48 protein-coding genes and 2 pseudogenes (1 of these 50 only partly in view) are annotated in these 57,671 nt (G+C 40.2%); 9 read left to right on the top strand and 41 right to left on the bottom strand.

Annotation, left to right across the window (positions count from 1 at the left end; genetic code table 11):
* The 3 genes from F3G91_RS06470 to F3G91_RS06485 all read right to left on the bottom strand — a co-directional run.
* Positions 1-801 (bottom strand): retention module-containing protein (locus F3G91_RS06470; protein WP_188116805.1); only part of this gene is annotated, 801 nt, incomplete at its 3' end.
* 315 nt (positions 802-1,116) lie between these two features.
* Positions 1,117-5,520 (bottom strand): hypothetical protein, encoded by a 4,404-nt coding sequence (locus tag F3G91_RS10235; protein WP_188116806.1) that lies wholly within the window; start codon positions 5,518-5,520, stop codon positions 1,117-1,119.
* Positions 5,521-5,680: 160 nt separating this feature from the next.
* Positions 5,681-7,087, bottom strand: a complete 1,407-nt coding sequence (locus tag F3G91_RS06485) for a hypothetical protein (RefSeq protein ID WP_149701051.1) — start codon at positions 7,085-7,087, stop codon at positions 5,681-5,683.
* 277 nt (positions 7,088-7,364) lie between these two features.
* On the opposite strand from F3G91_RS06485, the gene ilvD reads away from it, so the two are divergent.
* Positions 7,365-9,038 carry a dihydroxy-acid dehydratase gene (ilvD, locus tag F3G91_RS06490; RefSeq protein ID WP_103637918.1) on the top strand — a complete coding sequence of 558 codons (1,674 nt, stop codon included), beginning with the start codon at positions 7,365-7,367 and terminating at the stop codon, positions 9,036-9,038.
* Positions 9,039-9,073: 35 nt separating this feature from the next.
* Here ilvD and F3G91_RS06495 read toward each other — a convergent pair whose 3' ends face one another.
* The 11 genes and pseudogenes from F3G91_RS06495 to F3G91_RS06545 all read right to left on the bottom strand — a co-directional run bounded on the left by F3G91_RS06495 (position 9,074) and on the right by F3G91_RS06545 (position 22,519).
* Positions 9,074-9,808 carry a hydroxymethylpyrimidine/phosphomethylpyrimidine kinase gene (locus tag F3G91_RS06495; protein ID WP_103649894.1) on the bottom strand — a complete coding sequence of 245 codons (735 nt, stop codon included), beginning with the start codon at positions 9,806-9,808 and terminating at the stop codon, positions 9,074-9,076.
* Between the two features lie 84 nt (positions 9,809-9,892).
* Positions 9,893-10,429 carry a hypothetical protein gene (locus tag F3G91_RS06500; RefSeq protein WP_149701052.1) on the bottom strand — a complete coding sequence of 179 codons (537 nt, stop codon included), beginning with the start codon at positions 10,427-10,429 and terminating at the stop codon, positions 9,893-9,895.
* 150 nt (positions 10,430-10,579) lie between these two features.
* On the bottom strand, positions 10,580-14,740 hold the full coding sequence (locus F3G91_RS06505) for an Ig-like domain-containing protein (protein WP_149701053.1): 4,161 nt from the start codon (positions 14,738-14,740) through the stop codon (positions 10,580-10,582).
* 131 nt (positions 14,741-14,871) lie between these two features.
* Positions 14,872-17,754: a retention module-containing protein gene (locus F3G91_RS06510; RefSeq protein ID WP_149701054.1), complete on the bottom strand. Its 2,883-nt coding sequence runs from the start codon at positions 17,752-17,754 to the stop codon at positions 14,872-14,874.
* 270 nt (positions 17,755-18,024) lie between these two features.
* On the bottom strand, positions 18,025-18,207 hold the full coding sequence (locus F3G91_RS06515) for a hypothetical protein (protein ID WP_103574714.1): 183 nt from the start codon (positions 18,205-18,207) through the stop codon (positions 18,025-18,027).
* A gap of 60 nt (positions 18,208-18,267) precedes the next feature.
* Positions 18,268-18,957 (bottom strand): response regulator transcription factor, encoded by a 690-nt coding sequence (locus F3G91_RS06520; RefSeq protein WP_107856982.1) that lies wholly within the window; start codon positions 18,955-18,957, stop codon positions 18,268-18,270.
* Positions 18,958-18,960: 3 nt separating this feature from the next.
* The gene (locus tag F3G91_RS06525) at positions 18,961-20,610 is read right to left on the bottom strand and encodes a sensor histidine kinase (protein ID WP_149701055.1); all 1,650 of its coding nucleotides are present in this window, start codon (positions 20,608-20,610) and stop codon (positions 18,961-18,963) included.
* 47 nt (positions 20,611-20,657) lie between these two features.
* Positions 20,658-21,278 carry a protein-disulfide oxidoreductase DsbI gene (gene dsbI, locus F3G91_RS06530; protein ID WP_149701056.1) on the bottom strand — a complete coding sequence of 207 codons (621 nt, stop codon included), beginning with the start codon at positions 21,276-21,278 and terminating at the stop codon, positions 20,658-20,660.
* Positions 21,279-21,286: 8 nt separating this feature from the next.
* Complete coding sequence (locus tag F3G91_RS06535; RefSeq protein WP_107830070.1) at positions 21,287-21,943, bottom strand: thiol:disulfide interchange protein DsbA/DsbL; 657 nt, start codon at positions 21,941-21,943, stop codon at positions 21,287-21,289.
* A gap of 135 nt (positions 21,944-22,078) precedes the next feature.
* Positions 22,079-22,332: pseudogene (locus F3G91_RS06540) on the bottom strand (type II toxin-antitoxin system YafQ family toxin).
* Positions 22,322-22,519, bottom strand: a complete 198-nt coding sequence (locus F3G91_RS06545) for a hypothetical protein (RefSeq protein ID WP_012140635.1) — start codon at positions 22,517-22,519, stop codon at positions 22,322-22,324. The pseudogene F3G91_RS06540 and the gene F3G91_RS06545 overlap by 11 nt, the downstream one beginning before the upstream one ends.
* A 136-nt stretch (positions 22,520-22,655) precedes the next feature.
* Here F3G91_RS06545 and F3G91_RS06550 point away from each other — a divergent pair, with 136 nt between their 5' ends.
* Positions 22,656-23,300 (top strand): ferritin family protein, encoded by a 645-nt coding sequence (locus F3G91_RS06550; protein WP_012140636.1) that lies wholly within the window; start codon positions 22,656-22,658, stop codon positions 23,298-23,300.
* A gap of 111 nt (positions 23,301-23,411) precedes the next feature.
* Entirely contained in the window at positions 23,412-23,702 is a 291-nt protein-coding gene (locus tag F3G91_RS06555) for a DUF5339 domain-containing protein (protein WP_002940734.1), read from the top strand.
* A gap of 38 nt (positions 23,703-23,740) precedes the next feature.
* On the opposite strand, the gene F3G91_RS06560 is transcribed toward F3G91_RS06555, so the two are convergent.
* From F3G91_RS06560 to purB, 14 genes and pseudogenes are all read right to left on the bottom strand, one after another.
* On the bottom strand, positions 23,741-23,971 hold the full coding sequence (locus F3G91_RS06560) for a DUF2798 domain-containing protein (RefSeq protein WP_103601220.1): 231 nt from the start codon (positions 23,969-23,971) through the stop codon (positions 23,741-23,743).
* On the bottom strand, positions 23,968-24,114 hold the full coding sequence (locus F3G91_RS10240; protein ID WP_180995496.1) for a hypothetical protein: 147 nt from the start codon (positions 24,112-24,114) through the stop codon (positions 23,968-23,970). Before F3G91_RS10240 ends, F3G91_RS06560 begins: the two co-directional genes overlap by 4 nt.
* Positions 24,115-24,191: 77 nt before the next feature.
* Positions 24,192-24,872 (bottom strand): putative quinol monooxygenase, encoded by a 681-nt coding sequence (locus F3G91_RS06565; RefSeq protein ID WP_149701057.1) that lies wholly within the window; start codon positions 24,870-24,872, stop codon positions 24,192-24,194.
* A gap of 13 nt (positions 24,873-24,885) precedes the next feature.
* Positions 24,886-25,398, bottom strand: a complete 513-nt coding sequence (locus F3G91_RS06570; protein ID WP_149701058.1) for a hypothetical protein — start codon at positions 25,396-25,398, stop codon at positions 24,886-24,888.
* Positions 25,399-25,447: 49 nt separating this feature from the next.
* Positions 25,448-26,884 (bottom strand): subtype B tannase, encoded by a 1,437-nt coding sequence (locus F3G91_RS06575; RefSeq protein WP_149701059.1) that lies wholly within the window; start codon positions 26,882-26,884, stop codon positions 25,448-25,450.
* A 39-nt stretch (positions 26,885-26,923) separates the two neighbouring features.
* The gene (locus F3G91_RS06580; protein ID WP_149701060.1) at positions 26,924-27,694 is read right to left on the bottom strand and encodes an SDR family NAD(P)-dependent oxidoreductase; all 771 of its coding nucleotides are present in this window, start codon (positions 27,692-27,694) and stop codon (positions 26,924-26,926) included.
* Entirely contained in the window at positions 27,691-28,332 is a 642-nt protein-coding gene (locus F3G91_RS06585) for an NAD(P)H-binding protein (protein ID WP_149701061.1), read from the bottom strand. The genes F3G91_RS06580 and F3G91_RS06585 overlap by 4 nt, the downstream gene beginning before the upstream one ends.
* A gap of 29 nt (positions 28,333-28,361) precedes the next feature.
* Positions 28,362-29,507, bottom strand: coding sequence for an iron-containing alcohol dehydrogenase (locus tag F3G91_RS06590; protein ID WP_149701062.1), 1,146 nt, complete (start codon positions 29,505-29,507; stop codon positions 28,362-28,364).
* Positions 29,508-29,591: 84 nt separating this feature from the next.
* Complete coding sequence (locus F3G91_RS06595; protein ID WP_149701063.1) at positions 29,592-30,266, bottom strand: anaerobic ribonucleoside-triphosphate reductase activating protein; 675 nt, start codon at positions 30,264-30,266, stop codon at positions 29,592-29,594.
* A gap of 84 nt (positions 30,267-30,350) precedes the next feature.
* Positions 30,351-32,633 (bottom strand): annotated as a pseudogene (locus F3G91_RS06605) (ribonucleoside triphosphate reductase).
* Positions 32,634-33,110: 477 nt separating this feature from the next.
* On the bottom strand, positions 33,111-33,593 hold the full coding sequence (locus F3G91_RS06610; protein ID WP_009295198.1) for a TIR domain-containing protein: 483 nt from the start codon (positions 33,591-33,593) through the stop codon (positions 33,111-33,113).
* A 9-nt stretch (positions 33,594-33,602) separates the two neighbouring features.
* Positions 33,603-34,013: a hypothetical protein gene (locus F3G91_RS06615; protein ID WP_103585507.1), complete on the bottom strand. Its 411-nt coding sequence runs from the start codon at positions 34,011-34,013 to the stop codon at positions 33,603-33,605.
* A gap of 17 nt (positions 34,014-34,030) precedes the next feature.
* Positions 34,031-36,406 (bottom strand): ribonucleoside-diphosphate reductase subunit alpha, encoded by a 2,376-nt coding sequence (locus tag F3G91_RS06620; protein ID WP_009295196.1) that lies wholly within the window; start codon positions 36,404-36,406, stop codon positions 34,031-34,033.
* A 361-nt stretch (positions 36,407-36,767) separates the two neighbouring features.
* Positions 36,768-38,099: an adenylosuccinate lyase gene (purB, locus tag F3G91_RS06625; RefSeq protein ID WP_107943860.1), complete on the bottom strand. Its 1,332-nt coding sequence runs from the start codon at positions 38,097-38,099 to the stop codon at positions 36,768-36,770.
* 186 nt (positions 38,100-38,285) lie between these two features.
* Here purB and F3G91_RS06630 point away from each other — a divergent pair, with 186 nt between their 5' ends.
* Complete coding sequence (locus tag F3G91_RS06630) at positions 38,286-39,188, top strand: pseudouridine synthase family protein (RefSeq protein ID WP_149701065.1); 903 nt, start codon at positions 38,286-38,288, stop codon at positions 39,186-39,188.
* 320 nt (positions 39,189-39,508) lie between these two features.
* Here F3G91_RS06630 and rlmN read toward each other — a convergent pair whose 3' ends face one another.
* Genes rlmN through F3G91_RS06650 form a run of 4 tightly spaced genes read right to left on the bottom strand, consistent with a single transcriptional unit; the run spans position 39,509 to position 45,367 of the window.
* Positions 39,509-40,654, bottom strand: coding sequence for a dual-specificity RNA methyltransferase RlmN (gene rlmN / locus F3G91_RS06635; protein ID WP_149701066.1), 1,146 nt, complete (start codon positions 40,652-40,654; stop codon positions 39,509-39,511).
* The gene (locus F3G91_RS06640) at positions 40,651-41,331 is read right to left on the bottom strand and encodes a purine-nucleoside phosphorylase (protein ID WP_149701331.1); all 681 of its coding nucleotides are present in this window, start codon (positions 41,329-41,331) and stop codon (positions 40,651-40,653) included. Before F3G91_RS06640 ends, rlmN begins: the two co-directional genes overlap by 4 nt.
* Entirely contained in the window at positions 41,331-42,086 is a 756-nt protein-coding gene (gene hisF / locus F3G91_RS06645) for an imidazole glycerol phosphate synthase subunit HisF (RefSeq protein ID WP_149701067.1), read from the bottom strand. Before hisF ends, F3G91_RS06640 begins: the two co-directional genes overlap by 1 nt.
* A gap of 2 nt (positions 42,087-42,088) precedes the next feature.
* The gene (locus F3G91_RS06650; protein WP_149701068.1) at positions 42,089-45,367 is read right to left on the bottom strand and encodes a DEAD/DEAH box helicase; all 3,279 of its coding nucleotides are present in this window, start codon (positions 45,365-45,367) and stop codon (positions 42,089-42,091) included.
* Positions 45,368-45,473: 106 nt separating this feature from the next.
* Here F3G91_RS06650 and rsmA point away from each other — a divergent pair, with 106 nt between their 5' ends.
* The 5 genes from rsmA to F3G91_RS10245 all read left to right on the top strand — a co-directional run bounded on the left by rsmA (position 45,474) and on the right by F3G91_RS10245 (position 51,511).
* A complete protein-coding gene (gene rsmA, locus F3G91_RS06655; RefSeq protein WP_149701333.1) occupies positions 45,474-46,316 on the top strand; it encodes a 16S rRNA (adenine(1518)-N(6)/adenine(1519)-N(6))-dimethyltransferase RsmA in 843 nt (280 codons plus the stop codon).
* Positions 46,282-48,429: a ribonuclease J gene (locus F3G91_RS06660; RefSeq protein WP_188116807.1), complete on the top strand. Its 2,148-nt coding sequence runs from the start codon at positions 46,282-46,284 to the stop codon at positions 48,427-48,429. Before rsmA ends, F3G91_RS06660 begins: the two co-directional genes overlap by 35 nt.
* 9 nt (positions 48,430-48,438) lie before the next feature.
* Complete coding sequence (locus tag F3G91_RS06665; RefSeq protein ID WP_149701069.1) at positions 48,439-49,392, top strand: KpsF/GutQ family sugar-phosphate isomerase; 954 nt, start codon at positions 48,439-48,441, stop codon at positions 49,390-49,392.
* Position 49,393: 1 nt separating this feature from the next.
* Positions 49,394-50,167, top strand: a complete 774-nt coding sequence (locus F3G91_RS06670) for a pseudouridine synthase (RefSeq protein ID WP_009295179.1) — start codon at positions 49,394-49,396, stop codon at positions 50,165-50,167.
* A gap of 72 nt (positions 50,168-50,239) precedes the next feature.
* Positions 50,240-51,511 (top strand): tetratricopeptide repeat protein, encoded by a 1,272-nt coding sequence (locus F3G91_RS10245; protein WP_188116808.1) that lies wholly within the window; start codon positions 50,240-50,242, stop codon positions 51,509-51,511.
* Between the two features lie 49 nt (positions 51,512-51,560).
* On the opposite strand, the gene F3G91_RS06680 is transcribed toward F3G91_RS10245, so the two are convergent.
* The 9 genes in view from F3G91_RS06680 to F3G91_RS06720 are tightly spaced (at most 8 nt apart) and all read right to left on the bottom strand, a layout consistent with a single transcriptional unit that may run on beyond the window.
* Positions 51,561-52,070 carry a hypothetical protein gene (locus tag F3G91_RS06680; protein WP_103640197.1) on the bottom strand — a complete coding sequence of 170 codons (510 nt, stop codon included), beginning with the start codon at positions 52,068-52,070 and terminating at the stop codon, positions 51,561-51,563.
* Entirely contained in the window at positions 52,067-53,020 is a 954-nt protein-coding gene (locus F3G91_RS06685; RefSeq protein ID WP_149701070.1) for a hypothetical protein, read from the bottom strand. The genes F3G91_RS06680 and F3G91_RS06685 overlap by 4 nt, the downstream gene beginning before the upstream one ends.
* Entirely contained in the window at positions 53,017-53,685 is a 669-nt protein-coding gene (locus F3G91_RS06690; RefSeq protein WP_149701071.1) for an ABC transporter ATP-binding protein, read from the bottom strand. Before F3G91_RS06690 ends, F3G91_RS06685 begins: the two co-directional genes overlap by 4 nt.
* Positions 53,682-54,791, bottom strand: coding sequence for an ABC transporter permease (locus tag F3G91_RS06695; RefSeq protein WP_149701072.1), 1,110 nt, complete (start codon positions 54,789-54,791; stop codon positions 53,682-53,684). Before F3G91_RS06695 ends, F3G91_RS06690 begins: the two co-directional genes overlap by 4 nt.
* A complete protein-coding gene (locus F3G91_RS06700) occupies positions 54,781-54,966 on the bottom strand; it encodes a hypothetical protein (RefSeq protein ID WP_087581250.1) in 186 nt (61 codons plus the stop codon). The genes F3G91_RS06695 and F3G91_RS06700 overlap by 11 nt, the downstream gene beginning before the upstream one ends.
* A gap of 1 nt (position 54,967) precedes the next feature.
* Positions 54,968-55,426, bottom strand: a complete 459-nt coding sequence (locus F3G91_RS06705; RefSeq protein ID WP_149701073.1) for a nitrous oxide reductase accessory protein NosL — start codon at positions 55,424-55,426, stop codon at positions 54,968-54,970.
* Positions 55,423-55,959: a hypothetical protein gene (locus tag F3G91_RS06710; protein WP_149701334.1), complete on the bottom strand. Its 537-nt coding sequence runs from the start codon at positions 55,957-55,959 to the stop codon at positions 55,423-55,425. The genes F3G91_RS06705 and F3G91_RS06710 overlap by 4 nt, the downstream gene beginning before the upstream one ends.
* Positions 55,959-56,780 carry an SEL1-like repeat protein gene (locus F3G91_RS06715; protein ID WP_149701074.1) on the bottom strand — a complete coding sequence of 274 codons (822 nt, stop codon included), beginning with the start codon at positions 56,778-56,780 and terminating at the stop codon, positions 55,959-55,961. Before F3G91_RS06715 ends, F3G91_RS06710 begins: the two co-directional genes overlap by 1 nt.
* Before the next feature lie 8 nt (positions 56,781-56,788).
* Positions 56,789-57,671 carry the 3' portion of a cytochrome c biogenesis protein gene (locus F3G91_RS06720; protein WP_149701075.1) on the bottom strand. 1,736 nt of this gene lie beyond the right edge of the window, so only the last 883 of its 2,619 coding nucleotides appear in the window; its start codon lies beyond the right edge, outside the window; the stop codon is at positions 56,789-56,791.

The following is a 57,671-nucleotide window of genomic DNA, read 5'->3' on the forward strand; positions in this document are numbered from 1 at the left end:
GTTATCTTTACCTGGGTTTAGATCAACTGGGATATCAATCTTACCTTTATCGATATCATCTTGATTGATTGGTTTTTCAGTCTTTTTACCATTGTCATCAGTAACAACTACTTTATCACCTGGTTTTACTGAACCATCTTTTGGTATAGTAACTTCTACTGTTGTTTTACCAGTATCTTTGTCACCAGCTTTGTTTTCATCATCAGAAATTTTGCCATCTTTGTTTGTATCTTCTGGGAATTTAATTTCTGGGTTGCTTGGTTTTCTGGTGGTTTCTGGATCAATGGTAGTATCAGTGCCTGCTGTATCGTCATCACTGCCGCCACGACCGCTATCTAAACCGCCGCTTTTGCCCTCAGCTGGACCTGCAAAATATGCAGCGCCTAAAGGATTGATCGCACTAGTGCTAGCACTTATGTTTGAGTAGTGTCCGCCATGCTCAAATCTTGTCTCGCCAAGGCTCATGCCATCACCACGACCACCGCTATTGCCGCCAGCTGCTGTCTCTTCTAGATCTTCTAAATTTGCGCCATTTAACAATGCTTTTTGAAGTGCTGCTACTTGTGAATCACCAGCAGTTGCCTTTGGATTGAGGCTTAGCGTATCTTCGCCGATCATTGATAGCTCTTTTCCATTATTTGTCGCTATCACAACCTTAGAGTCAGCTGAAGTTGTTTTTACACTCTCACCTTCATACAGGCTATCGCCAACTTTTAGTACTCTTTGGTTACCACTTTTATCTACCGCGATAACCTCAGCAGAACCTGATATAGACTTAATTGTGCCTAGTTTCTTTGCCATGTTCATTCCTTTTGGGCTAAATTAATTTTGGCATTATTTTATAACTATTAGGAGAAATTGTAAATTGTACCAAAGTACAATATAGTTACATTTCTTTATTATGTGTTACATTTATAGAATTTTTTATAATTATTAGGTGATATTTATATAACACTTATATAAAATTTAATTTTCGAGCAAGAATTGATTAATGATATTTTAAGTTTTAAATGTTTTTATTTGATTGTTCTAAATTTTAAACAATATATAGAATTTATAGAAAAATATTTGTAAATTTATATAGAAAGAAATTTAGACCCAAAAAGGGTCTAAATTTTAAAGATCGACGTGGATGTTTTCTTTTACATCGATATAAGCTGTAGTTGTGCCGTAATTCGCCTCATATCTTTCAAAGCCCTCTACTGCGTTAGCAGCAGATTTACTAAAGCCTTCAAGTTTTACTCCGCCACTTGCCTCGGTTATTTGAAGCAAATTATTACTATGTTCGTGTCCGACATCAAGCATATCAGCTATATCAAGAGCTTTTAGAGTGACCTTTTCATTGCTAGTAACCTTTAACTCTTCAAAGCTCTTAACCTTTGTAAAGTCTATCTGACCATCAACCAAAAGCGTATCGTGATCATAGCGACTTCTATTGTCTGAGTATCCACCAAGAATGCTAGTGCCACCCTCAAGCTTCATATCTTTAGATATAAAGACACTATCACTGCCATCCGATAGATCTATTTTAATATTAGTTAAGCTTCCAGATCTTAGCTCCAAATAATCTTTTGCATTTTCATGTCCACTCAAAATCCAGTTCGCATGGTGTTCAGCTGGCAAACCACTAGCTGATGCGTGAGTATCTTCAACTACCACATGCATTTCATTTATATAAGCCATGATATCTACATCTTTTAGGGTAGATGACTTTAAATTTATATCTGTATGATAAGTTTCTCCAAATGAAGGGACTCTACTGCCTCCATTTAGTTCTACGTTATCAAGGTTTGAGCTATCTATATTTATAGTACCTTTTGATGATCCTGCATAGATCGCACTTTTTTCTGCTGATGTTGTTGAGTTAATGTCGGTGTATTTGATATTTATAACGTCTTCATCGCCTTTAATTAATTCATTACCAACCAATTGGAAGGCACCATTAAGCTTATTAGCATTAGTGCTTATGTCAATATCTGTCATTTTTACATGATCAGCTTTTGTACCTGTTATATTTAAGATATCGCTGTTAATGCCAAGATAGATGGTCTCTTTGTTAAAAACTCCACCATTTATGTTTATGACATCATTACCAAAGCCCGCATTGATCTCATTTTTTTCGTGTGTTCCGCCATTTATATTTATAGTATCGTTCCCGTTACGGGTGTCGATAGTGACATTATTTAAATTTGAGTTGTTGATATCAATCTTATCTTTTCCAGTATTAGTTCTAATATCAAGCCAATTTAAATTTGAACTATTGATATTGACCTCAGTGTCTCCAGAGTTACTATATACTTCACTAAAATGGATCTTACTAGGTTCTTCTCCTTCTTTATGACTTACGGTTGCATTGTTGAAATTTAAGACATTATCTCCATTTTGAAGATACTCTACATCAAAGCGTTTGTCGTTGTGAAATTCGCTATTTACAGTTGTTATATGGTCATTATCTATGATGCCACCCTCATACGTATATTTAGCGTTATCTATACTAAATTCTAAGATCACACTCTCGCTGTAGTAGTGATTGTTTTCAACGCCCTTATCTGCATCTTTAAATAACTTTTCTTTATCCCAGCTCTCATAAAATTTTTCACTATTTTCAGACAAAAGCTTACCTTCATTTAGCTCTTTATCGTCTATTACATTTGCACGAACAACTACTTTGTTGATATCGCCCGCTCTTAGACCTTTTATGACGCCACTACTATCTAGGTCTATCCAGTTTTCATTATCGAGTGAATACTGAATTTTATCGTAGTCTTTGCCGTAAGTCGCCTCTCCACTAAATTTAAGCTTCACATCGATTTTTTGATCCGCGTCAGCCTCTGCCACTTCACCCCTTAGCTCAAATATTAAATTGTTATGTTCCCACATATTCGATTTTTCATGGTTTTCGATCTGAAAGCCTCGTTTGCCATATATGCCTATGTCTTTTACATATTTTGAGTCGTATTCATTTATATATTCTGGCTCTGGATCAGGCGTTGGCTGTGGTTCAGGTTTAGGTTCAGGTTCTGGTTTTGGCTCTGGCTTAGGTTCAGGTTGTGGAGCTGGAGCTGGATTTACAGGCTCGACTGGCTCAACTGGCGTAGGCTCTGGCTTAGCACCAAGATCGACATTGATACCATCTTTTACATCTATATAGCCTTTCTCCGTATAAGATCTACCGTTATTTTGAAAACCAAAGTCGGCCTCATATCTTGTAAAGCCTTCTTTTAAACCTCTTCCATACTCTGAAAGCTTAAAGCCTGCTAGCTCTACTCCGCCAGCTGCCTCTGTAACTGTCAAGATATGTTTGCTATCATTATTTTTAATGTCAAGCATATCATATAGATCTTCTAGTTTTAGGCTGACCTTCTCTTTGCCAGTCACTTGTAGCTCTTCAAAGCTCTTAAATTTATTAAAATCAACATTACCATCTATCACAAGCGTATCGGTTTTGTAGTCAGTACCACCATTTATCGCAGTGTAGCCATTAAGCTTCATATCCTTTGTGACGATGACTTTATCTTCGCCGTTGCCAAGATTAACCGTCATATCGTTTAATGTGCCTGATCTTAGCTCTAAAGTATCATCTGTATCTGCGAAATTCCACTTTGTGGCATTTTCTGGGTAGCTGCCATTTATCTTTGTATCTTCAACTACTACGTGAGTTTTGTAGATAGTGTTGAGATTGACATCATCTAGGGTAGATGATTTTAAATTTAGATCGAAATTTAGTGGATTTCTATTTACGTCGGTACCTGTGTTTGTCTCTGTACCTATGTTGATACCTTTTAAATTTGAGTTTTCAACATTTATGGTGTTGTTTTTCGCCTCTGCCTCGATGTGGTTGGCTGAATTTCTATATGTTGAGTCGATATCAGCGTACTTGATATTTATCTCATCTTTCTCGCCTGAGCCAGTTCTTAGGTACATATCTGTCATTTTTACATGATCATCTTTTGTACCATTTAAATTTAATACATCATTTCCGCTATCAAGCGTGAAGCCACTTTGATAAGGATCGGTGCCTATGTAAGTTCCGCCGTTTAAATTTACAGTGTCGTTGCCTGCACCAGTTTCGACGTGAAGTCTCTCGTGTCTTCCGCCATTTATATTTATGGTGTCATCTCCGCCTTGAGTGTTGATATTTAGCCAGTTTAAATTTGAGTTATCAGCATTGATGGTATCTTTACCTTCATTAAGATAGCTGCCATCACCAAAGACTATAGTGCTAGCCACGTCACCAGCTTTGTGGTTTATCGTCGCATCTTTGAAATTTAGCGTATTGTCGCCATTGTCTTTAAACGTAACGTCAAAAGATTTATCATTATTAAACTGGTTATTTACAGTGATATCATGATCATTATCTACGATCTTTTCGCTATTTGATGCTTTTAAGCCACCTATGCTAACTTCTAGCGAAACGCTCTCTTTAAAGTAGCCATTATTTTCTACGCCCTTATCTGCATCTGTGAAAATTTTCTCCGATGGATCAAGTGTGCCTTCATTTTGGTCGTGATCGTTTGTCACTTCAACACGAACGCTTACTTTATTTATATCGCCAGCTCTTACATCTTTTATGACGCCGCTATTATCAAGCGCTTGCCAAGTTTTACCGCCATCTAGCGAGTACTCTGCATTTTCATAGTCTTTGCCAGCAGTTGCCTCTCCGCCAAATTTAAGCGTCACATCTACCTTTTTATCAGCGTCAGCCTCCGCTACTTCGCCTTTTAGGTTGTACTCTAGGTATGATTTGTCATTTGAGCTTCTTGGGTCTGAGCTCTTTTCGTAGCCAAATTCTGACTTGTTTTCAACTGAGATATTTTTAACTATATCTTTGCTCTCGTCAGGTTTAGGTTCTGGTTTAGGTTCTGGTTTAGGTTCAGGCTGTGGCTCCGGAGTTGGCTCAGGTTTTGGCTCAGGTTTTGGTTCTGGTTGTGGAGTTGGATTTTCTGGTTCTGGTTTAGGCTGCGGAGTTGGAGTTGGATTTTCTGGTTGTGATGGCTCAACTGGGGCTACAGGTGCAATGGCAGAATTTATATCACTATCTGAACCATCAAAAACATCACTACCGCCACCTTTTACCTCTTGGTTAGTTAGTTTTACAGCGCCAAAAGTATCTGAAAGTGATCTAAAGCTAGCTGATACATCAGAGCTTTCATGACCGCCATGCTCAAACCTTGTCTCGCCAAGGCTCACGCCGTCACCGCCTCTGCCACCGCTATTGCCACCAGCGGCACTCTCTTCGAGATTTGCTAAATTTTCACCTTTTAAAAGGGCTTTTTGTATAGCTGCTACCTCTTTGTCTGAGCTAAGGTCGTTATTTAAATTTAGAGTTTCACCATCTTTTAGCTCAAACTCTTTGCCGTCGTTTGATGCGATAGTTACCTTTGCGCCGTTTGCTTTAACGACATCGCCCTCGTATAAACTATCTCCCGCGACAACAACTCTTTCGTTGCCATTTTTGTCTATAACTACTACTTCCTTGGAGCCAAGAATGTTTTTGATAACACCTACTTTAACAGCCATCGCTGCCTCCTTTAAAATCAATTTGACACATTATAAATATTTCTTTTAAATATAAAGTAATGTAAATATGATGTTAATTCTTAAGATTACGCTGTTGCAGTGGGTTTTAAAATTTAAATTTTTGATAAATATAAGCAAGACCCCAAAAAGGGATCTAAATTTAAAGATCGACGTGAATGTCTTCTTTTATATCTATATAGACTGTACCTTGACGATCACTACCGTCTGCTAAGTGCGTATTATAGGCACTTTCATATCTATGGTAGCCATTTTCTGCTCCGCTAGTTTCGCTAAAACCATTAAGTTTTACGGTCCCATGTGCCTCGCTAAATTTAACTACATTAGAGCCATTGTCTAAAATGTCACTCAAATGAGCTACATCATTGCCATTTAATGTCATATAAGCACCGCTCGTTACTTTTAATTCTTCAAAGCCAGAGACCTTTGAGAAGTCGATATTATTATCAAGCACAAAAGTATCATAGCCCTTGCCACCAAATATTTGAGTATTATTATCTATATCTGTTCTTGTCATAGTTAAACTAACTGTATCGTCGCCACCACCTAGATAAAATTTAGAATTTTTTATGATAGCTGACGTCACATTTAAAGTATCATTTTGATTATCTGAGAAGTAAAATTCGTTATTTTTACCATGAAATTCTGAGTCGTCTATGTGCATATTGACTTTGTTATTTCTGCCGTCAAATTTAACGTCACCCATAAATTTTGGCCCAAGAAAATTCATATCAAAAAGCGGCGTGTGGTCTAAATTTGCATGCGAGCCTCTTATATCTATCTCGCCGTCTCCGCCGCACACTTTTATATTCATAGTGGTCTTTTCGCCGTCGTTTGCTTCAATCGTAGTGTGGCCGTTAAAGATAGTGTTGTCCATATTTAGCGTATCTACTTCGTTTGGATTAGTAAAGCTAGAAAGAGAAATTTTTGTTTCACCAAAAAAGCCCACCCAGTCGGTATTTATAGTGTCGTTTCCTCCGCCAAGCCTTATATCAGCGCCATTTTTGATCTCTGATCTTTGGATATCGACCACGTCGTTATCTAGCCCTGTATGAATGGCAGCATTTTCCATCGTCGCACCATAAATTTTCACGCTATCTTCGCCGTCATTTGTATATAAAAGCGTGTGATCTTTTATGCCGACATTGTTTCTTATCTCTACCAAGTCATTGCCAGACCCAGCGTCAAATCTCAGCCCTCTAACCTCGATATTATCGTGAATTCTTAGCTTATTATCGCCATCTCCTGCGTCTATCTTGGCATCATTTACGATAGATCTTGTCATATCGACTATGTCGTTGCCATTGTCAAAACGCACATCATTTGCACTCGTGGTTGCGTCTGCAATGTTTAAAATTTGATCCTGCGCTTTTGGCCTCGCATCTGCCACCCTTCGTCCGTATAGCTCAGCAAGAAAATTCTCAGGTTCAAGTATCTCAAGCGACTTTATCTCCTCTATGATCCTCACGTGAGGGTCGTTTTGTCCGCCATTTTGGATCACGCCACCGCTTAAATTTAACCCCTCTTTGTCGGCTACTTCTACGCTCATATTAATCCTTTCTTAAAAAAATTGACTTTTGGATTTTAATAAGCGTTTTTAAATCACATTGAAATATAAAATATATTGGTTGCAAATAAAAAACATCGATATATAGGTATTTTAAGAAAATTCCAAAAGTAGATCATAAATTTTTTAATCCAAATAAATTCAAAAATTCTTTGACGAATACTAAAATTTACTTGGCTGCCATGTGCGGCCAAGCTTTAAAATTTTTGATACTTTAGATGTGATAAAATCCTCTCAAATTTTAAAAAAAGGATCAAATTTGAGAAGCGATATAATAAAAAAAGGCTACACAAGAGCCCCACACCGCTCACTTTTACGTGCGACTGGGCTAAAAGACGAGGACTTTGCTAAGCCATTTATCGGTGTTGCAAACAGCTTTATAGAGATCATCCCTGGGCACTTTTTCTTAAACAAATACGCACAAATTTTAAAAGATGAAATTCGCAAAAATGGCTGTGTGCCGTTTGAGTTTAACTGCATAGGCGTCGATGATGGCATCGCGATGGGGCATAAGGGCATGCTATATAGCTTGCCTAGCCGCGAGATCATCGCAAATTCTATCGAAACCGTGATGAACGCACACGCACTTGACGCGCTTGTTTGTATGCCAAACTGCGACAAGATCGTCCCTGGAATGGTTATGGGTGCTTTAAGGGTCAATGTCCCAACCATTTTCGTAAGCGGTGGTCCGATGAAAAAAGGCCACACAAAAGATGGCAGACCGATCGATCTTGCGACTGCGTTTGAGGCGGTTGGTAAATTTGAAACCAAAGAGATAGACGAGGCCGAGCTAAGAGATATCGAGTGCAACGCATGTCCAAGTGGCGGCAGCTGTAGCGGTATGTTTACAGCAAATTCTATGAACACACTTTGCGAAGCGATGGGTATAGCGCTCCCTGGCAACGGCACCATCCTAGCGCTAACTCCAGAGCGTGAGGAGCTCATCAGGCAGGCTGCTCGTAGAATTTGCCAGATCGCCCTTGATGAGAAATTTAAGATCAGAAACATACTAAATGAAAAGGCGATCCGCAACGCGCTTGTCGTTGATATGGCGATGGGCGGCAGCAGCAACACCGTCCTTCACATGCTAGCCATCTCAAGAGAGGCTGGCGTAAATTTAGACATCAAAGAGCTAAACAAGATCAGTCAAAACATCGCTCACATCGCTAAGATCAGCCCAAGCTTGCCAAACGTGCATATGGAGGATGTCGGCAGAGCTGGCGGTATGAATGCAGTGATAAAAGAAATTTCACGCAGAGACCACGGCATGCTAAATTTGGATAACCTAACAGTTAGCGGCGAGACTTTGGGTGAGCGCGTACGTGCCAGCGACATCAAAGACGAAAGCGTCATCCACAAGGTGGAAAATGCCTATTCGCAAGTTGGCGGTCTTGCCATTTTGTTTGGAAATTTAGCCGAGCAAGGCTGTGTTATAAAAACAGCTGGCATCGTTGGCGAGCGTAAATTTAGCGGCAAAGCGGTCTGCTTTAACTCGCAAGATGAAGCCATAGCCGGCATCTCAAGCGGTAAAGTCGATAAAGGTGACGTCGTCGTCATCCGCTACGAAGGCCCACGCGGAGGCCCTGGCATGCAAGAGATGCTAAGCCCTACCTCACTCATCATGGGACGAGGACTTGGTGCAGACGTGGCACTCATCACAGATGGTCGCTTTAGCGGGGCGACAAGAGGTCTAAGCATCGGTCACGTAAGCCCAGAAGCAGCTGAAGGCGGCATGATAGGCTTGCTACGAGATGGCGACATCATCGATATAGACGTCGATAAATACGAGATAAACGTTCGCCTAAGCGAAGCTGAGATCGCAAAAAGAAGAGCGGAATTTAAGCCAGTCGATAAAGCGCTAACCTCTCGCTGGCTAAGACAGTATCAAAAACTAGTCACAAACGCAAGCAACGGAGCGATATTAGAGGCGTAAACTACCAAATTTAAGCCTAAATTTTAGGCTTAAATTTACTTCACTCCGTGCCAAAGAAGGCGGTTTTTGCCTAGCTTTGTGTCGATACTCTCTTTTATAATGGAGCAGATATACTCTTTTGAAAGCCCTATAGCCTCCTCCAAGCTCTTGCCCTTTGCAAGGTAGCAAGCAAGCGCCGTTGAGAAAGTGCAACCAGTGCCGCTCATCACAAGCGGATTAGCAAGCGGTGTTTTGAAATTTTGCAGTGAGCCATCTTTTCTATAAAGCGTATCTATGCTGCTATCCTCGCTTACATGTTTTTTCACGATGATATCGCAAGGTAGATCTTTGAAATTCCCTCCAAAAAGGACATTTGCCTCGTCTAAATTTGGCGTGGCGACGGTGGCTAGCTTCATTAGCTCTTTTAGCTTCTCTACTGCGCTATCTTTTATGAGCTTGTGGCCGCTCTTTGAGACGCAAACTGGGTCAAGCACGATCTTGCAGTTTTGAGTGAGCAAAAACTCATGCACCACGTCCATTATCTCCTCGCTAAAGAGCATGCCGATCTTTATGGCATCAAAGCTAAATTCATCCGCGAGCGTGCTAAGCTCGTCTTTAACAAAGCTAGATTCAAGACAAACTACGCTTTTTACCGCGTCTGTGGTCTCAGCAACTAGCGAAGTAACAGCCGTTGCGCTGTAACAATTTAGCCTAGCGCATGTCTTTATATCAGCCTGAAGCCCTGCTGTGCCGCTGTTGCAAGAGCCTGCGATGATTAAAATTTTCTTCATCGTTTTCCTTTTGTAAATTTTGGCTTATTATAGGGGATATTAGTTAATTTTTGGGATAAGAAATTTGAGCCAAAAGGCTCAAATTTATGAAAGTTTGTTTAGATCGTTATCGATCTCGATATATATCGTAGTTGCGTCAAAATTTGCATGCTCGTAAGAGTTATCTACTTTTAGCTCATTTGAGTCAGATAAAATCTCATCATTTGCGCTATGTTTGTCTGCTAAATTTTCACTGTCCTCAAGGCTATTTGAGCTGTTTTCAGTCTCATTTGTCTGCGTTTTTGCAAACATATCTTCCACTTTTTCATTCATCTGATCAAGTATCTCTGCGTAGTTTTCTCCAAGAAGCGCTCTAAAAAGTGCATCAGTATCAATGCTATTTTCAGTGCTAGTATCAGCACTTACCACGCTACTATCAAGCCATATCGTGTCATATCCATTTAGCGATATATCGCTGCCATCCGTTGCAGTGATAGTCACGCTCGCACTTTGGCTCTCTCCCTTTATACTCTCTCCGATATAAACCTCATCATCTACGTTTAAAACTCTTACACGGTCGTTTTTATCTATCGCTATAACATCAGATGTGACGCTTTTTACCTTGCCGGCTACAGCTGCCATCTTTATTCCTTACTTTTATTTTTTGATTTATTCTAGTGTTTTTTATTAAATTTGTATATTGTACTTTGGTACAAAGATGGTTTTAAGAGCGTTTTTTGGGAGCAAAAAGAGAAATTTAAAAGAAGAAATTTGGGCTAAAAAGCCCAAATTTTATACAAGTTGTTTGTTTATATCATTATCGACATCTATATAGATAGTTTTTGGAGTATCTGCGCTTGTTTGACCCTCATATCTTGTATATCCAGCTTCGACACCATTTTGACTTGCAGCCTCAGTAAATCCTTTTAATGAAACGCTATCTTTGTTGTCGCCACTTATTTTTAAGATAGTATTTACATCATCAGTGATACCAAATACATTATCTGCTTTTAAATTTAGTAGCTTAACAGCTTGGTTGTCATTGCCATGCTCATCCATGCCAAGCTGGATCTCTTCAAAATTCTTGATCGCATTAGTTAAAGATTTATTGTCTATCTTATCAAAGTCGATAGTGCCATCCTTTGCCATTGGACGCATAATAAGCGTATCCGTACCAGCGCCACCATCCAAGCTTTGAGATAGAGCTGCTCTTGGATCATCAAAGGTAAATACAACTTTATCATTGCCAGCGCCAGCATTTACTAGATCGCCTTTGTTCATGCCAGTATAGCCACTTCTGCCAGCGTCGATGTAGTCGTTGCCACTTCCTGTGGTTATGACGTCGTTGTTATCTCCTGTGATGATTACGTTGTTGCCATTGCCTGTGCGAATTTCATTTTCACCGCGTCCTGCATGTATGATGTTATCGCCATTTCCAACATTGATGATGTCGTTGCCTTCACTTGTTGTGATGACATTATCATTGTTGTTATTTTTTGCATCTACTGTTGTATTTTTAGCGATATCAGAAATTTGTAGATAGACATCACTTGATTTTACTTCGCCGTTAAATACTGCTTCGAAATTTCCATTGTCATCAAGCGTTACAGAATTTGCAGTTATGATGTGTCCATTTGCATCTCTTAAAGTGATGCTATCTTTTAGAGCTATGCCTTTTACTGCCTCTTCAAAGTGCTGTTTTAGCGTATAGCTTGCGCCAACTCCATTTTCACTTAAATTTCCACTCCATGTGGTTTTATTTGCGGCTGGATCGTAGTGTAAATTTGAGTCATTTATCGTTGCAGCTGTTGCATCGATCGTAAATCTGATAGAGTTGTAAAGTAGCTCATCTCCACCTTGATATTTACCATCGATAGAAATTTTATAAACGCCATCAGCCATCTTGCCAGCAGCATCAAGTCTGTTATTATAGCCTGTAAGTCTGTCGTAGTGATCAGGCGTTACATTGCCTATTGGTTTTTCTATCGCTTGAGATAATAGATCTTTTGAAACACCTTTATCAACGTTAGTTGCTACAAATCTAACATCGCCAGTGCCCCATGCTATGCCTCTACCACTATTTAAAAACTCACTTACAGTTTGATTGTCGCTAGCATTACCAGCTGTTGCATCTTCTGGGATCACAGCTCTTAGGTATGGGATAGCGTCATTTGAAACGATCCTTGAGCCATCAGCTCTAAGGCCACTCTCACTCATATCCATAGTGCCCCAAATTTTTTCAGCCGAGCGGTTGTTTGCATTTGTAGTTGTATCATTGCCGTTTTCAAACTGTGTCATAGTTGGAACTAAAATTTCATTTACATGAGTATATTTTGTACCAGCTTTATCAGTCATCTCAACTTCGATCTTATCGCCTAGTTTTATCTTGTGATCGTACTCAAAGCTTAGCACACCATTAGTTGGCTTAGTTGTGCCAACAGAGATTACGTTAGTAGTTCCATCAGCTGTTACTATTTTTATACTCTCGATCTTATCGCCATCCTCATAGTTTTTGAGGTTAAAATTGATCGTATGGTGTTGCCCCTCTTCGTCATTTTCGATGATCTTGATGTTTTCTATAGTAACTGGCGTCTTATCAACTACAAATTCGCTAACTATCGTGCTCTTGTCGCCATTTGAAAAGACAGCAGTTGCTTTGATGTTATAGCTACCATCCTCTAAATTATCAGATGTGACTTCAAATTTACCATTTGCAAATTCGCTTTGGCTAAGCTCTTTTGTAAAGACTTCATGTCCATTTTTATCAAGCACAGTGATGATCGCTTTAGTTGCGCTGCTATCTATGCTGCCCGTAAATGTCGGAGTCTTGTCGCTTAGTACTGGTAGTGGTGCATTAGATGAAAATTTATCAGTTTGAGCGATGTCATCTGTTGTATATTTATAATATTTAGTTGCATCGTTTATGCCTGTATTTGTATTTGCACTTACATTGCTTGCGTCATTATCTATAGCGTCTATTAGGTCTGTATTAGCGACATTTAGCTTAGTTGATGATGCCTGCGCCTCGTTGCCTACAAGGTCGCTAACCTTAGCTGTGTATGTCGCTTTTGGATCGCTTGTTTTAAACTCAACTTCATATTTGCCATCTACCACTTTAGCTGTATGGCTCTCGCCTGTGCTTGATGTGACAGTTACGATCTGTCCATCTTCTACATTATCAACAGTTCCTGTGATCTTTTGAGTTACTTTATAGACATTTCTTGTTACCGTATCTACATAGCTGTCAAAGTCGGTTGAATTTAGTTTTATACCACTTGCTTCTGAGCCAAGTATGCTCTCAGGTCCGCCATCTTTTGAAACAGTTAGTTTTAGCTTGCCCCAGTAGATGTAGTTTGCATAGCTCATATCAAAATCATAGTAACCTGCTTTATCAACGTGTAAAGTTGTAACTGAGGCTCTATTTTCTGAGTGGATAGTGTCATAATCAACCATAGTAACGCCATCAATCTTAAATCTTACACTATCGTCAGTGCCTTTTGCGTCAAATTTATAGTCCCCTGGCTCAAGATACATAGTGCCTTTTAAATTTACCATCGCGCCAGCTGTTGTGTTTTTACCATTAGGAGCATCTCTTACGATATGAATATCACTACCTTTTGCGTTGTCGATGAAGTACTCAAGTGCTTTGAAATTTGGAGCTACCCATTCATTATTTGGAGTTACTACATTACCGTCAAGATCGACCTTGCCTATCATATTATGAGCGCCATCAAGTCCAGAAACTGTTCCAGCATCGCTATCAACATTATCTCTATCACCGCCTTTGCCTTGTTGGAAATTTAGCTCTTTTGCTTTAAAACTTGCCCAAGGCTTAGTGTTGTTCATATAGTATTCGATAAAGTCATTTTGCTTCATACCTTTATGAGCATATTCTGTATTTTCAAAACCGCCAGGTATTTTATTTTTAAAGTCTCTTAACTCAATACCCTTTACGCCATCTTTTTCATAGATATGGTTAAACCAGAAATTTCCTTTTAGTCCGCTACTCATCTCAGACTCTTTTACAAGGCTCATCTCAGTTTCAACGTTTATAGTTATTTTTGCAACTGTATCAAGCACGAAGCTACCAGTATCAGTTGCAGTATTGCCGTCTCTTCCAGTTGCCACTACTTTTACTTTATAGTCGCCATCATGGCTACCATCTACACTTAACTCATCAGTTGTAAATTTAAATTTACCATCAGCATAATCGCTTGGATTTAGAGTTTTTGTAAAGACTTCGTGTCCGTCCTTGTCAAGCACGCTAACAACCGCTCTTACAGCAGTAGGCTCAACTGTGCCACTTATGGTTGGAGTAGCGTCATTTGTGCGAGGTACGCTTGGTGCGTCTAGGCTGTAATCGCCTTTTATAGTGCCAAAATCATCAGTTAAAGTTTTGATATCAACGCTGATTGGAGGTATTACTGGTGCAACAGGAGTTGCATTGCCTGCGTCATTGCCGTCATTATAACCGCCGATTGAGTTTTCTGGAGTTTGAAAAGCTCTACTTGAGTCAGGTAAATTTCTATAATCATCAGTGATATTTGAGTAGTGACCACCCTCTTCAAAGCTTGCAGCACCTAAGCTTACGCCGTCTCCTCCAGCGTTGCCACCTTGGTTACCACCAGCTGCAGTCTCTTCAAGATCAGTGATATTTGCACCATCAAGAAGTGCTTTTTGGATAGCACTTACATCAGCTACGCTATCGTCACCAAAGCTATCGTTGTGAGCTACGCTCTTGTCTAAATTTAGGGTATCTTTTCCGATGATTGCGATATCTTTGCCATCGTTTGCAGTTATGACTACTTTTGAGTCAATATCAGTTGTCTGTATAGTCTCACCAAGAAAAATTTCATCGCCTACTTTTAACACTCTTTGTGTGCCGTCCTTTGCAGTTGCGATTACATTTGCTCCTTGTGAGATGCTTTTTATAATGCCTATCCTTGTTGCCATTTTACTTCCTTATCTAAAAAATTTTGAACGTATTTTAATATTTTGAGAAAGCTTTGTAAATTGTACTATGGTACTAAAATTTGAAATTTTGTAAGAATTTGCCCTAGTTTTTTTAGACTAGGGCATGAAATTTAAGAGTGTGAGACTATTTCGTCTTTTATCTCGATGGTAAATGTCGTACCATTATTATGCGTAGCTGAGTACTCTGTATACCCTTCAGAATTTACCCCGCCTTTGCTAAAGGCTGACATATCTACTTGATCACCCGCCTCGCCATCTATCCTAAGGGTGTTATTAAGGTTTCCACGAGTGATATTTAGTACGTCATTTATAGTTAAATTTAGTGCTACATTGTTTTCACTGCCACCAAGAGTAAGTTTTTCAAAGCCAGCTACCTTGCTAAAGTCGATATTTCCAGCAATATCTAGCGTATCAGTGCCTGCACCACCCTTGATAGTTGTACCACTTCCCATTATTGCATCTTTTCCGATATGAAGCGTATCATCGCCACTACCTAGATCTATGCTACTAGTAGAATGCCAATAATCAGGTGTGTCTTGTAGTTCTCCATTTAACTTTACATTATCATTGCCGTCGCCAGTATTTATTGTCGCGGCTTTTAAAACAGCGCCTTTGTCGATATTTATAGTATCATCGCCTGAGCCTGTTGATATGCTAACCCTTTGTTTAAAGGTATTGCTATCAGTACTGCCTGTAAATGTTCCTCCAAAGCTAGTTTCTCCGCCTATATTTATAGTATCAGCTCCGTTCCCAGTTTCTAAATTTAAACTAGCAGCACTATTTTTACCCACGAAATTTATAGTGTTGTTGCCACCACCCATGTCTATACCAGCACCTGAACCTTCAGCGCCATTACCAAAAGTGTTGTTGCCATTAAATGTCAAAGTATCATTTCCAGCGTCAAACCTAAAACCAACTTTATCATCCGTTTGGGTATTTGTAAGTGTTACAGTAGCATCTGAAAAGTAGTTTCTACCTTGATCGCCAACGTAATTTCCTATCTCGCCACCACCGCTAAATAGTGCATGATCTATGTTGATCTCTTTGCCATGAATGCTTGAAGCGCCTGTAAAAAGTATCTTATCGCTGTCAGTGCCATTTATATTTACGTGAGTTGCACTAAGCCCACCGCTATCATTAGTGCCTGTGTTTATAAAGCTTGTCTTGCCACGCACATTTATCACTTGATCATTATTTAAATCAGCCATTTCGCCATTATAAGAAGAATTAACAACGCCTATCGATGAACCTATAAAGGTAGCGTCGTTTATATCAACCTTATCAGCTTCGTTTAACCTATCGCGATGTGTCAAGAAAATGTTTGTCTTTTCTATAGTGGTATTATCTATACTTATGGTATCTGCGCCTTTGCTAGCATCTATATTTACCCCACTTACAGTTGCGTTTTTGATATTTATCGCATCATCACCACCGCCAAGATAAAAAGAGCTATTATTTGTAGTACCTAAACCAGTGACATCTGCATTTATATTTAGAGTATCTTTGCCTGTGCTATTTTCATAAAAATCAAGACTTATGTGAGCTTTGCCTAATTTCATAGCCTCATTTATATTTACAGTGTCATTACCATCATACATATTGATACTTGCATGCTCATCGATATTTTCACTGCCAAATGCAATGCCAGCCTTATCAAAATTTACAATATCATCTCCATCATCAGTGTTGATTTGAGTGCCTTTAACATTTGCTTTTATACTTACCGTATCATCTCCATCTAAGGTTTTTATGCGGTAGTTGTTGCCATCTGCGTAACTAAGATCGTTTGTTATCTCTAGATTATCATCATTATCGATGATGTAGCCTTCGGCTCTATTTGCGGCTGTTGTTGGTAGTAGGTAGCTGCTAGTTGGAGTGACGCTTAGACTTACACCTTCTTTATAAACGCCAAAATTCTCAACACCTTGGGTAAGGCCATTTGTTGCTGTGCTATTATTATCATCTACACCATAAATTTCTGCCCTGCTACCTTCATTTTGGTTGTGATGGTCTAAATTTGCTTGTCCATAGTCGTCAAGCACCTTTATCCTTACCTGCACTTTTGAGATATCTTCTATATTTACGCCAGTTATCGTGTAGCCTGTTAGTGGCTGAAATGTCGTACCATTGTCAGTTGAGTACTCAACCACGCTTGCATAATCCTCTCCTCTAGTGCCGCCAAGGAAATTTAAACCTAGATCTGTGGTCTCGCCGCTTGGACTTACTGGAGTGCCTGATAGACCTAGTTTATAAACAAGATAGTGTCTACCCTCACCGTTTGCACCTGCGCCACTCTCTCTTGCCTCGCTAGCAGCAGGATCGATGCTAGTAGTGATCTCTACTGCACCAGGACGAGGCGTGATGACTGGAGGATCAGCAGGTGAAGGAGTACCTGGGGTTACGGTGACGCCAGGAGTACTTGGTGTACTCGGAGTTGGTGGTGTTGGTGGTGTGCTTGGGGTACTTGGTGTGACAGGTGTAGCTGGCGAGATAGGAGTTGTCGTATCTGCATCTGTACCTGCATCGTTATAACCACCTATTGAGTTTTCTGGTGTTTGAAAAGCTCTATTTGCGTCGGTTAAATTTCTATAATTTTCATTGATATTTGAGTAATGTCCGCCCTCAGCAAAGCTAGCTGTGCCAAGGCTCACGCCATCTCCAGTAGCGTTGCCACCGCCTTGGTTGCCACCAGCTGCAGTCTCTTCAAGATCTGTGATGTTTGCACCGTTTAGCAAGGCTTTTTGGATAGAGGCTATCTCTGGGTTGTCACTAAGTGCATTTGCCTCTTTATCTAGGCTCAGACTTTCGCCATTTTGCAAGCTAACCTCTTTGCCGTCGTTTCCTGCGATCACTGCTTTTGCAGAGCCATTAGCCTTTATCGTTTCGCCTTCAAAAATGCTATCGCCCACCTTCAAGACTCTTTCGTTGCCGCTTTTATCAACAGCTACGACTTCACCGCCTAGGATATTTTTGATAACGCCTAACTTTTGCATCTTAGTGCCTCCCTTTGGATTTTATTGATCTATATTAAGATTTTAGCTAAGAAAAAAATTTAGTTATATTGTACTTTGGTACAATACCCTTAAGAAAAGCCTAAGTTTAGGGGTTAATAATGTGTAAATTTTTTATAAATGTGTGAAAATTTTTATATTTATCTATATAAATTTTAAAATTTTAAGTTTTTGTTCATCAAAATGGTATAGTAGTTGATAAAATAACCCAAAAATGTCACAAAATTTTTTTCATTTTAAACGCATAAATTCTTAATTCAAAAAGCCTTTATCTAGCCTTATTACCACTAAATTTAGCCTTTTTATATCAAAATGTTTTTTATTTATAACTATCATAAATTTATCTCCACTTGTGACATAAATTTTCTTAAGTTTATCTATCAAATTTTGCAAATTTTCATCTCTTTTTCTATAAATTTTAGCTAGTAGTGACATAAATTTATCACTACTTTTAAGATATTATTAGATAAATATATTAATTTTGCTATTTTGAATTTATGCTTTTTCGCTCTTGGCGACTAAGATATACCCGCTCTCGCTGATGTTTTTAAATTTCACGCCAAGCTCGCGTTTTAAGCGCAAAACGACATTTTGTATAGCAGCCTTGCTCACCTCAGTGCTCTCATAGACAAATTCCTCTATCATCTCGTAGGTGACAAGCTTGTTTAGGTTGTAAGCAAATAGCCAAAATATCTTATTTTGCAAGAAGCTAAGGTATAGCTCGCTGCCGTTTTTATAAATTTTCTCTCTTTTTAAATTTATACTTACCTCATCGCTTAGGCGCACCAGCTTCTCATCTCGCTCGAAGCTTAGGCTTATCAGCATCGATCTAAGATCCTTTATATCGATAGGTTTTTTCAAAAACAAGGTCGCGCCCTGCTCATAGCTCTTGATCAAATTTTCATCGCTATCATACGAGGTAAAGACGATAAATTTCTGATGAGGTTTTAGCTTTTTTATCTCATTCATCATCTCAAAGCCATTTAGCACTGGCATGTGAATGTCGCTCATCACGATGTCAAAGCCCTGTTTTTTAAATTTCTCCAGCCCATCTTGCCCATCTTTTGCGCCTACGACCTGACCACAGTATGGCTTAAGCCCAGTGATGATGAGCTCCCTTGCCATCTCGTCATCCTCAGCTACTAAGATAGATACTTTTTTTAAAATTTCTAGCGCCTCTTGCATCTTTTAACCCTTTAAATTCTTATCAAAGCTTAGCTCAAAAATCGTTGGCTTTAGGTTGTGCGCAAGCGTAATATCGCCATTTAGCTTCTCACGCGCGAGCTTTTTAGCGAAGTAAAGCCCTATGCCATTTCCTTGCTTTTTAGTCGTGTTTAGCCAGGTAAAAATTTTCTTGCTCATCTCGTAGCTCACGCCGCCGCCACTATCATAAACGCCGATGTAGCACTTATTTTCAAAGCTTCTAAATTTTAGCTCTATGACGCGTTTTAGCGGCTCATCTTTGTAGCTTTCAACGAGTGAGTCTTTTGCGTTATGGATTAGGATTAGTAAAATTTGCTGAATGATGTTTTCTATCTGACAGACCTTCATCTCTTCAAATCCGCTAAATTTCACGCTCACGTTTGCACGGCTAAGCTCTGTGTGCATAAGTGTTATTAAATTTCTAACGCTTGTTTGGATCTCAAATTCGCTCACATTTTCAGCGCTTTTGTAAAAATTTCTAAAAATTTCGATTGTTTTTGAAAGAAGCTCGATCGAGCTTTGCCCTTTTTCTAGTAAATTTAAAAGCTCCTCATCGCTTAGCTTGCCCTCTTTTTTTAGCATTATCGCCGAGCTTAGCATCAGTTTTAGCGAATTTACTGGCTGGATGAACTGATGACTTATGCCACTTATGAGCTCTCCAGCCTCGCTCATCTTGGCTCTGTGCGCCAGCAAGGTCTCGTACTCGTCTTGCACCTTTTTTATCTTGTTATACATGAAGTTGTGCAGGCTATTTGCCAAAAATGCAAGTGCGACGAAGGCAAAGAGTAAATTTAGGGCGTTTTTTAGCGCCTCTCTTGTCATGGCTAAAATTTCTTCTTCGTTGTTTGTGCCAGCTCCGATAAACCAGTTCATCGTCGGTATCTCGGCTACTTGGATCAAATTTTGCCCTATCTTTAGGCTAGTGATGTCTTCATCTTTTAAAAATAACTCTTTAAATTTCTCCTCGATCTCTCTTTTAAGCGTCGCATCGGCCATCGATGTGAGGATCTCGCCGCTGTGAGTTACTAAAAATGAGTAAGAATTTGGCGCAAGGCTAAAGTTTTTGATGCTATCAAAGATAGTGCCTATGCGCACGACACCGCAAAGTGCCGCCTCAAATTTCGCGTCTTTTTCAACTGGCACGCATAAATTTAAAGTTGAGTCCTTTAAAATTTTGTGATTTTGCATGAAATTTACGCTTGGGGCATTTGTGTTTTTTGTCTCGACATACCAGATAAGCCCCGCTCGCTCACGCTTTGACATCACCTCTTCTGAGATCTTTTGCCCATCTACAAAGATATCGCCATCCTCTCTTAGAAGTTGCATGAGATCAAATTCTTTTGCATTTTCTTTAAATAGCTTTATGAAATTTGCCACCCTAGCATCGTCATCAATGATATTAGAGTTTTGGATAAATTTTGACGCACGGATGAGTGAATTTAAGCGCTCATCAAGCCAAATTTGAAAGTTGCTAACGATGTTTTTACTAACTGCGATGTTGTTTTTATCAGATAGCTCGATGATCTTTTCTTTTGCTTTGTTGTAGCTATTTAGCCCAAGAAGCACGACAAAGAGGCTTGCTAGCAAGATGATCGCATAAATTTTAATATTTTGTGATTTTAAATTAATACCCATGCGCGCAGTATATCCTAAGTTAGCCCAAAAATAGGGCTAACTAAAATTTATTTCTTAAAATATAAAAGCTTTGAAACAAGCATAAGTGCAAGCACAACAAAGCAAATGCCAAAGCCAAGTAGCGTGCAATCCGCCATCGACATAAATTTAGACGACGGCACAAGATACCAGCCATCTGCGTAAAGATCCACTATGCTCTTTTGCAGATCACTTAGCACCGCGCCATCAGGCACCATAGGGCTGTCATATCCGCAGTCGCCCGTTGGCATAAACCAGTCAGGCGCCCACTTCTCAAGTAGCAAGCCAAATGGATAGTGCGGCTCAGTCGAGCAGCCCTGCACGCCAAAAGGATCATCGCCATGCACCGCGTCGTGGATTTTGGCTAACTTCACGCTATACATTATGCCCTGCACCGCTCCCCAAAAGGCAAAGACGTAGCCAACAAGGGCAAAGAGCAAATTTTTAGGGTTTATGATAGCGATCACGCCGCCAAGCGCCATACACAAAAAGGCAAAACGTATATAGACGCACTGCTCGCAAGGAGGCATATAAGCGTAGTTTTGAAAGAGCGAGTGCGCGATAACGACAAGCGCGACGCTTACAAAGACTAGGATCGCCCAAGAGATGCGTGAGTCTTGAAATTTAGCCATTTTTTTAAAAAAGCTCATGTGGCGCCTTATTTTTTAAGAAGCTCTTCGATGAGTGCTGCCATGCCGTCAAGCGAGCTGATTGATTTTGTCATGATGAGATATTTGCCATTTACGACAAATGCTGGCACGCCTTGAATTTTAGCCACGTCATAGCTCTCATCCCACTTTTTAAGTAGCTCAGTCACTTTTGGATTAGTTAGCTCTTTTTCGTAGTCTGCTTTGCTAACGCCAGCAGCATCAAGCCCGGTCTTTAAAAAGCCCTCAACGTCTTTTCCGTCGCCCCAGCGCTCTTTTTTGTCGTGGTAAGCTTTGTAGTAGGCAAATTTAGCCTTTTTAAATAGCGAATTTTCATCAAACAAGCTCACTCCCTTTGCCTCGTCCATAACGATAAGCACGGCAAAGACCTTGCTCGCAACCTCGCCGTAATCGCCCTTTGTCTTTAGGTGAAATGGCTCATATTTTAGTCCAGGGATTTTCTCAACTACCTTTGGAGTGACGCTCTTGTCGTATTTGTAACAAAATGGGCAAGCGTAGCTAAAAATTTTAACTAGCGTATTTTGTCCGACACTTAGTGGCTTTTCAAGCTTGACGTAGTCCTCGCCCTCGCTAAATGCACTAGCACTGATCGCACCAGCAACTGCAACGGCAAAGATAGCCTTACTAAATTTAGATAGAAAACTCATGATGATCTCCTTTGGATGATTTATTTTGAGTTATTCTACAACCAAGCTCAACCGCACTTTTAACGCTAGAATAAATTTTGGCTGAAATTTATCTTTTTTAAATTTATGATGATGGATTTGGTTTTTTTGTTAAATTTATTGAAAAAGCTCGCTGTGGCTTCCTATTTCAACGCATGTAAGAAGTAAAATTTCGTTTTGTTTTTTATATATCAAGAGTAAGTCTGGCTTAACATGACACTCTCTAAAGCCTTTATAGCTTCCAATAAGAGCGTGATCTTTATATTTTGATGCTAACTCCTCGTTATTTGCTAATTGCCAGATGATACGCTTTCATTTAGCTTTTTAAAAGCTTTCTTAAAACTCTTTGAATACTCTATCTCAAGCATCAAGGCTCTTTTCAAATTCTTCAAATGTTTTAAATCTCTCTACTTCGCCATTTTCGATCTCTTTGATAGCTTTGTCAAGCCTTGAGACCTTATCTCTTTGCTCAAATTCTACATTTGCCTGCCTAGCCATCTCTTTTATAAGCTCGATAAATCCATAGTCAGCATTTTTAAAATCAATCGTTGTAGTCATCTTATGCCTTTAAATTTTTATCTTATTATAACTTCAAATTTATAAAAATAATACACGTTATCAATAAAAATTATTATTTACTTATTTTGATTATTTGGTTATAATCCGCTCAAATTTTATCAAAATAGGAGTCAAAATGAGACAGTATGAAACATACAAATGCGAGAAATGCGGCAACGAGATCGAGGTTCAAAAAGTTGGAGGCGGCACATTAACCTGTTGTGGCGAAGAGATGAAATGCATCACTGAAAATTTAACAGCGGTAAATTTGATGAAGGCATTTGCTGGCGAGTCACAAGCTAGAAACAAGTATGAGCTTTACGGCGACCTAGCTAAAGAAGCAGGCTATCACGCGATAGCTAGACACTTTTACGAGGCAGCTGAAAACGAGAAATGGCACGCAAGGGCTGAATTTAAGAAATATCACGAGATGATGAACGATCCGATCGATAAGATGGATAAAAATTTACTTGACGCTGCAGCTGGCGAAAACTACGAGCATACGACGATGTATCCAGACTTTGCAAAGATCGCAAAAGAAGAAGAGCTAAGAGATGTTGAAAGGCTATTTAACGCGATCGGCAAGGTTGAAGTAGAGCATGAGAGAGAGTATTTAGAGCTTAAAAAGATGCTTGATGAAGAGGGCTTTTTTGAGAGCGACGAAGAAGATATCTGGGTTTGCGAGGTGTGCGGACACGTTCATAGAGGTAAAAAAGCTCCAGGCGCTTGCCCACTTTGCAAAGCTCCAAAAGAGTATTTCAAGCGCGAATTCTTAGGCTAAAAAGCCAAAAAATTTAGCCAAGGCGCTTGTCTTGGCTAAATTTAATAAATTTAAATCTATTTAAAATAAAAAAGTTATATAATCTCCTTAAATTTTCACAAGGAGAAAGAGATGAAAAAATCACTTTTAGTTTTAGCTACTCTTGGCTTTGCACTAAGCCTAAACGCTGCAGATCTTACAGATACTTGCAAGTCTTACTTCTCAGACATCGATAAGATGGTCGAAGCTTACAAACAAGCTGGTCAAGAGCAACAAGTAAAAATGTACGAAGATCAAAAGAAACAATCAATGGATCAACTAGCTTCTTTACCAAAAGAGCAACAAGACGCTACTTGCAAACAAGCTAAAGAGATGTTTGCTCAAGTAATGGATCAAATGAAAAAACAAGGTCTTTTAAAATAAACCTTCACGTGGCTAGGCTCTCTAGCCACTCTTTAAATTTACTTCTCACTTTTACATATCAAATTTGCTAGTTTTGCAGCCAGTGGCGCTATGAAAAATATCACAGGATAGGCGACCATAAAGGCTTTTAGATAAGCTGCTAACCAAATTTGCACAAAGCCGTCAATAAAGCCTAGGTTAAAATATGTCAACATAAAGGACATTATAAGCGCCATAAATGCTGACATTATAAACGCAAAAACATATCTATAAAATTTCGCCGGTATCATGAAATCTTGCCCATAACAGCCTTAAATTCTCTAACGCTATACTCAGCATACTTTATAAACCACCCTCTATGCTCGGCAAAAAGCTCCTCAGCCCTCTCTTTTGGTATGAGATCCGTTTTTAAACTAATAGTAACGATAAACATCTTTTTCCTTTAAATTTACTTGCAAACAAATCCGCCCGCCTTATAAATGGCAAAAGCAGATCTTTTTCATAAATCTCCTAAAATTTTACCTTGCTAAATGAGGTCTCGTTTTTTAGGCCAAAGCCGTCAAATTCATCTATTAGCCCAGCTCGCTCTTTGGCGTAAGCCTTGTAGTTTTCGCTGTGGCGGTAGCTCTCAAAGCTAGCCTCATCTTTGTAAATTTCAACCAGCACCCACTTATTAGGCGCCTCTTTTTGACTAAAGGCAAACTGCGCGTAAGCACCCTCATCTACGCTTTTTTGCATATATTTTTTGATGATCTTTTCAAATTTCGCATCACTTTTTGCCAAAAGGCTTAAATTTGTGATGTGAAAGTAGGCATCTTTTAGGCGCTCTGGCGTTAAATTTTTAGAAAACGCAGCCCGTTTTTTCAGGCTTATAGCCTTTTTGCTAGCTAAAATTTCATCACTCGCACTTACAAATTTCTTATAGTGCGCCGAACTTAGATGCTTTTTATAAGCCGCCTCGTCCTTGTAAAACTCGATCAGATAAAATAGCTCTGGCTTGCTCTTTGCGCTCGCAAAAAAGATCGCCTGCGTGCCTGGCTCGCTCTTTGAGCTTAGTATTTCTTCCCTGCCAAGACGCTCTAGCAAGCTCTTATTATTTGGCGTCGCAAGCAGCTCCTGTAAGCTCACTTTCGCCTCCACCCCAAAGGCAAAAGCCGCCAAAACCGCTAGTAAAAATAGCTTTTTAAACATCAAATTCCCCTTATCACTTCGCCTTTTTCATATCAGCTTTAGCTTTGATCTCTTCTGCGCCTTTTAGATCGATCTGCGCTTTTTCAAAGGCTTTACGTGCTTTTTCTAGGCGGTTAGAATTTTTCGTGCTTGGGTTGCTTTGATAAAGCTCTTCTGCCTTTTCAAGCTCATATTTTTTATTACCGTAGTTCATTTGAGCTTTTTCAAGGTTATTTGTAGCTTTGTCACCACCTAGTAGCTTAGCCTTTGAGGTGACCTTACCAGTAACTGGGTTTCTACCGATAGTGGCATCAAAGTCACGTTTGCTATCTCTTTTGTTCTCACGATAACACTCTTCTTTTCCTCCCACTAACATACCTGCAATCATATCAGGTCTATTTTTAGGATCACTACAATCAACCACTTCTTTTTTAGCTTCTCCTCTTAAATGTTTATTAAAAACATCAGAATTTGCCTCAAAGGCATTTAAATTTATGCAACCAACAAATCCTACAACAAATGCTGCAATTAATGCTTTATTTCTCATTTTTACTCTCCTTGAAAATTTTAAAATTTCTCATATTTTCTCCTTTAAATTATTTTTCTAAAACTCTTTTCATCCAAGCAAAAAGCTCGTCTAAGTCGTAGTCGCCGCCATGTCCTTGTCCCCAGACCGCTTCGAAATCAACCTCTTTGCCAGCATTTTTAAGCGAAAGTGCAAGCATAGCAGGCACGGCAAGGGATAGGTCAGTGTCATTTGTGCCCTGTCTTATGCGGTAAAATTTCGCCGCCTCTTTATTTTTAGTGTAGTTCATCGCATTCATCATCTTTATGACGCCAGCATCCGCCATCTCGCCGCCACTTCGCTCTTTTGCAAATTTAGTAAAGTGCTTTGCAGGCGTTTTGCTATCTCCAAAAAGGTCATTTTCTGGATTTTCTAGCCCAAGGCCGTCAAAGGCAACAACCGCTTTGGCACGTTTTAGCGAGGCGATGAAGTCCTCAAATTTGAATGTATATCCAAGCGAGCAGCCCTGCGTGTCAAGAGTTATAAATTTAGGTGTGAACGTGCTTTTGTCGCTGCTTTTTGTAGCGGTAAATGCCTTTGAGATGAGGGCGTTTATATACTCTTTGAAGCTGCCCTCGCCATTTTCATCAAGGCTTAGCGCGTGGCCTTTGGCGTCTTTTAAATTTAGCGAGTTTAGATAGGCTGGAAATTTACTCTTTAGCTCGCGTGAGAGCTCTTTTTGCGTGGCGTTTAGCTCGCCTGTGATCATCTTTGGCTTTTTGCTCCTGTCGTTAAAAGTGCTCGCATCAAGACTTGAAAAATCAATCCTTTCAAATTTATCCAAATCCCCAAACATCCACTCATACGCCTCGTCCTCATGCTCTAAATTTGTCACAGGGCAGTAGGCTGAGACGGCATAAATTTGATCGTCCGCTTTCGCAGCGCCTAGCTCTTTAAGATAAGGCTCATACTCTTTTGCATTTGCGCTAGCTCCTAGAAGTGCCGACATCGCGCCGCCTGCGCTCGTGCCGTTTGAGATGATCTTATTTGCGTCGCCTGGCATAAATTTGTCGTTAAATTTAAGATATCTAACGGCCGCTTTTAGATCGACTATCGCAGCTGGCGCTTTGCCGATAAATTTCTCGCCATCTTTTAGCGTCCTACCCCTAGCGCCAACGCTTGCCACGACGTAGCCTCTAAGAAGCGCTTCAAGAGTGGCATTTGGCTTTTCGTTTTGGATTTCTGGCTTTTGTGGTTTGGCTGGCATGTAGCCACCGATCGCGTTTGGCATAAAGATAGCCCCTTTTTGGTCGCTAAATTTACCCTCTGGCACGTAAAAATTTAGCACCTCATAGTCGCTAGCTGGCTTTGCCACATAGACTATGCCCTCATAGGCTCTAAATTTAAGCGTCCTCTCGCCAACTTGCACGCTTTTTAGCTCAAATTTCTTTTCATCAAATTTAAGCTCACCGCCAAAGCAAGCGCCTACTAAACAAACCCCTAAAATAGCAACTCTAACGCATTTCATGATCTGCCTTTTTATTTTGTCCTACTTTTGCTTTAACGCCTAGTTATCTTTTGGCCCCAATTTGACCGCATAGTCAAATTTTGGCTTACTTAGGCTAAACTCAAAGCTATCTCTATCCACCGCGCCAACGCAGTAGTGGCTATCATAAAGGCGCAGCAAAAACTCCGCCATCTCTTCACTCGTGTGGTACTTTTTAAACGCCTTGTCGTAGTCGTAGCTCTCTTTGCTAGTTGCCACCATGCCAAATTCTGTCTTTGTGGCAGCTGGGGCCAGCACTTTTGCTTGCATTTTCGCCTGCTTATCCTGTGCTAGCTCGTGGTAAAGCCCCTCACTAAAGGCGCTTACGAAAAATTTACTAGCGCAATAGGTCACGACGTTTGGCACGATCTTGTAGCCGCCTATCGAAGAGATGTTTATAAGCTGAGTATCTTTATCTTTATATTTTTTAGTAAAGAGCGTTGAGAGCGTCACAAGAGAGATGATGTTTAAATTTATCATCTGCGTCACTTTCTCTAAATTTTGTTCGCCAACCTTGCCGTAGTCGCCAAAGCCAGCATTGTTTATAAGCGCTTTTAGCTCAAATTTTTCTAAATTACGCCAAAGAGCTAGGACATTTTCTTGTTTTGAAAGGTCGCAAATTTCTATCACGACCTCTACGTCTGCAAATTTAGCTATCTCGCTTTTTAGCTCTTCTAAAAGCTCCCTGCGTCTTGCAACAAGGATCAAATTCTCTCCGCGCCTTGCAAATGCCTTTGCCACGGCCGCTCCTATGCCTGAGCTTGCCCCAGTGATCACTATATATTTTTTCATTTTGTAAATTCCTCCGGACTATAAATTTTCACACCTTCACTGTGATCATCTTGTGCTACTTGCACGATCACTCTGGCGATATCTTCCGCTTTCATCGGACGATACTCGTCAAAAAAGCCTTTTGGGATAAATTTAAACGCCTTTATCGCTAGATACTCGCCAAGTCTAAATTCCTTTCTCTCAGCTTCGATAAGTGGCAGCCTAGCGATATGAAATGAGCTATATCCAAGCTCTTTTATCTTTGCTTCTGCTTGACCTTTTGCCTTTAGGTAAAATGAGCCTGACTTTCTGTTTGCACCTGCAGCCGAGAGCAAGACAAAGCGTTTTGCGCCGCACTCCAAGCCAAATTTGGCGAAATTTATCGGATAGGTCACATCGACTTTATAAAACTGCTCTTTGTGCTTTGCTGCTTTCATCGTCGTGCCAAGCGCGCAAAAGACGTCATCAGCGATAAATGGCACCTCATCTTTAAAATCATCAAAATTTACTATCTTTACTTCAAGCTTTTCATGGGTAAATTCTAGCTCATGCCTAACAAGGGCGACCACTTTGTTATAGTGCTCGCTCTCGCATAAATCCTTTAAAATTTCACTTCCCACAGCGCCGCTGGCTCCTGCTATAAGGGCGACTTTTTTCATGTTTGTCCTTTGTAAATTTTGGATAAATTCTATCTCGCTAAGGCAAAAATTTCGCTTATGGCCTCTTTTGTATAAATTTGCTCCAAGCCCCTACCCTTGGCGTAGTCATAAACTAGCGCCATGATCTCGTCTAAATTTGACTCATCAACGCCGATCTCTATGAGGCTTGTTGGTGTGCCGATCTTGCTAAACCACTCTTTTAGCTTCTCTATGCCTGCATCTGCGTCATCTACACCAAAAATTTCTTTGCTAAAGCGCTTAAACGCCTTTAAATTTCTACTCTTATACCACTTCATCCATGCTGGCATAACCACACTTAGCCCAGCTCCATGCGCGCAATCAACCACCGCACCTATGGCGTGCTCGATCATGTGATTTGGATATGAGTAGCCAGCCGTGCCGACGTAAGTTAGGCCATTTAGCGCCATCGTAGCAGCCCAGGCAAACTCGCCTCTAGCGTCGTAGTTTTCAGGCTCTTTTAGTAAAATTTCAGTCGTTTTCATAACGGTTTTGATGTTTGCTTCGATGTATAAATTTATGATCTCAGGCTGGATGCTCGCCGTAAAGTAGCCCTCGATGCTGTGAGCGATGATGTCAGAGGCTGAATAGACCAAATACTCCTTGCTAACGCTTGCTTGAAGAAGCGGATTTACCACCGATACTTTTGGGTAAAGACAAGCGCCGTGCATGGCAAATTTCTCTTTTGTGGCTTCATTTGTGACGACTGCTCCGCCGTTCATCTCTGAGCCAGTTGCAGCAAGCGTTATGATGTCAAAGATCATAAGCGCCTCTTTTGGGCATTTGCCAGTAAAAAAGTCCCAAACATCGCCGTTATATTTAACTCCTGCAGCCACGGCTTTGGCGCTATCAAGCACCGAGCCACCGCCTATGGCTAGCACGCTATCGACGCCTTGCTTTTTAGCTAAATTTATAGCCTCATTTACCTTGCTTAGCACTGGGTTTGACTTCACGCCGCCTATCTTGCAAAACTCGATGCCATTTGCACTTAGGCTCTTTGTGGCAACGTCAAAAAGTCCGTTTTGCATGATCCTGTCGCTGCCATAGATGATGAGCGTCTTTTTTGCGCCAAATTCTTTCATATATTTGCCGATGTTTTGCTCTTTGTCTTTGCCAAATTCTATTTTAGTAGGGTTTAAAAAGCTGAAATTTTGCATAGTTTTCTCCTTGTTTGCTTTTGTGATTTGGGGTAAATTTTAGTTAAATTTTCTTATTTTTAGCTATTTTTATCGGCGCTAAATTTAGAAATTTCTTAGTCTGATAGGTAGTTTTGATGTGATCTTATCTGGATCGAAGCTGTTTTTTGGATCGCCTAAGCCTCCAAAATTTTCGCCAGTGTTAAAGAATTTTTGTAAGAAATAATCCCCTCTATATCCAAGCTCAAAAAGTAGCTCAGACATCTCAGAGATATCCTTTTCGCTTAGCAGGTCCGCATGCACGGTCGTTCTAACTTCAAATTTAAAATTTATCTCAAGCAGGTATCTAAGCGTGGCGGCAAATTTCTCATATAAATTTGAGCCAGTTATGCCGATAAATTTCTCTTTTGGGGCTTTAAAATCAAGCGCGATGTAGTCGATAAGCCCCTCGTCTATCGCCTCTTTCAAGACGTCACGATACGAGCCGTTAGTATCTACTTTTAAGCTAAAGCCGCGCGCTTTGACCTCGCGTGCTAGCCTTAGAAAGAGAGGATTTGCTGTGCATTCGCCGCCGCTAAAAACTATGCCATTTAGCTTGCCGACCCTGCGGTCTAAAAAGTCGCAAACTTCGCTTAGGCTTATAGAGCCATTTGACCTTACGACCTCGACGTTATAGCAGTATCCACAGCGCATATTACACCCTGCAAACCAAATGACAGCAGCCACTTTATCAGGATAGTCAAGCGTAGTAAATGGCGTGATACTAAAGACTTTTTGCAAATTTAAGGCCCTCTTTAAATTTTAAGACACAAGAAGAGTGCCTTTTTAAAAAATGTATTTTATACTATTTTTTTAAGATTTTGACTATCTTTTGCAGCAACTTGCGTATTCGTCAAATTTAACACGCTCTTTGTGCTCGCCTTTTTTGCCAAGGTTAAAGCTCTCAACTGGCCTGTGATAGCCCATAACACGAGTATAAACCACGCATCTTGTGCGTTTGTCTTGCACTTTTTCTAAAATTTCTTTTTCTGTCATTTTCTCTCCTTATTTGGATTTTTTCTTTTCATTTTCTATCAGCTCTGCATCACAAAGTGGGCAAAACTCATGCTCGCCAGCTATGTAGCCATGCTTTGCGCAGACGCTAAATACTGGCGTTATCGTGATGTATGGGAGTTTGTAGTTTGAGATTATACTCTTTACAAGCTCTTTGCAAGCTTTAGCCGAGCTTATGCGCTCTTTCATATATAGGTGAAAGACGGTGCCACCAGTGTAGGCGCTTTGTAGCTCATCTTGTAGATCAAGCGCTTCGTAAGCGTCGTCTGTGAAATTTGCAGGTAGCTGGGTTGAGTTTGTGTAGTAGATATTATCCCCCTCGCCTGCTTGGATGATGTCTGGATAGCGCTTCTTATCCTCTTTGGCAAAGCGGTAAGTAGTGCCCTCAGCTGGAGTTGCCTCAAGGTTGTATAAATTTCCGCTCTCTTCTTGAAATGTCCTTATCTTATCACGTAAAAAGCCAACCATCTCAAGGGCAAATTCACGTCCAAATTTAGTCGAAATGTTCTCTTTATCGTCAGTGAAATTTCTAAGTAGCTCATTCATGCCATTTATGCCGATAGTGCTAAAGTGGTTGTTAAAGTGCTTTAGATACCTAGCCGTGTAAGGATAAAGCCCTCTGTCATACATCTCTTGGATAAATTTACGCTTTTTCTCTAGGGTTGATCTGGCTAGCTCTAAAAGGTAGCTAAGTCTATTATAAAGTGCGACCTTATCGCCTTTGTAGTTATAGCCTAGGCGGGCTAAATTTATAGTGACAACTCCGATCGAGCCAGTCATCTCAGCGCTTCCAAAAAGACCGCCGCCACGCTTCAAAAGCTCTCTTAGATCAAGTTGCAAGCGGCAGCACATAGAGCGCACGTGGCCTGGTTTGTAGGCGTTTTCGTTTTCTATCTTGTTGCCATTTTCGTCGTAAGTGTATTGCGAGCCGATGAAATTTTGAAAGTAGCTTGAGCCCATTTTTGCGGTATTTTCAAAGAGTACGTCGGCTACTTCGCTATCCCAGTTAAAATCCTCTGTGATATTTACCGTTGGTATCGGAAATGTAAAAGGCTGCGAGCACTTGTCGCCAGCTGTTAAAACCTCGTAAAATGCCTTATCTATGCGTGCCATCTCAGGCTCGAAGTCCTTGTAGGTCATATCGATCAAATTTTTTCTGCCACGCTCGTTTGCTTTTTTCAAAATTTTCTCATCTTTTACGTTTGTAAAGAGGTGTATATCATCGCTCGTTGGGATCTGATCCCTTAGATCGCTTGGGCAGGTGATGTCTATGGTTACGTTTGTAAATGGGCTTTGTCCCCAGCGCGCGGGCACGTTTAGGTTGAAAATAAAGCTAGTGATCGCCTTTTTGATCTCGGCGTCACTTAGATCGTCTTTGAAAACATAAGGCGCAAGGTAGGTGTCAAAGCTAGAAAACGCCTGAGCGCCCGCCCACTCGCTTTGCAAAATTCCTAAGAAATTTGCCATCTGATAAAGCGCCTCTCTAAAGTGCTTTGGCGCCTTGCTCTCGACCCTGCCACGAACGCCGTTAAAGCCCTCGTTTAGCAAAGCTCTTAGGCTCCAGCCAGCGCAGTATCCTGTAAGGCAGTCAAGGTCGTGGATGTGGTAGTCGCCATTTCTGTGCGCTAGGCCCTCTTCTTTGCTATAAACAGCGTCTAGCCAGTAGTTTGCTATGACTTTGCCAGCGGTGTTGTTTATAAGGCCTGCATTTGAGTAGCTGGTGTTTGAATTTGCAGAAATTCTCCAGTCGGTGCCGTTTATATATTCATTTATCGTCTGGGTTGAGTTTATATAGGTCGTATCGTCATTTAGGCCTAAAATTTGCTCACGCTGAAGCTTGTGGGTATGACGGTAGAGCATGAAGCTCTTTAATACTTCAAAATGTCCGCCGTCAAATAGCTCTTTTTCTATCGCATCTTGGATGTCTTCGACTGTTATCGCACTTGATTTTTGAAAGATATCTTGGACTACATTTGTAAAAACTTGCTCGTCATAAGCTTTATTTTCGCTGGCAAATGCCTTTTTTATAGCATCTACTATCTTGTATGCTACAAATTCTTGCCTTGTGCCATCTCGTTTTAAAATTTCACGCATCACTTGCTCTTTTCTGATTGTTTTTTTGATATGGAGTTTAAAAGTATAGGACAAGAAAGCTTAAAAGATAGATAACTATTTTCTTTTGTTTAATAATATTTATCAAAAAATATAAAATTTTAAAGAGTTTTCTTAAGTATATTTTTACATATTTTAAGTATTTTAAAATAAAATTTGATTATTTTTACTTAAATAATTATTTTAATTTTAGTTTTTAAAATAGTCTGTTTAAAATTTTACAAATCAATCAAGCTTATTTGGGTATAATCTCAAAAATTTAAAGGATAAAAATGACTTCGATGAATATACAAATCAACAAATACATACTAGTCTTAAGCGAATAATTGATTAGCTGAACTATGATATGCATTTAACACAATAACGAGCAGAAGTTGTGAATGATGTAAACAAGTCAGATATTTAAGATCATAAAAAATAGACTTAAATATAATAAATTAATATTCACTACACTATATTCTAATTTTTCTTATTTCTTATAGCATATTCAATCCAATTTTCTAAATTGCTTTTTATATCATTATATGTATTATCAGATTTTGGATTAAAAACTGGTATAAATTTTGATAATTTTTCTCTACTATTTTTTATTTCAATATATTCAAATGGATTATACCCTATGCTATCTTTGTAGCCATTTTTATCTTTTAAGTTATGTATATAAATTCCCATTAAAGCCTTGCCTTCATTCCATGCTTTTATTATTTCGTATTTTACCCAGTCTCTATTTGCTGTTTGATTGCCTATTAAGACAATAACACAAGAGCAACTAAACATGTTTTGCGATATCCATCTTTCAATAGCTTGCTTACCTTCTCTTTTTACTTTTTCCCAATCATTAGAATTACAAATTTTTTGTCCTTCGACTACGCCTATATTTTTTATTTGACTAACTCTCCAAATATCTCTATCGTAATGAAAACTAAAAAATACTTTTCTCATTTTTCCCTTTTATTTAAAAAATTCAAAAATTAGAATGAGTATAAAAATACCACCATAAAATGTCCATACGCTTTGAGATTTATAAACATTTAATATATCATAAAGTGTGATCTTGCCATTTATACTAAATTTAAAGATTTCTTTAAAATCTCCATTTTGAAATTTATCAACTTTCTTATTATATAAATCTCTAAATCTTCGTTCAAATAGTAGATAGTATGCATCCAAATATGAAAATGCTAACAGAGGTATAATAGACACAAAAATGCTACTAACATTTGCTCTGAAGATTATTGCGACAGCAATTAATGCAACAGTCCAACCTTTCATTTTAAAAGAATTATCAGCCATTCTTTTGATTGTATCTTGAAGCATTTTTAATTCTTCTGTTAATAATTTTAGTTTGTTATCTTCTGACATATTAAACCTTGTTAGTTTTACTGACAACCCTCACACTCGATCGAGCGGTCAGCTACGTCGTTTAGCTTTTCGCTGTCTGGTGACTCAGAGCGTAGATAGTAGGTTGATTTTAGTCCAAGCTCCCATGCAAGCGTGTAAATTTCGCTTAGATATCCGCCGCTTGCCTTATCTAGGCTCATAAATATATTTAGACTTTGACCTTGATCGATCCATTTTTGGCGGATCGCACCTGCTTTTATTAAAATTCTTTGATCAAGCTCGTAAGCTGGCGTGTAAAACTGCCAAGTATCAGGGCTTAAATTTGGCACGACATTTGGGATCATACCGCTTAGATTGTGCTCGAACCACTTGCGTTTATAGACTGGCTCGATAGTCTGAGTAGTGCCAACAAGGATCGAGATCGAGCTAGTTGGAGCGATCGCCATTAGGTAGCCATTTCTCATGCCATCACGCTTGACCTTCTCTCTTAGCTTGTCCCAGTCGCAGACATTTTCGTCAAATAGCCCACCTTTGTCGTTTAAAAGAGCCTTTGCGTTCTCGTTTGCGGTGTCTATCGGCATGATGCCTTTGCTCCATTTTGAGCCCTCAAATTTTGGATAGATGCCCTTTTCTACGGCTAAATTTGAGCTAGCGTAGATCGCGTTGTAGCTTATGTTTTCCATTATGCTATCAATAAGCGCCAAATGCTCATAACTGCCCCATTTTACGTTTTTCTCAGCTAGCATTTGCGCCTCGCCCATGACGCCAAGGCCGATCGAGCGAGAGGCAAGGTTTGTGTGTTTTACCTTTTTGTGCGGGTAGAAATTTAGATCTATAACGTTATCAAGCATTCTGATAGCTATCGGCACGACGCGCTCGATGTCCTCTTTGCTGTTTATCTTGCTTAAATTTATACTTGCAAGGTTGCAAACTGCCGTTTTGCCCTCGATGCTCTCTTTTTCTACGATGAAAATTTGCTTGCCTTTTAGGCTATCAAGCGCGCTAAGCTTTTTGGCTTTTTTAGTTATGCCGCTATCGACCGTGACGTCCTCTTCTTCGTCAAATAGCTCCTCGCCGCCGTCTTCATAAGTGATCTTGATCTTATAGTAGTTTGGCGCTGTGTTTTGGAAAATTTCGGTGCATAAATTTGAGCTTCTGATGATGCCCTCGTGATCGTTTGGATTTGCTTTGTTGGCATTGTCTTTAAAGCATAAAAATGGCATACCAGTTTCAAAATAGCTAGTTAAAATTTTCTTCCAAAGCTCTTTTGCAAGGATGGTGTTTTTCTGGATATTTTCGTCGTTTTCATACTCTAAATATCTCTTCTCAAACTCCTCGCCGTAAAGGTCGCAAAGGTCGCTTACTTGAGCTGGGTCAAAGAGGCTCCAGCGGCCATTTTCTTTGACACGCTTCATAAATAGGTCGTTTATCCAAAGCGCAGGGAAAAGCTCGTGCGCACGGCGTCTCTCTTCGCCTGAGTTTTTACGAAGATCGAGAAAATCGCTCACGTCCATGTGCCAAGGCTCGATATAAACAGCGATCGCACCCTTTCTAGTGCCTAGCTGATCGACCGCTACTGCGATGTCGTTTGTCACTTTTAAAAATGGTATGATACCGCCAGCTGCATTTTTGTGTCCGTCGATACTGCCGCCCATCGCACGCACCTTGCTCCAGTCCCAGCCGATACCGCCACCAAATTTTGAAAGTAGCGCCATCTCTTTGTAGCTATCAAAAATGCCCTCAATATTATCAGGCGTACTGCCTACGTAACAGCTGCTTAACTGGTGGCGCGTAGTCCTTGCGTTTGAGAGCGTTGGCGTGGCTAGCATCACTTCAAATTTAGAGATGAGGTCGTAAAATTTCTTAGCCCAGCCTTGGCTATCTAGCTCGTTTTGCGCAAGAAACATAGCGATCGCCATAAACATGTGCTGTGGCAGCTCGATGGGCATACCGCTCTTGTCTTTGATAAGATAGCGATCATAAAGCGTCTTTATACCAAGGTATGCAAACTGGAGGTCGCGCTCTGGTTTGATGTAGGCGTTTAGATCCTCAAGGTCGTACTTCTCTTTTAGCCCAGGGATGATGCGGCCTACCTTTTCGCCCTTTGCGAGGTAGTCTTTTAGGTGGTTGTAGCCGTTAAAGCCAGTCACTTTGTGATAAAGGTCGAACAAAAATAGCCTTGCAGCGACAAATGTCCAGTTTGGTCGGTCGATGTCGATCTTATCAACTGCTGTTTTTATAAGAGTTTGCTGAATTTCCTCAGTCGTTATCATATCTCTAAACTGAATTTTCGCATCTACCTCAAGCTCGCTAAGACTTACGTTGCTAAGACCTAGGACGGCTTCGTTTGTGTATTTTTTGATCTTGCTGATATCAAGCTCTTCTGTTCTGCCATTACGTTTTATAACTTTCAAAAATGTCTCTCCGTTTTAAATTTTAATTTGAGATTTTATCCAAAAAGATATAAAAACTCTCTTTACCAAAAACTCTTCATTAAATATAAAATTTACAGCCAAAATGAGAAAGATAAAGGCTTGCCAAAACTCTTATTTTTCTAGTGCGAGGGCGACAAAAAACGTTAAACGTGATGAGCTTTTGTGTTAGTTTTGGAGATCAAAATTTAAATTCGCCAACATTGCCACTAAATTTTACTGGCGCTTGTAAAAGCTACTTGAAAAGTGCCACCCTTGGCTTATAAATTTTGCGAGCTAAATTTAATGTGGTTTTGTATTAGGGTATTTTGCAAGGGGCTAAATTTACCCCTTGCGTTTAAATTTATTTGCCAAAAACTCTGGCGAAAATTCTATCTACATTTTTGGTGTAGTAGTTGTAGTCAAAGCACTCTTTGATCTCATCTTTGCTAAGGCTCTTAGTTAGGTCCTCGTCGTTTAGCAAATTTTGTAAAAATAGACTGTGACCTTGCTCGTCTATCGCTTTTTTGCCCTCTTGCAAGTCCGCCCAGACCTTCATGGCGTTGCGCTGAACGATCTTGTAGGCATCCTCTCTAGAAATTCCACGCTGTGGCAGCTGTAAAAGCACGCGCTGCGAAAAGACTAGACCGCCTGTTAAATTTAAATTTTTCATCATATTTTCTGGATAGACGACTAAATTTGCTATCAAATTTTTGATGCGAACCAGCATAAAATCAGCCGTGATAAACATATCTGGCAGGATAAATCTCTCAACCGAGCTGTGGCTGATGTCGCGCTCGTGCCAAAGGGCGACATTTTCAAGAGAAGGCGTGACATATGAGCGTAGCACCCTGCAAAGGCCAGTGATATTTTCGCTAAGGACTGGGTTGCGCTTGTGTGGCATCGCGCTTGAACCCTTTTGTCCTGGGCTAAAGTACTCCTCCGCCTCATAAACTTCGGTCCTTTGGTAGTGTCTAATGGCAACTGCGATCTTCTCGCAAGTAGAGGCTAAGATAGCGATGGCGCTCACCACGTGGGCATAGCGGTCGCGCTGGATCACTTGATTTGACGCTGGAGCAGCTTTCAGACCTAGCTCCTCGCATGTTAGCTCTTCAAATTCCATCGGAGCGTGGGCTAAATTTCCCATAGCGCCTGAGAGTTTGCCGTAGCTGATCGTATCTTTTGCGTCTTTGATGAGCTTTAGTGCCCTTGCGATCTCGTCATACCAGATGGCAAGTACGAGGCCAAAGGTTATCGGCTCGCCGTGGATGCCGTGGCTTCTGCCGACCATGAGCGTGTGCTTGTGCTCATTTGCTCTATTTTTGACCGCCTGCATAAACTCCTCTACATCGCTGATGATGAGCTCTAAGCTCTCTTTCATCTGAAGTGCGACGGCTGTGTCGATGCAGTCGCTTGAGGTCATGCCGTAGTGTACGAACCTGCTCTCCTCGCCAAGGCTCTCGCTGACGCTTGTTAAAAATGCGATGACGTCATGCTTTGTCGTCTTTTCTATCTCATCGATGCGAGCCACTTCAAATTTAGCATTTTTGCAAATTTTCTCGCAGTCGCTGTCGCTTATGAAGCCAAGTTTATTCCAAGCTTTAACAGCAGCTTTCTCCACCTTGAGCCAAGCGTCGTATTTTGCTTGTATGCTCCACTTTTCAGCCATCTCTTTGCGTGAGTATCTTTCGACCATTGTTGAACCTTTTGTGTTAGTTTGCTTTTGTCCTGAAAGTATAAATTTGGCTTTTTGAGCCAGAAATCACGTCGTGCAATTTCTCTAAATTTAAGTTTTGATTATATAAAATCCGGGCTGAAATGTCGGTTATACGCTTATAAATTTGGGCTTAAGATAGCTCGCTCATTTTTCAAAGGATCATTTTTGCCCTACGTAAATAAATTTATCATTACTGCAGATCATCAAAAAGCTTACGAAATTTTACTCCAAAAGGGCTTTAACATGAGCCAAACCCAGCGTCTCATCGACAAAGGCAGGCTGATCTGTGGCGGCAGTGTCGTGAGCGAGAAAAATGCCATTTTGTGTGGCGATGTCTTTTTGATCGACTATGAGGCCAAGCCAAAGGGACTAAAGCCGATCTTTGAGTGCGAGAGCTTTGCGGTATTTGACAAGCCAAGTGGGGTGCTGAGCCACCCAAATGGCAGGCACTGCGACTACTCGCTAAACGATGAAATTTACACACTTTTTGGGCGAGATGCGAGTGTGGCGCATAGGCTAGACTTTGAAACAAGTGGCGTGATAGTCGTTGGCAAAGATAGAAATTCTACGATAAAACTAAAGAAAATCTTTGAAAACAGAGAGGTTTCTAAAAGCTATGTCGCGATGGTGCAAGGCAAGATCGAGCGAGAATTTACGATCGATGCTAAGATGGATCTGGCAAAGAACTACGACGATGTGAAAATGCGAATGCAAATTTGCGAAAACGGCAAGAGTGCTGTGACTAAAATTTTGCCTATAAAGTATTTTGACGATATTGATACGACTTTAATTCGCACTATCCCACTCACTGGCAGGCAGCATCAAATTCGCTTGCATTTGTTTCATGTGAAACACAAGATCCTTGGCGAACCACTTTATGGTTTGTCACGTCCGCAGATCGAGAAAATTTTAGACAAAGAGATGAGCGAGAGTGAACGGATAAATTTAACTGGAGCAAAAAGACTCTTACTTCACTCGGACGAAATTTCATTTAAATTTGATGAAATTTTTTACACCATAAAAAGCAAATTTGACGCCGAAAGTGAGTTTTATAAATTTGCAAAATAAGCAAATAATCAAAATATTTAAATTTTAAAAACTCTTTCTAGTAAAAATAATCTATAAAAAATTTCATAATTTTGCTTTTAAATTTGAAATAGAGTTTTTATTGAAAAATAGAATTAATTTTTTTTAGTATCGGCGGCGTTCTTATTTAAAAATTTTGGCAATCATTTTTTAGGTTTTGTTTTTCACTCACAAAATTTCATGCCAAATTTTTAGAATTTATTTTGAAGTTTTATTTTCATCTTTCAAAACTTTTATGATCAGCCCAAGTCCAACACCAGCAACTATTACTATAAAAATGATCTCAGTGATATCAAGAGTTGTCATTTTTTACTCACGTTAGTTTTATTGTTAGTTGGTTTTTCTTCTGCTTTAGCTGTACTCTTATCGCTAACGTTAGCTTTAAATTTTGGATTTTCATTGCGCTGTTTTAGCTGTCCGCAAGCCGCACTTATATCAAGTCCTTTACTCTGTCTGATCGTGCAAGTGACGCCATGATCTCTTAGGTATTCTTGAAATTTTAGCATACTAGCAAGATCAGGCCGTCCAAATTCACTACTTTCATGCGGGTTAAAGTAGATCAAATTTACCTTTGCCTTGATACCATGAAGCAATTTTACCAGCTTTTTTGCATCGCTAACACTATCGTTTAAATCTTTGATAACAAGATATTCAAACATTACACGCTTTCGCATATCGATAGGAAATCCCCTAACAGCATCCATAACAGCCTCGATATTATAGGCCTTATTTATCGGCATCAGGCGACTTCTAAGCTCATTAGTAACAGCGTGTAGCGATATAGCTAACAAGACCCCAAGGTCCATCTCACCAAGCTTTTTTATCTGGCTACCAAGGCCGCTTGTCGATACGGTTTGACGGCGTGGCGATATAGCTAGACCCTCATTAAGTGCTAAAATTTTGATCGCTTTACTAACGTTAGCAAGATTATCAAGTGGTTCGCCCATACCCATATAAACGACATTTATGCGCCTCTCGTATGGTATGTTGTTCTCTCTTTTTATCCACAAAATTTGCCCTACGATCTCTCCAGCAGTCAAATTTCTAACAAGCCCGCCCTTTGCTGTTAGGCAAAAAGCACAGCCCATTTTGCAGCCAACCTGCGAACTAACACAAACAGTGTAACGAGCATGGCGACTAATCTTACCATCTTCGTCACTAATCTCCTCTTTCATCGGTAACAAAACGCTCTCTATCTTTAGACCATCTTTTAGCTCAAAAAGATACTTGATCGAGCCATCACTACTTTGCTCAAATTTCACACATTTTAGAGGATCGAGATAAAATTTCTCGGCTAGATCCTGGCGCATATCCTTTGGTAAATTTAACATTTGACTAAATTCTGTAGCATTTTTCTTGTATATCCACTCATAAATTTGCATTGCTCTAAAAGAGGGAGAGACTAACTCTTTTAGCTCTTCAATGCTAAGATCAAGCAAATTTTTCACATATTTTCCTTTATATATTTTGTTAGTAGCTCTTTGGCCTTTGCGTGATTTTTTATAAAATCAGCATGCGCATTTTCATCGCAAAAATTTGTTGCTACGAAAATTCCATAAGCTGGAATTTTAAAAATTTGAGCCACTTTTAAGACAGAAAAAAACTCCATATTTTCTAAAAAATAGCCTTTTTCAAACATTTTATGAGCTAAATTTTTATCTGTTGTAATGAAATTTGATGAATTTGCTTTGATAGTTCCACGTGAAACGATAGAGGAAATTTCACACTCAATCGGCGAATAAGATCTATTTTCTATACTAGAAATTTCAACATTTGCCCCAACTGAGCTTTCATAAATTTGCAAAATTTCGCCATCTTTATAAAGACCAGCTGAACCGACAAAAACTATCTTTTTTGGCATCTGATATAAATTTCGCTCAGGATTTTTTGATAAATTTTGGCACAAATTTTGCAGCTCTGGATTTGCTGAATTTGCAAATTTAGCCTCAATCTTTGCAAGATAATGTGGGTCAATATTCTTTAAATTTATACCCTTTTCATCAGCCCCCACGCATGATCTTTTTTGCAAAAACTTTGTCAAATTTATCGCCATATCGACTAGTCCCACCCCCATCGGCAAGGCAAAGTCAAAAATTTCATTTTTTCCAGCTGAGATAACTAACATCAAAGCCTAACCTCAATGCCGTTTGCCTTAAGATACTCTTTTAGCTTTTTTATCTCGATCTCTCCAAAGTGAAATATAGAAGCCGCTAAACACGCATCAGCCCCAGCCTCAAAAGCATCTTTAAAATGCTCCATTTTCCCTGCACCCCCGCTTGCGATAGTCGGTATAGAAAGCGCGCTAAATATCCTTGTTAGCTCCAGGTTAAAGCCCTGTTTGACGCCGTCATTATCCATAGACGTTAGCAAAATTTCCCCTGCTCCGCGCGACTCGACCTCTTTCGCCCAAGCAAAGGCATCTTTTTTGGTATCGATCCTGCCGCCATTTATAAAAACACTATAACCATTTTCGATCTTTTTAGCGTCAATCGCTACGACGACACATTGCGAGCCAAATTTCTTAGCCGCTTCGTCGATCAAATTTGGATCTTTTATCGCCGATGAGTTTAGGCTCACCTTGTCACAGCCCGCATTTAAAAGGCGTGAGATATCATCTATCGTGCGTATGCCTCCGCCAACGGTTAGGGGTATAAAAAGCTTACTTGCGACTTTTTTTACCACATCAACTATCGTATCACGGCCAAGGTGAGAGGCTGTGATATCCAAAAAACAAAGCTCGTCAGCGCCCTCGTCATTGTATCTTTTAGCTATCTCGACTGGGTCTCCAGCATCGACAAGTCCAACAAAATTTACACCTTTTACGACCCTGCCATCTTTTACGTCGAGGCATGGGATTATGCGTTTTGCAAAATGATTCAAATTTATCCTTTGTCTATCTTTCTGGCTGCCACCTCAAAATATGGCAAATTTGCCCAATTTTCTCGGTTTCCAACTATATAAATAACCTCTTTTGCCCTTGTTAGCGCCACGTTTAGCAGGTTTGGCTTACTAACAGCCCACGCCCTAGCGCCCTTTGTCGCGCCGCCTAACACAAAGACAATAACATCAGCCTCTTTGCCCTGCATAGTATGGATAGTGCCGGCACCTTTTAAATTTCTACAAACATCTTTAAATGGCGTTATTATCCTGATGTTATCTTTATGACTGGCTAGCTCGCCTGCCAAGAGCTCTTTAACCGCCTCGCCCTCGGTTTTGTTGTGGTTGCCTATCCACTCTTCACTTCTAACGTCTATCCACTTTGTTTGCACGTTAGTGTTTGCAAATTTACTTGCCGCACTTCTGCCAAGTATCATCATATCGTCATATGTAGTCTCATTTGAGATATCAAACATAGGGTTAGCGCACCTTCTATGCACAATGAGTGGCGAGCCGACCCAGATACTCTCGCCACTACCTTTTATATATGTGCCGATCTTTTGAGCTTTGTCAGCCCTAAGCTGCACTGATGACTTTAGCAGGTTAAACTCATCTTTTGCCTCGCAGTAACTAAGGATCGCGTTATTTAAACTAACTGGCAGCGTTACGACTGGCTCAAGTTGAAGCGGATCGCCGACCACGACAGCCATCTTTGAGCGAAGTAGTGCGCCTAACGCGTTAGTTAAATTTGCCTGCCCTGCTTCATCTATCAAAAGCAAGCCTATATCGCCATTTAAAAGCTCTTTAAAGGTGTTATTAAACGAGGCAAAAGTCGAGCTAACAACTGGCGTTAGCAAAAATAAACCCTTGATGATCTCACGTCTATGCTTTGCATCAAGGCCATTTTTCTCAGCCATCTTTTCATCGTTAAAGATAACACTAAGGGCACGTAAATTTGTCCTGACAGCCTCTTTGCAGGCAAAGATCGCTGCCTTGTGTAAATTTAGTGCCTCTTTAAAAAGCTCTATCCTAGCCCTAAAAAGCTTTGTCTTGTGAAATTTCTGGTCTATACCAAATTCCATCATAAATGGCATACTCTTTTGCATCTCTTCGTTGCTCTCGCTAATGCTGCCGTTTAGAAAGATATCTAGCTCCTCGCTCCTGCCAAGTATCTTTTGGCGTCTAGCAAAGTCGCTTTGCAACCTTTTGTAAAGATTTATCTTAGTGCCAAGCTCTGCTGCCCTGCTCTCAAGCCCTGCTATCTCATCTTTTAGCTCGTTTAGCCTTGCTTCGTTTTTCTCTTTGCTCTCGCCATTTTGCTTGCTAGCTTTTAAATTCTGCTCGGCTATCTGGCGGTTTATCTCACCAACCTTTATCGCCTCGTCGTTATACTTTTCAAAGGCCTCTGTCTTAAAAATTTGCTGAAAGAGAAAAAAAGGTGGCTTTTCTGGCGTGCTTAGATACTCCTGCAAGGCTTCATTTTGACTAACAACTCTTGTTAGCTCGCTAAATTCAGCCTTTTTATCTTCAAGCTCGCTGCTAACACTAGCAAATTCGCTCTCAAGCGGAGATAAAAGCTCCTCTATCTGCTTGGCTGAGTTATAACTCTCAAGCCTCCTATCAACATCAGCTAGCTCGCTCTTTAGGCTCTTTAGCTCCTCTTCCTTGATCCTGATCTCACTAAAAAGCAAATTTACCTCGTGAAGTGCGAGATTAAATTTCTCCTTCGCCACGTCGTAGTCATCAACGCCTTCGCCAACTGCCAGATATTTGCCAAGCCCCATCAAAAAGCCATCTTGCTCCAAAAACTCGCCATACTCTTTTGTGATCTTGTCATACTGGCTGTGAGTAGCCTCGATCTTTACGCCGTTAATTGCGTTAAAAACAAAATTTGACTTGTTTTGCTTTGAGCCAAGCGCCACGCAAAATAGCCCCCAAGCTGGCTTTGAGATAAAAGACTTCTCGCCATATTTGCTCTTTTCATCAGCCGAGAGTAGTCTTGTGGCTATAAATTTAAAATAATCAATCTCACCCGCATAATCCCCTATGCTCTTTAGCTGGCTTAGCTCCTTGCTCAAAATCTCAACCGCGCCGTTATTGCAAGAGCTAACGACCATCTCGAAGCCTTGCAGCTCGTCATTTAGCCTAAAATAAAGCGCCTTTTCATCGCTGTCATAAACTGGCTTAAAGATATCATGCCTGCTCATTTGCGCGAGCTTCATCGCCCTAAGCGTCACTACTTCAGCCATCACGTCCTTTAAAAGCGTCGTTTTGCCAGTACCTGGAGCGCCATTTACACTATAAATCCCACCATTTCCATCTTTAAATTTCTCAATTATATTGTTTAGAGCCATTTGCTGTGAGAAATTTAAGGCAAAATCACTTGCAAAGGCTGATCTTGGGTAGCGCTCAGCCTTAAAAAAGTCCCTAACCGCCCTTTGATTTAGCTCGTCTCTAACGTCAAGCCGCTCAAATTTATTCTCACTGCCCTCGTCTAAAAACTGATCCGTTAGCTCGTGCGTCCTGCCTGACTCGTAAAATTTGATAAGTAAATTTATATCATCTATAAAAAAGCTATTTAAAAGGCCGTCCGTATCTTTAAAATTTGGATCAGCTATCCTTACTTCAAGCCTGATCACATCTTTGCAAAATGGCGTCTTTAGCGAGCTTTTTATCTCCTCATGGACTACTTTTACATAGTCGCTAAGCCGCATTTTCTCTTTGTGGATAGAAATTTTATCCTTGATGTGCTCGCACTCTTTGTTAAAGTCGTTTTGACTGATCTCTTTTAGGTGGTTTAGGCGCACCATCGCCCATGGAGCCGTTGGGATAAAAAGCTCATTTGATGAGTTTGGCGTAAAAAATGGACTTAGCTCATCATCTAAATTTGCATCTTTTAAGGCAAAACTTTGCTCATTTTTGTAAAAGAGCAGATCGCCAGAGAGCTTAAGCTTATAACAAAATGCCTTTTCAAAGCTCGTTTGCTCAGAGCGTAGCTCCTCTAAAATTTGCTCTTTTTCAAATTTTACATTTGCTAGCTTTGATATCGCAAGGGCGAGCAAGTCAGTCTCAAAAATGCCGCCAAAAATTGAAATTTCTACACCATTTTTTAAAAGCGACCTGTCAAATGCCCTTAAAATTTGCATAAATTTCTCATCAAGATTTGCGATATCAAGGTCCATTGATTTTTTAAATTTGCTATTTGTCTTTTTTGGCTCGTCTAAGGTTTTTGGCTCTAAATATTGTGATAATAAAAAGTATTTTAAGGTATTTGCCCTACTCAAATTTGTGCCTTATTTTGTTGTTATTTAGTGATTATAGTCCATTTTATATATGATTAAACTAAACTTGTAATCATTGTATAAGTAATTTTTGGCTAATATCGCGGCTATGATAAAGGCAAAAAAGCACTTTGGACAGAATTTTTTACAAGACAAAGCGACACTAGATAAGATCATCCAAGCGATACCCAAGGACGTAGAAAACGTCGTTGAGATTGGGCCTGGCTTAGGTGATTTGACATTTAGACTTTTGCAAATTTATAAGACGACCTCTTTTGAGATAGATTGTGAGCTGTTTCAAATTTTAAAGGTCAAATTTGCAAATGATATCCAAAATGGACAATTAAAACTTTTTTGTAAAGATGCTTTAGAGCAGTGGCAGCAAGAGGGCGGACTAAGTAGCCAGAACTACTTTTTAGTCGCAAATTTGCCCTATTACGTTGCTACGAAGATGATACTAAATGCGATAGATGACGAAAAATGCCTTGGGCTTATCGTGATGATACAAAAAGAGGTTGCTCTTAAATTTAGCGCAAAGAGCAAGGATAAAGAATTTAGCGCTTTATCGATCCTCGCTTCACTTCAAGGCAGGTGTGAGCTTTTGTTTGATGTGGATGCAAAGCTTTTTAATCCACCTCCAAAGGTCACATCCTCAGTCATTAAACTACAAAAAACAAAAAAGATTTTTGGCAAAGACGGGATTTTCAAAGATGTAAAACAATACGAGGCTTTTAAAGCATTTTTAAGAGCTGCGTTTGCTTCGCCAAGAAAGACGCTTTTGAAAAATTTATCCACAAATTTTGACAAAAAGGCGTTAGAAGAAATTTTTGAAGACCTAGGCTTAGCTCAAAATTTACGTCCACATGAACTAGATGTCGATTCTTATCTAAAAGTATTTGAAAGATTAAAGGAAGATAATGAACGACAAAAACGAAGAGAAAGTTGTAACTAATCAAAGTAAAAACAACAAAAGACGAAGATTTAGACCAAAAAATAAGCCAAAACAAGAGGGTGAAACTACCGAGCAAACTTCACTAGCAAGCAAAAGTGTGATAGATAACTTCTTTGCAGCAGAGCAGGCTGAAGCGTACGCCGAGCCAAAGAGTCAAAATCCTCGCCCAAAAAAGCAAAGAAATAACAAAAATCAAAACAAAACTGGCGAAAACAATAAGCCAAAAGAGCAAAAACAGCAAAAAGAAAAGCCAAAACAAGAGCAAAAAGCTGAAGCTAAAAACGAGGCAAAAGAGCAAAAAGAGAAGCCAAAAAAGGCTAAAAAACCAAAGAAAAATTTACCCGCAAAGCTAAATGGCAACGAGCAGTGGCAACAAGATATCGCAAGCGCGATGGAGGCAAACAAAGCCACTCACGAGCTAAGACTTGAGCCACTAAAATATCTAAACTCAAGCGAGCATAAAATTCGCATAACGCCACTTGGCGGTCTTGGCGAGATCGGCGGCAATATGACGGTCTTTGAGACCGAAACTAGCGCTATAATCGTTGATATCGGCATGAGCTTTCCAAGCGAGAGCATGCACGGCGTGGATATCCTCATCCCAGACTTTGACTACGTTCGCAAGATAAAAGATAAGATAAAAGGCGTCATCATCACGCACGCACATGAGGATCACATCGGCGCAGTGCCTTATTTTTACAAAGAGTTTAAATTTCCTATCTACGCCACACCTTTACCACTTGGCATGATAAATAATAAATTTGAAGAGCACGGACTAAAACAAGAGCGCTCACTCTTTAGATCGGTCGAAAAGAGAAAACCATATCTCATAGGCGACTTTGAGGTCGAGTGGATACACATTACGCACTCTATCATCGATGCCTCAGCACTTGCGATCACGACAAAGGCTGGCACGATCATCCACACGGGCGACTTTAAAATCGACCACACACCGATAGACGGCTACCCAACAGACCTTGGCAGACTAGCGTATTACGGCGAGCGTGGCGTGCTCTGTCTATTAAGCGATAGCACAAACAGCTACAAAGAGGGCTTTACAAAGAGTGAAAGTAGCGTTGGCAAGACCTTTGACGCGATATTTTCAAAAGCAAAAGGCCGTGTCATAATGAGCACATTTAGCTCAAATATCCACCGCGTCTATCAAGCGATCGAATGGGGCTTAAAATACAACCGCAAAGTCTGTGTCATCGGCAGATCAATGGAGAGAAATTTATACACTGCGATGGAGCTTGGCTACATCAAGCTTGATAAGAAAATTTTTATCGATGCAAACGAGGTTGGTAAATTTAAAGATGATGAGGTACTTATCGTCACTACTGGCTCTCAGGGCGAGACTATGAGCGCGCTTTACCGCATGGCGACAGACGAGCACAAATATATAAAGATAAAGCCGACCGATCAGATCATAATCAGCTCAAAAGCGATCCCAGGCAACGAAAACAGCGTCTCAACGGTGCTAAATTTCTTACTAAAATCAGGCGCGAGCGTCGCTTACCAAGACTTTAGCGAGATCCACGTCAGCGGTCACGCAGCACAAGAAGAGCAAAAGCTGATGCTTCGCCTCATAAAACCAAAATTTTTCTTGCCAGTGCATGGCGAGTACAACCACATCGCAAAGCACAAAGAGACGGCAATTAGCTGTGGTGTGGATGAGAGAAATATCTATCTAATGAGCGACGGCGATCAAATGGAGCTTTGCCAAAAGTACCTAAAACGTGTAAAAACAGTAAAAACTGGCAAAGTCTTCATAGATAATCAAATAAATAAACAAATTTCAGACGACGTCGTCATCGACAGACAAAACCTCGCCGAAGCAGGCGTCGTCATGATAATCGCTCAAATTTCACGTCACGGCGCAAAACTCATCAACAAACCTCGCGTCATCAGCTACGGCCTTGTGGGCGACAAGCAAGACGCTGAGTTTAGAAAAGAGATGGAGGGCGTGCTAGAGCAGTACCTAAGCAACGTCAAAGAGGAGCTTTTGAAAGATAGCAGACTACTCGAGTCACAGGTGCGTCAAGTGATCAGAAAGCACATCTTTAGAAAGGTCAAAAAGTACCCAACTATCGTGCCGATCATCTATCTAATGTAAGGAAAATTTATGCAGACAATGAACCAAATCGCCGCTGAAGTCTTAGAGATAGAAGCAAACGAGCTTTTAAGACACGCTAAAAGCGTAGAGATAGAAGATGCTGTAAATTTGATATTTAACGCAAAGGGCAAGGTCATAGTCACAGGTGTGGGCAAGAGCGGTCATGTAGGCGCAAAGATCGCTGCTACGCTTGCAAGCACTGGCACGCCAAGCTTTTTCTTACACCCAACAGAGGCCATGCATGGCGACCTTGGCATGATAGAAAAAGACGACATCTTGTTAGCCATTAGTTTTAGTGGCGAGAGCGATGAGATTATCAAAATTTTGCCTCATGTAAAGCGCTTTGGCGTAAAAATAGTCGCCATGGCAAGAAGCAAGACAAGCTCGCTTGGTAAATTTAGCGACGCTTTTATAGATATAAATGTAGAGAAAGAGGCGTGCCCACTAAATGCCGCCCCAACAGCATCAACCACGCTAACGTTAGCTCTTGGCGATGCGTTAGCTGTTTGTTTGATGCAAAAGCGAGGATTTAAAAAAGAGGACTTTGCAAATTTTCATCCAGGTGGCAGCCTTGGTAAGAGGCTATTTTTGAAGGTTAAAGACGTGATGAGAAGCGAAAATTTGCCGATAGTCCGCTGGAATGCAAGCCTAAAAAGTGCGATCGATACGATGACACATGGCAAGCTTGGCACGGTTCTCATCGTCGATAAAGATGGTGTGCTAGACGCTCTTTTAAGTGACGGCGATCTTAGGCGCGCGCTTATGAGAGAGGACTTTGACCTAGAAGAACCAGCGATGAAATTTGCAACCATGCATCCAAAAGAGATAAATGACAAAGAGATGTTAGCCGTAGATGCGTTAGCTTTAATAGAAAAGTATAAAATTCAGCTTCTAGCCGTCGTAGAAAATGGCGTGCCTGTGGGCGTTTTACACATCCACGACCTTGCAAATTTAGGACTATAAAATGGAAAAAACAAGACTAAATAAATTTATCTCACATAACACAAACTACTCACGCCGTGAGGCAGATGAGCTGATAAAAGCTGGCAAGGTTAGCATAGCAGGGCGTGTGGTTAGCGACCTTGCTACAAGCGTGGATGAAGATGACAAAGTGCGCATAAATGGCCGTTTGATAAAGCTAAAGAAGGAATTTACAGTTATCGTTTATCACAAACAAAAGGGCGAGCTAGTTAGCAAAAAAGATGACCGCGGACGAAAGACGATCTACGACACGTTAGATAAGAAATTTGCAAAATTTGTTAGTGTGGGACGCTTAGACTACGCAAGCGAGGGGCTACTTTTACTAACTGACGCTCCAGCGATCGCCACAGCGCTCATGAATAGCGACTTAGAGCGCGAATACTACCTAAAGGTAAAAGGTGAGGTGACAAAAGAGGTGATAGAGGCGATGACAAATGGTTTTTTCGCCAAGGATGCCACCAAAGGCGCGCACGCAAAAACCACTATAAAATCAATGGAATTTAAGCCATTTCTAGCTTACAAAGTATTTGGCTCAAGCGGTGGCTATACAAAACTAAAGGTCATCATCAACGAGGGTCAAAACAGAGAACTACGCCGTTTCTTTGGCTACTTTGATCTTGAAGTGATGGATCTAAAACGTGTTAGCTTTGGACGCGTTAGCCTTGATATGCTAAAGCCTGGCAAATGGCGCTACTTCGAAAATAGCGAATACGAAGACTTAAGAGACTTTTTAAAAGTTAATAACGTTAGATACTAACATTAGGCTTGTTTCTATAACAAAGAGACAAGCCAAACCACAATAACTACGAATTTATAAAATGGAGAAAAAATGAAAAAGGCTGTTCTTTTATACACAATCTTACTAACTATTGGATTCTCCAAGGATCTAGTAGAACTTGGACTTGAGGCTTACAGCAAAGGTGACTACAACAAAGCAGTCGAGATATTTACTAAAACTTGCAATGATGGAAATAATGGCAATTGCTATAATTTAGGACTTTTGTATATAAATGGCCAGGGTGTAAAACAAGACTACAATAAAGCAGCTAAATTATACGAAAAGGCTTGTAATGGTGAAATTATTCAAGCTTGTTATAACTTAGGATTTTTATACTATAACGGTCAAGGCACTACACAAGACTACTATAAAACTGCTCAATTGTGGCAAAAAGTTTGTGATGCCAAATATAGTATTGGTTGTTATAATTTAGGGCTTTTATATGAGGATGGTCAAGGTGTAGAGCAAGACTACAATAAGGCGGCTAGATTATACGAAGAAGCTTGCAATAATGGACATGCACTAAGCTGTTCTAATCTAGGTGTTTTATATATAAAAAACCAAGGTGTAGAACAAAACTATAACAAAGCCATAGAGCTATACAATAAATCTTGTGACGGTAAAAATGCTATAGGTTGTTTTAATTTAGGAAATTTATACGAAGAAGGCAAATATCTAAAGCAGGACTACTATAAAGCGGCCAATCTATACAAACAAGCTTGTGATGGCGGATATGCTAATGGCTGCTATAATCTAGGTAATTTTTATGAAAGAGGACAAGGGGTAGAGCAGGACTATACCAAAGCTATCAAACTATACGAAAAAGCTTGCGATGGCAATATCGCCCAAGCCTACCACAATTTGGGAGTTTTATATGTAAATGGTCTGGGTGTAGAGCAAGACTATTATAAGGCAGCTCAATTATGGCAAAAAGCTTGCAATGACAGATACAGTATGAGTTGTTACAACTTAGGAATTTCATACAATAATGGCCAAGGTGTGAAACAAGACTATTATAGAGCGGCTGATCTATACAAACAAGCTTGTGACGATGGAGTTAATGATAGTTGCTCTAATTTAGGAATTTTATATGAAAACGGTCAAGGTGTAGAGCAAGACTACAGTAAATCCCTAGAATTATATGAAAAAGCTTGCAATAATGGATACAATCGCGGTTGTTTTAATTTAGGAGCTTTTTATCTAAAAGGCAAAGGCGCAAAACAAGACTACCACATAGCAAAAGAATATTTTTATAAAGCTTGCGAATTAGGGCTTCAACCAGGGTGTGACGTTTATAAAAAGTTAAACGAAAAAGGCCTTTAATACTAAAAATAATCCAACAGGGTTCTAGCAAATTTAGAGCTTCATAAATTTATATCTTATTTTCTGAAAGTAGGATGTTTATATATGGATTTAGCAGTGTTTCGCCGCGTGCTGCGTAGAGCAAGACCTCTTTAAAGTAGTTGTCGTTTATGCCGTAAGTGTGAAACTCATACGCCCCTATGCCGTATCCCATCGGCGTGATATCGACCCTTGAGTACCAGGCATTTTGCGCTAGGATGTAGCGGTTTGTATCTCTTGAATAGACATATAGCTTGATCTTATCTTTGCTCTTTTGCGCCATATACCAGATGAAAGAATTTGTGACGTCATTAAAAAAGTAGATGTCGCCATTTGGCATGATCGCCTGGGCTGTGTCGTTGTTATCAGCGATGAGCGTCCTGCTCTCATAACATATATATTTATTTGGCGTTAGCTGCTCTATGGGCTCAAATTTGCCGTTATTTAGGACTAAAATTTTATCATCGCTTATGTCGGCATTATAGGCGAGCACAGCTAAAACTAGAGCCAACAAACAAAGAGAAAAAATTTGCTTTATCAAAATAAAAATCCTCTTAACAAATAGTATTTAAGCACGTAAAGCGAGCATATCAGCACGCAAACACTTAGCCAGATCGATGAAAATTTAAGCTTGTGTGAGTAGTTTGTCTTTGTGATGATCTCCACAAGATATGGCATAAGGCCGTAAAAAATGCCCAAAAACAAAGTGCCCCAGATGAGGTAGCCAACGTAAAAATAGTCACTTCTTAGCATGCAGTATGGGCATTTGTGATTTGGCTGCTCATAAACGTAAAGCCCAAAAAAATAGGTGATAGCGTAGTAGCTAAGCACCAAAAATAGTAAATTTGCCACAAAGCTTGCCATACTTTGCTTTAAGAAATTTAGCGCCAAAATGACAAAAAATAGCACGAAAAAGGCGCTCACTAAGCCAAAATTTGTATAACCAAATGGCAGTTTTGGAGCTTGAAAAGTGACCGAGCAGCAAAAGACTGGCACCTTTAGCGGGATGTTATAAAAAAACGAAATTTCTATGCCAAGTTCAATCAATATCATCACAAAAAGGCAGATGAAAATGGCGTATTTTTTCTTTAGATATGGGAAATTTAGAGCCTGCAAGTCAAGCTTGTTTATAATCAGCCAGGTACCAAGCCCAAATATCAGCAAAATTTTAGTGAGCATCAAGATGCCACCAAATTTATTTGAGCCAATCACGCCAGCTGAGCACATAGCCCCTGGCACGATGTCAGAGAGCTCATTTAAACAAAGTGCGAAAAATATAAACAAAACGATCTTTGTGCAGACACTAAAAAGCAAGATCGTATTTACAAGGTAGTTTTGCTTCTCAAGTGAGTACTGAAGCGATGTTAGCGCGTTATAGTCCCACGATCTCACGATCCTGACGACATAAAATAGCGAAATACTCATCAAAACTAACAGCACAAACTCCGCTAACAAAAAGGCGATAACGGCGTTTGATAAAAATACGCTCATACTATCTCTCCATTTTGCAAACTTACAACCCTATCTGTCGCCTTTAGTTCGTCAAAAATGCTATCGTGAGTGGCGACTATGACGCTTTTTTTAAGCGCCTTAAATGACTCAAGTAGGCCTAAAAACGCACGTGCATTATCTCTATCTAAATTTGCCGTTGGCTCATCAGCCAAAATGATATTCGCATCCATTGATAAAGCTCTAGCCACCGCACATCTTTGGCGCTCGCCACCGCTTAAATTTGATACATTTTCATCTCTTTTGTGAGAGATATTTGCGAGCTCAAGAGCCTTTTTTATCATCTCTTCACGCACGTTTGCTTTGAAATTTGTTAGAGCAAACGGAGCTAACAAATTTTCATAGACGCTTAAGCCTTCGATGAGGTTAAAATTTTGAAAGACAAGCCCAAGTCTTTTGTGTCTAAACTCGGAGCAAAATGCGTCAGGCAGCTTTGCGATGTTAGTGCCGTCTATCAAAATCTCTCCGCTAGTTGGCTTTTGAAGTAGGGCTATTAGTGAGAGCAGGGTGCTTTTACCACTTCCGCTAACGCCTTTTAGTATCACTAACTCGCCGTCATTAATATCTAAATTTATATTTTTTAGAGCGCAAAACTCGTTTTGTTTGTTTTGGTTATAAACTAGGCTAACACCTCTTATATTTATCATTTTAGCCCCTCATTTATGTCGCCACACGCCACACGCCACGATGGGATAAGCACAAATGCCAAAAATGGTATGACGCCAAAGACAAAGATCAAAAAGAGTTTATCAAACTCCAAAATAGGCGTGAAATTTGTAAAATTTAAAAGCTCGTCGCCTAAAAATATCCCCTTTAAAAATGGAGCATTTAAAACAAACACAAAGATATAAGCTAACATAACACCAAGCGAAAAGGCGCTAACGCTAACGATGAAATTTTGTATAAATTTTAAAAAAATGATCTCTTTTATACTAAAGCCGATGCTTCGCAAAATGGCTATCTCACGCTTTTTACTGCCATAAGCAAGTGAAATTTGGTTTTTAAGCAGCACGAAAAATATAAGCATAACGCTAACATAGATGCTCATAAAAATTCCGCCCTTATAGTAGTAAAGATGCCTAATGTTTGCCACCTCGTCTTCTATGCTAATGGCAAATGAGTTTGGATATAAATTCTCTATCTTTAAAGCCACTTGGCTGATCTCTTCGCTATTTGGCACATCGACATAGAGCTTTGTGTATTCTTCATCTTTTAAATTTAAGATAGCTCGCAAGGTTTTTGGATGCAAAAATATGGCGTTATTTGAGATAAGAGCGCTTTGTTTTGGCATGGTTTTTACTATCTTTACTGGTATCATGCGCTCTTCTGTTAAGAAGTTAAAGCTCTCGTCGTAGTAAAGCTCGTTCATAGCAGCTTTTACGCCCTCGCCTACGATCATCTCATCTTCTTTTAGGCTATCATCCTCATATAGATGAAACCAGACGCGCTTTTGCACGAAGTAGTACTCTCCCTCCGCCACGCCTCTAACCTCAGCCACGCCATCGATCTTTGAGATATCATAGATGTAGCCAGGGTGCATGAGGTCGTTTTTACCAGCACGAAAGGCGCTAACAACGATGCTTGATCTATCTTTTACTAAGCTTATGAGATCATGCTGGATCGAGCCAGAGATGAAAAGCACCGAGCTTAGCACAAAGATAATGAGCGCAAAGAGGCAAAAGCTAAAAAGGTGGTCCTTTTTGTCTTTAAAAAGCAAGATCACGGCGTAGTTTATGAAATTTCTACTTATCATAGACAAAGCCCTTTTGCTCTTTTAGGCTAAAGCTAGAAGCTAAATTTACCCTTGTTATCTTTGAAATTTCTCTTAGTTCATCTTGCTTTGCTTTGTGGTCAAAGCTAAGGTAGTGCGCCGCTAAAAGCGTGTAAGAGAGTCCAAAAAATAACGCCAAAAATGCTAGAAATTTCACTTTATTTACCGATAAATGTCTTTATCTCGTCAAATTTTATGACACCTTTGCCAGCGTGATCTTTCATAAAGCTATTTGCCTTTGCTTCGTCTTTAAACGGGATAAACTCCTCGCCCATCGGTCCAAAAACGTTTGAGCCATGCACATAAAACGCCTCTTTTGCATCAAGCTTTTCAAGCGTGTAATAATCACTCACGTAAGCCTCTTTCGCCACCTCATCAGCAAAGTAAAAGTGCGCCATATCTTTTACGCCATCAAAGTAATAATCCTTGCCACCAGCCTTGATAAGCGTCGCCCACTGCTTGTTTTTTATAGGCATGCCACACACCGCACATCTTGCATCCTTTGGTAGCTCGATGCACTCTTTTGCCCCTTTATAGGCGTTTATGTTTGCCTCACTCGTCAAATTTCCAGCCCACAAGGCAAAAACCGCACTAAGCAACAAAGCTATAAATTTCATCTCATCTCCTTTAGTTTCTCTTTTTCTAACTCGCCCTTTTCATAGAGCTTTTTTAACATCTCATCATCAAATTCTATCTCGTAATAGCCCTTTACAAACTCGCTAAATTTATCAAACTCATCAAAGGCATATGAAAGCAGCCAGCGTCCGCCGCTATTGCCACCGACTAAATTTTGATGCTCCGCCCCGTCATACCAGATAAAAAAGGTCGTCTGCTCTATCTCATCTGGCAAGAAGTAAGAGCGAAATTTAGCAGCCTCACCACTATAAATTTGCTCTATCACGCTTTTGCCAGCACTTAGCGAATTTAGCTCATTTTCATGATCAAACCCTCTAACAAGCACCGCCTCTCGCGTAAATATCACATCAAGTAGATCGCCCTGCCCGTTATCCACCACGTATCTTAGGCTATTTTCATCCTCTTTTTTAGAAATGAGCCGTAGATACTCTTCTCTTGGCTCTAAAAAGGCACTATCAAGTAGATAAAGTGCCTCTAGGCTTGCCTCTTTATTGCCCCAGTTTTTAAAACTCATCAATGTTTTCCTAAAATTTCCAAATTCTCACACGCCTCTTTTAGGCCATTTTTGCAGCTTTTAGTAAAAATTTCACGTGCTTTTTCCACGTCTTCTTTCACACCTTTGCCCTCAGCTAGCATGATAGCGTAGTTATTGCAGCCTTTTTCATAGGCGTATTTGCACGCTTGCTCGTAAAGCTTTGTCGCTTTTGTAAGGTTTTGATCAATCCCTTGCCCATAAACATATAAAAAGCCAAGGTTGTCACATCCTATACCAGCTTCGTTTGCGCAGGCCATCTCGTAGTTTGCTTTGGCTTTTGCATAGTCTTTCTCGACGCCTTCGCCATGAGCGTATAGATAGCCAAGGTTGCTACATCCCATGCCGTCACCTGCCTTACAAGCCTTTTCATAGAGCTCTTTTGCCTTTTTTAGATCTTTTCTCACGCCAGTGCCATTTGCATAAAGCAAGCCAAGCTCGGTGCAGCCCTCGTTGTCGCTGCATGCTTTTTCATATAGTTTGACCGCTTTTGCTAGGTCTTTTTCTACGCCTTTGCCCTTTTCATATACATAGCCAAGATTGCTGCAAGCCATAGAGAAATTTTGATCGCAAGCCTTTTCATAAAGCATAGCTGCCTTTGCCTCGTCCTTTTTGACGTTGCCATCACCCCTGCTGTAAAGCACAGCTAGGTTGTAGCAGCCTGATGCCTTTTTCTCTTTGTCACAAGCATCTTCATAAATTTGCGCTAGCTTGTTGTGATCATCTTTTGCGTTTAAAGCCTCTTTGATGTAGCCAGCATTTAAAACGCATAAACTAGCAGCCAATAAAATCAAACTCTTCATCATATCTCCTAAACTACTTTTATATCTCTGCCGCGGTAGGCTAGGGCGATCAGCAAGGCAAGAGCCGCTAAGATCAAGTATATTAGCCCTGAGATGCCAAAGCTCTCACCATTTGCGTATGAGTGAAGCCCGCTAAGGTAGAAATTTACTCCAAAATATGTAAAAAGCACCGAAGCAAATGATAGCACGCTAGCTGTTAAAAAGGCGAAAACGCCCCTAAGCTTTGGTATAAACCTTAAGTGAAGCACTATAGCATAGACGATGATCGTGATGTATGACCAGCTCTCTTTGCTGTCCCAGCCCCAGTATCTGCCCCAGCTCTCATTCGCCCAGACGCCGCCTAAGAAATTTCCGATAGTTAGCAGGCTAAGTCCTATGATGAGGCTTAGCTCGTCGGTGGCTGCTAGGTATCTTATCTGCTCGCTAAGCTTTTGCTCATTTTTGTCATTTTTTAGAGCCATTAATATAAGTCCCACAAGCCCCAGCACAAAGCCAAAGCCCAAAAAGCCGTAGCTTGCGGTGATGACGCTTACATGCACGCTGAGCCAAAATGACTTTAAAACTGGGACTAAATTTGTTATCTGTGGATTTATAAAATTTAGATGAGCAACGAGCAAGCTAACACTTGCAAAAAGCGAAGCAGCGCCTAGTGCGAAGCTTTGATGCTTGAAAAATAGCACTCCAGCTAGCACGCTTATAAACGAGATATAGACTAAACTCTCATAAGCATCGCTCCAAGGTGCGTGACCTGAGATGTAAGCACGTAGGGCTAAATTTAGAGCATGGACTATAAATGCGGTAAAAAACGCAAGGCTAAGCGCTCTTTCAAATCTAAATTTCCTTCCAAAAAAGAGCCTATAAAAGCCAAGAGCAAGCGAAGCAAGAGCTAGG

Source organism: Campylobacter concisus, from assembly GCF_902460715.1.
GTDB classification, from domain to species: Bacteria; Campylobacterota; Campylobacteria; order Campylobacterales; family Campylobacteraceae; genus Campylobacter_A; species Campylobacter_A concisus_AK.

What these genes read in the sequence shown, in the direction of transcription:
- F3G91_RS06520 (WP_107856982.1), bottom strand. Translation starts at nt 18,957, where the DNA reads ATGCAAGAGGCGCTAGAAATTTTAAAAAAAGTATCTATCTTAGTAGCT.
- purB (WP_107943860.1), bottom strand. Translation starts at nt 38,099, where the DNA reads ATGGTCGAAAGATACTCACGCAAAGAGATGGCTGAAAAGTGGAGCATA.
- F3G91_RS06525 (WP_149701055.1), bottom strand. Translation starts at nt 20,610, where the DNA reads ATGGGTATTAATTTAAAATCACAAAATATTAAAATTTATGCGATCATC.
- F3G91_RS06610 (WP_009295198.1), bottom strand. Translation starts at nt 33,593, where the DNA reads ATGAGAAAAGTATTTTTTAGTTTTCATTACGATAGAGATATTTGGAGA.
- F3G91_RS06495 (WP_103649894.1), bottom strand. Translation starts at nt 9,808, where the DNA reads ATGAAGAAAATTTTAATCATCGCAGGCTCTTGCAACAGCGGCACAGCA.
- rsmA (WP_149701333.1), top strand. Translation starts at nt 45,474, where the DNA reads ATGATAAAGGCAAAAAAGCACTTTGGACAGAATTTTTTACAAGACAAA.
- F3G91_RS06545 (WP_012140635.1), bottom strand. Translation starts at nt 22,519, where the DNA reads ATGACTACAACGATTGATTTTAAAAATGCTGACTATGGATTTATCGAG.
- dsbI (WP_149701056.1), bottom strand. Translation starts at nt 21,278, where the DNA reads ATGAGCTTTTTTAAAAAAATGGCTAAATTTCAAGACTCACGCATCTCT.
- F3G91_RS06665 (WP_149701069.1), top strand. Translation starts at nt 48,439, where the DNA reads ATGCAGACAATGAACCAAATCGCCGCTGAAGTCTTAGAGATAGAAGCA.
- F3G91_RS06590 (WP_149701062.1), bottom strand. Translation starts at nt 29,507, where the DNA reads ATGCAAAATTTCAGCTTTTTAAACCCTACTAAAATAGAATTTGGCAAA.
- F3G91_RS06515 (WP_103574714.1), bottom strand. Translation starts at nt 18,207, where the DNA reads ATGTCACTACTAGCTAAAATTTATAGAAAAAGAGATGAAAATTTGCAA.
- F3G91_RS06500 (WP_149701052.1), bottom strand. Translation starts at nt 10,429, where the DNA reads ATGGCAGCTGTAGCCGGCAAGGTAAAAAGCGTCACATCTGATGTTATA.
- F3G91_RS10235 (WP_188116806.1), bottom strand. Translation starts at nt 5,520, where the DNA reads ATGGCTGTTAAAGTAGGTGTTATCAAAAACATTCTTGGCTCCAAGGAA.
- F3G91_RS06685 (WP_149701070.1), bottom strand. Translation starts at nt 53,020, where the DNA reads ATGAGCGTATTTTTATCAAACGCCGTTATCGCCTTTTTGTTAGCGGAG.
- F3G91_RS06550 (WP_012140636.1), top strand. Translation starts at nt 22,656, where the DNA reads ATGAGACAGTATGAAACATACAAATGCGAGAAATGCGGCAACGAGATC.
- F3G91_RS06690 (WP_149701071.1), bottom strand. Translation starts at nt 53,685, where the DNA reads ATGATAAATATAAGAGGTGTTAGCCTAGTTTATAACCAAAACAAACAA.
- F3G91_RS06660 (WP_188116807.1), top strand. Translation starts at nt 46,282, where the DNA reads ATGAACGACAAAAACGAAGAGAAAGTTGTAACTAATCAAAGTAAAAAC.
- F3G91_RS06615 (WP_103585507.1), bottom strand. Translation starts at nt 34,013, where the DNA reads ATGTCAGAAGATAACAAACTAAAATTATTAACAGAAGAATTAAAAATG.
- F3G91_RS10240 (WP_180995496.1), bottom strand. Translation starts at nt 24,114, where the DNA reads ATGTTTATCGTTACTATTAGTTTAAAAACGGATCTCATACCAAAAGAG.
- F3G91_RS06575 (WP_149701059.1), bottom strand. Translation starts at nt 26,884, where the DNA reads ATGAAATGCGTTAGAGTTGCTATTTTAGGGGTTTGTTTAGTAGGCGCT.
- F3G91_RS06560 (WP_103601220.1), bottom strand. Translation starts at nt 23,971, where the DNA reads ATGATACCGGCGAAATTTTATAGATATGTTTTTGCGTTTATAATGTCA.
- F3G91_RS06505 (WP_149701053.1), bottom strand. Translation starts at nt 14,740, where the DNA reads ATGGCAACAAGGATAGGCATTATAAAAAGCATCTCACAAGGAGCAAAT.
- F3G91_RS06670 (WP_009295179.1), top strand. Translation starts at nt 49,394, where the DNA reads ATGGAAAAAACAAGACTAAATAAATTTATCTCACATAACACAAACTAC.
- F3G91_RS06695 (WP_149701072.1), bottom strand. Translation starts at nt 54,791, where the DNA reads ATGATAAGTAGAAATTTCATAAACTACGCCGTGATCTTGCTTTTTAAA.
- F3G91_RS06715 (WP_149701074.1), bottom strand. Translation starts at nt 56,780, where the DNA reads ATGAAGAGTTTGATTTTATTGGCTGCTAGTTTATGCGTTTTAAATGCT.
- F3G91_RS06640 (WP_149701331.1), bottom strand. Translation starts at nt 41,331, where the DNA reads ATGTTAGTTATCTCAGCTGGAAAAAATGAAATTTTTGACTTTGCCTTG.
- F3G91_RS06555 (WP_002940734.1), top strand. Translation starts at nt 23,412, where the DNA reads ATGAAAAAATCACTTTTAGTTTTAGCTACTCTTGGCTTTGCACTAAGC.
- F3G91_RS06535 (WP_107830070.1), bottom strand. Translation starts at nt 21,943, where the DNA reads ATGAGTTTTCTATCTAAATTTAGTAAGGCTATCTTTGCCGTTGCAGTT.
- F3G91_RS06710 (WP_149701334.1), bottom strand. Translation starts at nt 55,959, where the DNA reads ATGAGTTTTAAAAACTGGGGCAATAAAGAGGCAAGCCTAGAGGCACTT.
- F3G91_RS06510 (WP_149701054.1), bottom strand. Translation starts at nt 17,754, where the DNA reads ATGCAAAAGTTAGGCGTTATCAAAAATATCCTAGGCGGTGAAGTCGTA.
- F3G91_RS06570 (WP_149701058.1), bottom strand. Translation starts at nt 25,398, where the DNA reads ATGAGAAATAAAGCATTAATTGCAGCATTTGTTGTAGGATTTGTTGGT.
- F3G91_RS06580 (WP_149701060.1), bottom strand. Translation starts at nt 27,694, where the DNA reads ATGAAAAAATATATAGTGATCACTGGGGCAAGCTCAGGCATAGGAGCG.
- F3G91_RS10245 (WP_188116808.1), top strand. Translation starts at nt 50,240, where the DNA reads ATGAAAAAGGCTGTTCTTTTATACACAATCTTACTAACTATTGGATTC.
- F3G91_RS06565 (WP_149701057.1), bottom strand. Translation starts at nt 24,872, where the DNA reads ATGTTTAAAAAGCTATTTTTACTAGCGGTTTTGGCGGCTTTTGCCTTT.
- F3G91_RS06485 (WP_149701051.1), bottom strand. Translation starts at nt 7,087, where the DNA reads ATGAGCGTAGAAGTAGCCGACAAAGAGGGGTTAAATTTAAGCGGTGGC.
- F3G91_RS06705 (WP_149701073.1), bottom strand. Translation starts at nt 55,426, where the DNA reads ATGAAATTTATAGCTTTGTTGCTTAGTGCGGTTTTTGCCTTGTGGGCT.
- F3G91_RS06585 (WP_149701061.1), bottom strand. Translation starts at nt 28,332, where the DNA reads ATGAAAAAAGTCGCCCTTATAGCAGGAGCCAGCGGCGCTGTGGGAAGT.